A 57,671-nucleotide genomic window follows, 5' to 3' on the forward strand; every position below is an offset into this window, starting at 1 on the left:
AATTTCCAGTGGGCCTGGAGTTCTGCTGCCGCCTGTGCTGCGGCGTTGTAAGCAACGCATAACGTAACGCGTGATGCAATCAGACCTTCACTGTGCCGGTTTGCGGCCCGTCAGTGAAGGTCTGCTAACCTCCGTTCAGGCCTGACTTCTGGTATCGGAGAGGCCTTCAGCAAGACAGGGTTGTTCATGCCGGGAATATCAGTTCATGGCATAACATTTCGACGTCGCCACATTCTGGTCTGAACCGCTACCGGCACCTTTCAGCATACAAAAAATGTAATGTTTGCCTTTTCGGATAGTCACTAGCGGGCCGTCAGTCCCGAGGGACGAAGAAATGATCACCGCGCCCTGATCCAGCATCTGTTCCAGTGAACTGTTAACGGCGGAGAGACGAGTAGGATACTCCAGGGCATTGCCAGGAACCTGCGCCCCGGTTTCCGGTGGCCATTGGGCGGCAGCGGTAAAGCTAATGGCTGAAGTAAGAACAGCAAAACATAATGCGGAACGAAATTTCACGGCAACTCCTGGTGTTGACCATGGGAAGGTGCCCGGGGATCCCCTGAGCAGCGCACACGGTTTATCCCATCCCATGGTGATGGCTTTGTACCGGATATCTTACATACAGGGTGGCTGTGGGTCACTACCGGAAGCCGAGACCGGAATATAGTACGACCCGGAGAAGGTATCGTTCAGTTCCGGAGAGATGACAGGCAATTCCGGATGGCAGACAAAAAAATCGGGTCCCTGGCGGCGGGCTTCCGGGCGGAAAGGCATCACATACTGGTAGATATCCGCCTGCATATTGATCAACTGTTGCCGGGTGCCGGAAAAACGAAAGCGCAGAAACCTCTCAGGGGAAGCGTTCTGGTAGCGAATTTCCTGTACATGGCGATGGAATGTCAGGGTAAATTTTACACGACCGCAGTTCGCATCGGGTTCGAAATTTTCAGCGACAACCTGGGGTAGTGTTCCCTTGAATACCGAGACAGCTTTTGATAGTAAGTGCTTACGTTGTTCGCAGTGATAATTCACATCTTCCAGGTCACTATAGTCACAAAAGTAGCTCAGGCTCAGGCCGGGAATGATACCCGGACCATGGGTCACACTTTCGGCTTCAGGAAGTTCTGACAGGTTAACGGTGGGCCGGGCCACCATACCGCGGAAATTCCATTCACTGGAATCCCGGTATTTGCCAGGAGCTGCCCCGAAATGACGGGTAAACGATCGTGTAAACGTCTGCTGGGTACTGAACCCCAGTAACTCGCTGATTTCGACTGCCGGCATATGGGTCATCTTGAGGATCATCGCCGCTTTATTCAGTTTGCGGTAACGAATATAAGAGGCCAGCTGAAAACCGGTATCTTCCCTGAAAATGCGTTGTAAATGCCATTTACTGTAGCCGGCTTTCGCTGAAACATCATCAATTGTCAGTTTGCCGGTGAGATTATTCTCTATCCACTCCAGCAGATCACGGGTAAATGTATTCATCAACGCAGCCTCCCTGATATTGTTAATATCTTAGCGGCAAAGTTTACGAATATCTATAATCAGGGATAACGATATATTTAATAGTAATTATTGATAATTTAACTTAATAATTACTATTGTAAAACTTACGTTATCCGGAAAATATTCAACGATGTTACCCGGTTGGAAATCGTTATTTATAGCAGCACGGATATAATCATCGCTGTTTATACCCGTATCTCCGTTATTCCTTGAGTATTCCGCCCCTGACAAAGGGCTGAAAGGGGCATGCTTCCTGATAAACCGCGCGCTCCCTGGCAATGGCATGATTGGCAGAACCGGTTGCTGATAAATAAGGGCCGGCAGATCATCATTGTTTAAACCGGCTCATGACTTTGCACCCTTTTTATTTCACTGATCACTCACCGGTACTTCCGAAAAGGGGAGTGGCGGCTCAGACAGACTTTTCTGTGACAGGTTTCCGTTGTGTCAGTTCGCTGTGGCCGTTGCGGAACCAGGGTAAAAAGAACTGAATTAACGGGCCAATGGTCAGGGCATAAAGCAGTGTTCCTGGCCCCACCGTCCCGCCTGCCAGCCAGCCGGTCAGTAAAACCGTCACTTCGATAACGGTACGAATGAGCCGTAATGAAATACCGGTACGACGGTGTATGCCGGTCATCAGGCCATCACGGGGGCCTGGACCGAAACCGGCACAGATATACATGACGGTGGCAATCGCGTTCAGGATAATGGCTGCCGCCAGCATCAGACAACGTGCTGCCAGCGAGGTGAGCGGCGGCATGACCGCGAGGGCGGCGTCAGTGGCTAACCCGAGAACGACAACATTACTCAGCGTCCCCAGGCCCGGGCGTTGCCGCAGAGGGATCCAGAAAAGTAATACCAGCGCGCCGGTCACAATCATTACGGTACCGACATTCACCGAAAGCCAGCGGGCGATGCCCGGATGAAAGACATCCCACGGGTCAGCACCCAGTCCGCAATGGATATACAGGGCACACGAAATACCGTATATCGTTAATCCGCAATAAAGTTGTATCAGTCGTTTCAGCATCATTTTTTCCCGGTGGCAGGTTGACAGCAAAATGATTGTTATCTGAAATGGATCGATAATTAATAGCCAGTTTAAATAAAGTGGATCGCTATGTCTTTAAGACGCCTTGGTCATCACTCTCTGATAGAGATGCTGGGAAACTGGCAGCAAACACCTTCCCGGATCCCGCTGTGGCAGCAACTGGCGTCTGCCTTACGGTTGCTGGTTCTGGACGGGCGACTGGTACAGGGAACCCGCCTGCCCGGTGAGCGTGAACTTGCCACGGGACTGAAGATCAGTCGTACAACGGTCAGCAGTGCTTTATCCCTGTTGCGGGAACAGGGTTTCGTGCGAAGCCGGCAGGGCAGCGGCAGTTGCATTACGCTGCCGGAGGATGCTGTGCATATCCCGGGCTCAATGTCGGCGGGGAGTGCGCTGGATTTATCGACGGCTTCCCTGAGTGCCGGACCGGAAATTCATCAGGCATTTCGTCAGGCTTTACTACGCTACCCTGAGTATTCACTTGCCACGGGCTATGATCCCCGGGGATTACGTTCGCTGAGAGAAGCCATTGCACGTCGTTATTGTTCCCGTGGTTTACCCACACGACCGGACGAAGTGATGGTCGTGAACGGTGCGGTCAGCGGTCTGGCGTTGATTCTGCGGTGGCTGACCGGCCCCGGTGACCGGGTACTGGTCGATCATCCTACTTACCCTTCTGCACTATCGGCTATCCGCGGGGCTTCCTGCCAGCCAATCGGTGTCTCTTTTTCAGAGGGACGCTGGGATCATGGCGGGCTGGCTGCCGCCCTGGCACAGACCTCGCCCCGGCTGGCGTATCTGATTGCGGATTACCATAATCCGACCGGGTACTGTATGGGGGAAGAGAGCCGTGCGGAAATCACTGCACTGGCTGCCCGTTACCGGACGCCGCTGGTGATCGATGAGACGCTGGCAGAATTATGGTATCAGCAGCCTCCGCCGGCACCGGTGGCCGCTTTTGCCCGGCCGGGCGAAGTGATCTGCCTGGGCTCGGCGTCGAAAAGTTACTGGGGTGGCTTAAGGATTGGCTGGATACGGGCGTCTGCATCGCAGATTGCCTCTCTGGTGCAGATACGTGATTCGCTGGATCTGGCTTCCCCGCTCACGGAGCAGGTGGTCTGTGAGTGGTTGCTGGATAACAGCGATCAGTTTTTACCGCAGCGCCGGCAGATGCTGCAACAGCGGCGGGATATCTGTGGTCAACTGATGCAGACCTGGTTTCCGGCATGGAAATATCAGGTACCGGCGGGCGGCTTGTCTTTCTGGGTTGAGCTGCCGGGCAGGCTGGCGACCCGCTTTGCGTCACGTGCCAGTGAGGCGGGCATTCTTCTGGGGACCGGGACACGCTTCGGGATTTCAGGCGCGTTTGATCGCTATCTGCGTATGCCTTTCAGCGCAGATGAAGCCACATTACAACAGGCCTTTCAGCGCCTGCAGCCGCTCTGGTCATCGTTACCCGATATGCCGGAGTTACCGCCTTCAGGCCGGCCAGTTTACTGAATACTGCCGTCACACCATCAGTATTGCCGGGGTTGTTTTATCCGAATGACATCTGTCCGGACAAAGATAAGAATGACATATCGTTATGTATAAAGAGCCTGCCGGCCCGGCGATTTTCGCATTTATAGCAATGTTTCTGATGGTTCAATGCGGCCTGGTGTGGGAGGAAAGGGCACTGATCAGCCTGCGGGAATGTCTGCCGTTTGCGGATCCTGCTGTCAGTCAGGGGTTAGTCAGTGTAAAGGAAACGACTTTATCGCTGACAACCCTAGCCGAACTTAATAAAATCCGATAAATTACAGAAGTGATAAGTAATTGTTTATATATAACAATAAAGAATAACAAACTAACTTCCCGTTCCGGACGACGGCTTCCGGTTCAGGTGCGTTGTTAGTTCTCAGCAAGGAACTCAGATGAAAAAAACATTGATAGGTCTCGCGCTGGCTATGATGACGACGTCCATGGCCGCGTTCAGTGCAACTCCTCCTGACACGCTCGTTGTCGCTCAGTCTCTGGATGATGCTATCAGCTTCGATCCGGCACAGGGTTTTGAGCTGTCGACCGTACAATCCTTTAACAGCCTTTATCAGCGCCTGTTGCAGTCTGATCCGTCAAATCCGGTGGATCTGCGTCCGACGCTGGCTTCTTCCTGGAAGGCGGGTGCGGATAATCGCAGCCTGGTATTTACGCTGCGTGACGGAGCCAAATTTGCCAGCGGTAACCCGGTGCGTCCGGAAGATGTGATCTTCTCTCTGTCACGTGTGGTGAAACTGAATCTTGAGCCTTCCTTTATCCTGACGCAGTTAGGCTGGAACGCGAAGAATGTCGACAGCGAACTGACCAAAGTGAGTGACAATCAGGTTGCTATCCACTGGACCGCCGATGTCAGCCCGTCCTTTGTCCTGAGCCTGCTCTCTGCACCGGTTGCTTCTATTGTTGATGAAAAAGAGGCCGATAGCCACCAGGTGCAGGGTGATTTGGGTCACCAGTGGCTGAACACCCACTCCGCCGGTAGCGGCCCGTATCAGATCCGTCGCTATGTCCCGCATGAAGTTCTGCTGATGACCGCCAACCCGGACTCTCCGGCAGGAGCGCCTAAGCTTAAGAATGTCCTGATCAAAAACGTGCCGGAAGTCGCTACCCGCCTCTTACTGGTTGAGCAGGGCGATGCGGATATTGCCCGTAACCTGGGCAGTGATCAGTTCAGTGCATTGAAACACAAACCCGGCGTGAAGCCGGTCGCGGTCCCTATCGCATCACTTTACTATTTATTGTTTAACGTGAAGTCTTCTCCGGTGATGGCTAACCCGGCATTCTGGGAAGCTGCACGTTATCTGTTTGATTATAATGGTATTGCGAATGATCTGCTCAGAGGCCAGTTCTCTGTGCATCAGACCTTCTTGCCGGATGGTTACCTGGGCGCGTTAAAAGATACGCCATATACCTACAACCCGGAAAAAGCGAAAGCCATCCTGGCGAAAGCCGGACTGAAAAATGTCAGCTTCAACCTGATCGTCAATAACCAGCCACCTTATCTGGATATTGCTCAGGCATTACAGGCAAGTTTTGCGAAAGCTGGCGTGAAGGTTACCCTTATCCCGGGGATCAGCAGTGAAATTACGGCGAAGATTTCCAGCCATAAATTCGATGCGACGGTCACGTCCTGGGGGCCTGACTACTTTGATCCGAACTCCAATGCGGCCGCTTTTGCCTCAAACCCTGAAAATGGCAGCAGTACACTGGCCGCCCGTGCAGGCTGGGATATTCCTGCATTAACGGCAGAAACGAAGCAGGCTGTCGGTGAGAGCGATAACCAGCAACGTGCCGCGATGTATCAGAAACTGCAGCGTCAGGTACTGAAAAGTTCGCCTTATGTGATTGGTCTGCAGGCGCGTCAGCTGATCGCATTACGCGATAATCTGAAAGGTTATCAGCAGGGCATGAACCCGGATATGGTGTTCTACAACCAGGTGACGAAGTAATGGCAACCTCAGCGCAACCTTCGAGTCGCGCTGCGGGTTTGGGGCGGCTTGTACAGCGCCTCGCCGGTAACCTGTTATCACTGGTAGTGACACTTTTAGGTCTGCTGGCGTTTACCTTCACGCTGTCTCATCTTTCAACTGTCGATCCGGTGTTACAGCTGGTGGGGGATCATGCGAGTGCGTCTACGTATGCGCAGGTCCGCCATCAGCTGGGGTTAGACCAGTCTGTGCCGCGGCAGTTCTGGGATTACCTGAAGCAACTGGCCCACGGTAATCTGGGGATTTCACAGAGCACCGGGCAGCCGGTACTCAGTGATTTACTGCGGACTTTCCCGGCGACATTCACGCTGGCCACCTGCTCGCTGATTGTCGGTGCCGTCTGCGGCATCAGCCTGGCGCTGATTTCGGTCTGGCGTCCGAAAAGCTGGATCGATCATCTGGCGCGGATTGTCTCTTTGCTGGGCTATTCCGTCCCGGTATTCTGGTTCGGCCTGCTGGGCTTGCTGCTGTTTTATGCGGTACTGCACTGGTCAGCCGGTCCCGGCCAACTGGATGATTTGTATACGTATACGCTGGAACCGAAAACAGGAATTGTGCTGATTGATAGCTGGTTGTCCGGTGATCGTGCCATGTTTATCAATGCATTAGCCCATCTGTGGCTGCCGGTGGCGACGCTGGGATTATTATCCACCGCATCGATTACCCGCCTGTTACGCGCGACCTTACTGGAAGAGAACAGCAAAGAATATGTCACTCTCGCTCTGGCGAAAGGGGCAAGCCGCTGGCGTATTCTCTGGCATCATTTACTGCCGAATACCCGGGGAACATTGATTACGGTGGTGATGCTTTCCTATGTGTCTCTGCTGGAAGGCTCCGTCTTAACAGAAAGCGTTTTTTCATGGCCCGGCATGGGACGTTATCTGACGAATGCGCTGTTTGCTGCTGATTTCCCTGCCATTCTGGGGACAACCTTAGTAGTGGGTGCCTGTTTTATCCTGATCAATGCGCTGACTGATGCGCTGGTCTGGCTCACAGATCCGAGAACACGATGACTGAATTAACTTCCCGTTCATCTGCGACCCAATCCCGGCGCAGGATCCCGTTTTTACTGGCGCTTGGCTGCGGATTATTAACCCTGCTGGTGCTGGCGGCGATTTTTGCTCCCTGGCTGGCACCGTTTGACCCGAATGCACAGAATATGGCTGGCCGGTTACTGCCGCCATCTGAGCTTCACTGGCTGGGGACCGATAGCTTTGGCCGGGATCTGCTTTCCCGGGTGATTTACGGTACCCGTCCGACCCTGGTGCTGATCATTTTTATTCTGGTATTAACCGTCCCGGTCGGGATGGCGGTCGGGATGGCGGCTGGCTATTTAGGTGGCTGGACAGAACGGGTCCTGATGCGTATTACCGATATTTTTCTGGCACTACCCAGCCTGGTGATTGCACTAGCGATGGTGGCGGTCCTGGGTCCGGGGTTACTGAATGGCGCATTAGCCCTGGCACTGACCAGTTGGCCGCCGTTTGCCCGTCAGGCCCGGGCGGAAACCCAGCAGTTGCGCCGCAGTGATTATCTGGCTGCTGCCAGAATGCAGGGTATTCGTGGACTGCCATTGATTCTGGGCCACATTTTACCGCTCTGTTTACCGAGCGCCGTCGTGCGTGCTGCGCTGAGTCTCGGGGGGATTATTCTGTCCGCTGCTGGCTTAGGCTTTCTGGGGATGGGGGTTCGTCCACCGACCGCGGAATGGGGCTCAATGGTTGCTGAAGGGGGCAAAGTGATTTTCGACCAGTGGTGGGTGGCTGCGGCACCGGGCGGGGCCATTTTGCTGGCCAGCCTGACCTTTAATTTCATTGGTGACGGTCTGCGCGACCGACTGGATAGCCGTCATGACAGTTGAATCGACTCCTTTTATTATTGCGGAGAGGTTATCCATTGGACTGCCGGAAGGTCGTGCTCTGGTTAACGATATCTCATTCCGTCTGGGGCGTGAGCGTGTGGCGCTGGTGGGTGAATCCGGGTCAGGGAAGTCACTGACGGCACGCAGCCTGATGGGGCTGCTGGCGCCGACGCTGACAGTGAATGCACAGGAACTGACGATTGCCGGGAATAATGCTCTGACACTCACTCCGCGTGACTGGACACGGTTACGTGGCGGTAAGGTCGCTATGGTCATGCAGGACCCGAAATATGCCCTGAACCCCTCCCGCACCATCGGCTGGCAGGTGGAAGAGCCATTGATCCTGCACCGGTCACTCAGCCGCCGCCAGCGTCGGGAAAAAGTGCTCGAAATGCTGGATGCGGTAGGGTTACCGAATCCGCAACAGCTGATTAAACGTTATCCGAATCAGCTATCCGGCGGGATGGGGCAGCGCATTATGCTGGCGATAGCGTTGATCACCGATCCGGAGTTCCTGATTGCCGATGAACCGACGTCGGCGTTAGACCATAGGATGCGTGACCAGGTGCTGGCCTTGATCCAGGACCTGGTGTCACAACGGGATATGGGCCTGCTGCTGATCAGTCATGATTTACAGCAGGTCGCAGACCATTGTCAGCGTGTGATGGTGATGTATAAAGGGCGGATTCTGGATTCTCTGCCGGCGTCAGAACTGGCCCATGCCAGCCATCCTTATACCCGTACCTTGTGGGCGTGTCGTCCGGGCCTGGCGACGAAAGGTCAGCGCTTACCCACCTTAGATCGTGCAGCACTGGAGGCGTTACCATGAGTGTTATCCGGCTGACCGGCGTGAATGTCTATCACCCGGAGGGCTATCATTTGCGCCAGGTGGTGGAAGATGCCAGCCTCAATGTCGCTTCCGGCGAATGTTTTGGTCTGGTCGGCCCTTCCGGCTGCGGGAAATCTTCTCTGCTCTGGGTGATGGCGGGATTGAATCCTCACTGGCAGGGAGAAATGACTCTGGCGGGGACTGACGTTTTACCGGGTAAAGAATTTACCGGACAGGTGCGTCGTGATGTCCAAATGGTATTCCAGGATCCGTATGCCTCGCTGCACCCGCGTCACCGGTTACGCCGTACACTGGCAGAGCCGCTGAAACGGTTCGGGTTCGATAACATCGATGACCGGATCCGCCAGGGGTTCCGTGAGGTAGGGCTGGATACGGCGTTAATCGACCGTTACCCTCATCAGTTATCCGGCGGACAACGTCAGCGGGTGGCGATAGTCCGCGCATTGTTACTGCAGCCAAAGATCCTGTTACTGGATGAACCGACCTCGGCGCTGGATATGTCAGTGCAGGCGGAAATCCTTAACCTGCTGAATGATCTGAAACAAAACAGCCAGTTAACCATGGTGCTGGTCAGCCATGACCCGGATGTGATTGACCATATGTGTGATCGCTCCGTCGTGATGAGCGCAGGACATCTGTCCCATAGCGCCTGATCGTCCGGCATCACCCCGGGATAAGTCCGTACTTATCCCGGGGAAGCGACACCATGTTTAACGCCTTATTCCCGCCGATACGTCCCTTGCGACTTTTTTTCCCCTGTCATCCACCCATCGATAGTGTTCTGACGTCCGTGCCTGTTCCTTACCACCCGTCATACTTTGCAGGGCCGCTATGCAGCGAAACCCGTGTTTGCGGCAAAGGCGGTTACGGACAGGAGAGCCTGATGTCTGCCCTGAGCTGAGCCGGGCGGAGAGCAGGAGTGATACCCGTTTACCGCATGGAAATATCGCCGCAGGGGTTCCGGGGCCGGTCGCGGGATGCAGAAAGAACAAGGAGATCGGTTCGCGGTTCACGGGTGTCAGAACGACAAAGGGAACAGACGAGGGAATGCTGGCCGGAGGGCAGATAAAAAAACGCCGGGCAAGGTGCCCGGCGGGAATGACCGCAAAAATTACTGTGGTGTCGTGTTTTTCGCGTCAGTTTTCTTGTTGCGGCGCTGGAGCTTTTTGATCAGGTTCAGCGCTTCTGCTTTAGTGGCGACAGCAGGTGTTGAGCCACGCAGTGGCTTACGGGCTGTTTCACGCAGAGTAAATACGGTGATCAGACCAATCACCCCGGCGGCCATCAGGTAGTAAGCCGGGATCATCAGGTTATGTGTTTTCTCAACCAGCCATGCGGTCAGCAACGGTGTCGTACCACCGAACAGTGAGACGGAGAGGTTAAATCCGATCGCCAGGGCACTGTAACGGATATCGGTGGTAAATAATGCCGGCAAGGTGGCAGGCATGGTGCCGCTGAAACAGGTATGGACGAAACCAAGAATGATCAGGCCGAAAAAGACGCCCCACATGCTCCCTGAACCAATCAGCATCAGGCAGGGAACGGACAGAATAATCAGACCAATTGCACCCCCGGCAATCACCGGACGACGACCCACTTTATCTGTCCAGTGGCCCCAGAACAGGGTCAGAGGCATCATCACAAACATCACCACCATCACCAGGATCAGGCTGCTTAACTCGCTCAGACCCAGAATACCGGTCAGGTAGCTTGGCATATACGATGTCAGCATGTAGTTTGAGACATTGAACAGCAATACCAGACCGATACATTTCAGCATCTGGGCGCGGTATTTATGCATCATCTGGAACAGACCCAGGCGCGGCTTGCTGTGCTCCAGGGCTTCCTGTTTTTCCATGTGTTGCTGGAATGCTGGTGTTTCTTCCAGTTTTAAACGCACATACAAACCGAACAGGCCGAGCGGTGCGGCAATAAAGAACGGAATTCTCCATCCCCAGTCCAGCATGGTCTGTGCAGGCATCACGGAGGTCAGTCCTGTCACCAGACCGGCACCCAGCAGATAACCCCCCAGAGTACCGAACTCCAGGAAACTGCCCATAAATCCACGGCGCTTATCGGTGGAGTATTCAGCGATAAAGGTCGCAGCACCACCATATTCCCCGCCGGTGGAGAAGCCCTGCAGCAGACGCGCGGCCAGTAACAGGATAGGCGCCATAATGCCGATACTGTTATAAGAAGGGATCAGCCCGATACAGAATGTGCCGATGGCCATCATAATCATGGTGATCGCCAGAATTTTCTGGCGACCATACCGGTCTCCCAGCGGGCCAAAGACCATACCGCCTAAAGGACGCACCAGGAAGGCGGCAGCAAAGGTACCGAAGGTGGCGATAAGCTGTGCAGCCGCGCTGGTGTCTGCAAAAAAGACTTTACCGATGGTGACAGCCAGATAGCTGAACACACCAAAGTCGAACCATTCCATGGCATTACCCAGAGCTGCGGCACCGACGGCGCGCTTCAGCATGTCGTTATCGACGATAGTAATATCATCGACCGTCAGCTCTTTCGGTTTTTTTTTGTTCCAGAAATGCTTCTTCTGTTTTTCCGTCGTGTTGCTCGTCATAGAGTCCTCAAAACGTGATTAATGAGGGCGTCGCATAGCTTTCGTTGCCATTAATAAAACTGATAATAAGTGAAGGGAATGAAAGCTATAAGAAGCCAGTGATGTGGGCTTAAATCAGGTCAATGCTTATTGACGTATATTTACCTTAGTATAATGATGCTATATACATCAAGTTTTTGACCAGAATTGCTGGGAATTTACATAAGAATAGGCTGATATTCTGATTATTATGTTAAATGGGGAATATATCACTGCCCGGGAGGCGGGTGATACATGCCACCTGTGCTGCGCTGTCGGCAGCCAGGGCGATTCGTTTAGGGAACAGCCCTGCTGAAACGGGGTGAACCGTTGCTCCTGATTAACTATAGCAGGTCATTGCCGGGTGTCATGTCATCCCCGCTGGCGGAGTCTGTTGCAGCAAACCGGCTGAGCAGCCATTGCCGGAGCTGCCTGACCTCCGGCCAGGCGGCTTTCTGTCACGTTTATCGCGGGCGTATGCCTCAGCGGCCTGGCCGCAGGCATTTTATCTGATCGGCTGGGTAGCGCTCGCCGGCGGGGTGGCAGCCCTGAATACCCCCCGACGGCAACCTCAGCCTGACTCTCAGGCTGACAGCCCGTCATGTTCTTTGCGGTAGTTCTGCCAGGCGGCCTGAAGCAATGGCGCAAGCGCCTGAGCCCAGGCCGTCTGACCCTCTGCCTCAGTGATCAGATCCTGGCGGATCTCAATCGCGACCGACGGATAGCCATTTTTCTCTGCATGTTGGGGGATTGCGTAGTCCGTTTCATCGGAAACGGAATAGGGCTGGTTATCGCCGACGACCCAGCGATGCTGAGCGTTCAGTTGCGCCAGCAGTGCCTGAGGATAGGCAGGCAAGCGGTGATACAGCAGGCCGATATGCCAGGGACGCGGTATGTCCAGATATACCGGCGTGAAACTGTGCACAGAGATAATACAGGTTGCCTGCCCGCGCAGACGACGTTGCGCCAGGATCCGGCGGATCTCTTCATGGTAAGGGGTGAAGATCTCCTGCTGACGTGCCCGTTTCTGTGCTGCGGATAGCCCCTGGTTACCCGGGATGTCGGTGGCTTCAGAAACCAGCGGGATTGAACTCACGGCGGCGGGTGGCCGGTTACAGTCAATCACCAGCCGCGACCAGGTCTGGGAAATCAAGGTGGCGTCCAGCAACTCACTTAACTGCTCTGCGACCGGCAGAGCACCGATATCCCAGCCGATATGGCGTTCAATTTCCGCCGGGGGTAATCCCAGCGTGCCGAGCCGCCGCGGAATGCGTTTTCCTGCATGATCGCAGATCAGCAGAAAAGGAGAGGCACCTTCAGGGTTGACCACCGTAAACGGGGCGGGTTCATCCGGAGACAACAATGTATCTGACATCTGGCAGCTCCTGCTGATAGCACTGATTTGACGAACAGCGGGCACGCTCAGCCCGATGAGCATGGATATGCGGCCGGACGGGATCCCTCCGGCCCGGGCCCGGGAAACCCGGCTCCGCCTGTGGCAGCGGAACCGCAGAGTCAGCCGTTATTCACTTCGATCACAGAATGGCGGAGGTGAAAAGGCGGTAATTTCCGGCAACGGTTGTTCCCAGCGTTCAATTTCGACTTTACAGCTCTGGGCACTGCATCCCTGACCGAGGCGTGAACTGCCACGGTCTTCGGTCAGTACATTCGGGTTACCGTGTTTATCGAGTGAGCCAGGCGTTGACGGGTCCTGCGGGTCGTACCAGGCCCCGGTGGAAATCTGTACCACGCCCGGCAGGATCTGGTCGCTGATATGGACACCGGCCAGCATAGCACCGCGCTGGTTAAAGACCCGGACCACCGAGCCTTCGGTGATGCCGCGTTCGGCGGCATCCTGCGGATGCATCCAGACAGGCTCACGCCCCTGAACTTTGGTACTGCGGCTGAAGCTGCCGTGATCATACTGGCTGTGCAGACGGGAGCGGGGCTGGCTGGACAGCATATGCAGTGGCCAGGTCTGTGCCTGTTCCCGCTGGAATTGTTCTTCCTGCGGGTCCCAGAAAGGATATCCCGGGCATTCACGGTAACCGAATGCAGCGATAGTGTCGGAGTAAAGTTCGATCTTTCCGGACGGCGTCGACAGCGGATGTTTTTCAGGATCGGCACGGAAATCAGCTAAGAAAATCTGCGGCCTGGAAGGGCGTTCAAACTCCAGCTTTCCCTGTTCCCAGAAATCATCAAATGCAGGCAGGGTGATCCCGTCTTCTTCTGCCCGGGGCCTGGACTCTTCATAGATGTGGCGCAGCCACTGATCCGGATCACGGTTTTCAGTAAACTGTTCCGCAAACCCCAGTTGCTCCGCCAGGCCGCTGAAAATCTCATAATCATCACGCGCCTCACTGACCGGCGGAATATGCTGGCGCATGGCCACCATAAAGCCATCATGACTGCCGCTGCCGATATCATTACGTTCCAGCACGGTGGTGGCCGGTAACACGATATCGGAAAACTTAGCCTGCGCCGTCCAGTACTGCTCGTGCACGACAACGGTTTCCGGACGTCGCCAGGCCTCGACCAGACGGTTCAGATCCTGATGGTGATGGAAGGCGTTACCGCCCGCCCAGTAAACCAGACGAATATCCGGGTAGCGACAGTCCTGACCATCAAACTGATATTCCCCGCCCGGGTTCAGCAACAGGTCAGAAATACGAGCGACCGGAATTTCGGTTTTGACCTTATTTTCGCCGGCCGGCAAACGGGGACCGGAAAAACCGACACGATCCGCTCCGGCCAGGTTGGTGCAGGCATAACCGAACGCCAGGCCGCCTCCCGGTGTGCCTATTTGTCCCAGCAGGGCCGTCAATGCCACCGTTGCCCAGTAGGCCTGTTCACCCTGGCGGGAACGCTGTATAGACCAGGAGATATTCACCATACTGCGGTGGCTGGCCAGTGTCCGCGCAAGCCCGGTAATTTGTTCTGTGCTCAGCCCGGTAATGGGGGCCGCCCAGGCGGCATTTTTTACCACCCCGTCTGTTTCTCCGCTCAGATAGCGGCGCAGCGGACCAAAACCGACGGTATGGCTGTCGATAAATGCCTGGTCATGCAGATTTTCACTGACTAAGGTCTGGCACAGCGCCAGCAGCAAGGCCGTGTCAGTTCCCGGTCTGACCGGCAGCCATTCGGCGTTACTGACGGCGCTAAGATCATTTTTTACCGGGCTGACATTAATAAATTTCACCCCGTTCCCCTGCATCGTTTCCAGCCAGTGCTTCAGCATATGATCACTGGCACCGCCGACGTTTACCTGAGAATTCCTGACCGGCAGCCCGCCGATGGCGACAAAGACTTCACAATGCTCTGCCAGCACGGAGAAATGGGTATGTTTTTTATGCAGCGGGCTGAGCGGGCCGATAATATGAGGCAGAATACGCTCACCGGCAGCACTGCTGTAAGTATTGGTGCTGGCGGTATATCCGCCAAAACCTTTCAGAAAACGGTGCAACTGACTCTGTACGTGGTGGAAACGCCCCGCGCTTCCCCAGCCATAGGAGCCGCCAAAGATGGCTTCGTTGCCATGACGGGCTTTTACTGACTGCAGATCACGGGCGACCAGAGATAAGGCTTCTTCCCAGCTGACTTCAACGAAGGGTTCTTTGCCGCGGCCTTCCCGGGAGTCCGGGCCGTGTTTCAGGTAGCCCAGGCGGACCGCCGGGCGACGGATCCGTGTGTTACCGGTAATGGCATCCGGCATCGACTGACCAATCCGCGAGGGGTTTTTATCCCAGGGCACGGGCTTCATCGCCGTGACCTTATCTCCGGAGGTTTCGACTTCGTAAGTCCCCCAATGGGTGGAGGTGAGTAACTGCTCAGTTTTCATTATTATCTTCTTAACCCGGTGGATTGGCGATGTTGTCAGCGTGGCAGGAGACTTATTCGGTGGTATAAAGCCGGCGTTTCAGTTCGCATTCGAACAAAAATTCCAGCCCTTCTAAATGACGCCGGGCTTCACTGACATCCTTCCCCCAACAGGTCAGGCCATGACCCCGCAGCAGGAAGCCATAGTGAAGCGGGTGCTGCTGTGCATAGGCTTCTATGCGTGCAGACAAGGCAGCAATATCCTGATCATTTTCAAAGATTGCGATGGGTACGGTATCCAGATGGCTCTGCTGGCCGGTCAGGGACTTCTGCATCTCATAGCCGGACAGGGCCAGCTGTGCATTTTTTTCAATACGTGAAAGTACCGTCGCATTCACGGTGTGCACATGCAGTACCGCATTGGCCTCCGGAAACAGGCGGTAAATCAGTGTGTGCAATCCGGTTTCTGCAGAAGGGGTACGGCCGGAAGGTGCCTGTAAGGTGGCGATATTTACCTTCAGAAAATCGTCGGTAGTCAGGGTACCTTTATCGCGCCCGGACTCACTCAGCCAGCACCATTGTTCATCCTCGCGGACTGACATATTACCGCCGGTGGCCGGTGCCCAGCCTTTACTGCCAATCCAGTGGCAGGCGGTTACTAATTGTGTCAGTCGTTGTTGCCACATACAGGTTCCTTTATATTACAGAGAAGTTATTTTTAGCCATCTAAACGTCTGGCTGGATGTTAACACTGTGTCGACAGGGGAGCAATAATTCTCTGGAGTGCCCTGCAGGAAAGGGTTTGTTGCCGATAACTTCGGATTATTTGAGTCGCCGTCGGCCATACCCGGCACGCTTTTGTGCGGGATTGCTGTGCGGGAATATTGTGCCGCCTCTTTCAGACTGACCCGGTGTATTGCGTGAACGGCCTCCAGAGGAGGTCGCTGTTGTGTTCTCTTGGGTTAACTCTTTCTCCAGTGGCTTCCCGGCCCCTGTTGCAGTGACAGCGGATGCTGATCTGAGGTGATTTTCACATTGTGCAGCGTGCCGTTTGCATAGCGGCTTTGCATTCCCGAGACAGAAGAAATAGTAATATTTTTCAGGCTAATGTTGCTTAACGGGGCTTCCGGCAGTCCGCTGATCATTCCTGCCATTCCGGCTCCGCTGGCTTGCAGATGGTTAACGGAGATATCGTGAATAAACGGCGTGTAACGACTGACGGGCTCAGGGGAAATCGCGCTGAGACTCTGGTGACTGTAGCCGCCGTTACCTCCATAGCTGTCGGTGATCACCAGCGGTACTCTGACGCCGGTCATAACGATATTATCGGCACTCAGTGGCCCGATCTCGCTTCCCCGATCACGGCCGGATTTCACACGGATCCCGTTCTCTGTCCCCCGGAAGCGGATATTTCGCACAGTAATACGCCCGATACCGTTGGCCGTTTCACTGCCGACCGAGATGCCGTGGCCGTTGTCGATTTCACAATCCTCGATAGTAATATCCCGGCTTGCAGGGGCTTTTCCGGTCGTTGCCAGTCCGGACTTGATCGAAATATCATCATCTCCGGTGGAAAGCCTCAGGTCACGCAGCAGGACATTCTGTGAGGAAACCACATCGACCCCGTCAGTATTCGGGGAGTCAGGGGGATTGGTGACAGAGCTGTGGCTCATGACGATATTTTGGCTGTCGCGGAAGACCACATTCCACATCGGTGAGTTGATCACTTGCACATCCCGGAGTTTCCCGCCACGGACGTGATCAAATTCAATCAGCCAGGGGCGGGGCATACCGTTAGCGGCTGGAACCCCTTTCCAGTGGCTGGCAAACCATCGGGTATCACCCCGTTTCAGATGGTTACGGGCATCCGTCGCGACCGGCCACCAGGCATGCTGGCCCTGGCCATCCACCGTACCGGGCCCGGTGATCGCCACGTCCCGGACGTGTGTGGCGATAATCAGTGCTTCACGGGGCTGCAACGGTTTACTGATAAACGCGGCGTTAAAATCGACCGGATTACCGGTTGAGGTTAACCGGCTGCCGGCAGCCAGATGCAAAGTGACATGACTTTTCAGCATCAGCGGTCCGCTTACCCACACCCCTGCCGGTAAGGTCACGGTTCCGCCCCCTCGCGTGCTGCAGTGATCAATAGCCTGCTGAAGCTGGCCGGTGATAGGTGCCTGTCCTGCGGTGAGCGATAGCGCACATTCATGAGCGTTTGCCAGCGCACTGACTGAGCTACACAGCGCCGGAAAGGCCAGAACAGAAAAAAATAAGCCCCGAAAACGCGGGGTCTTTTTTGCGCAAGTCATACGGCATCCCTGAGTTCATCGAAGAAAAAAGAAACAATAACAATCTATTAGGGTGAAGGTGTCAGTAACAGAAAGATTAACGTATCTGAATGTATAAAGATTTTTCAGACAGAGACATCCTGCATAAGGGTGTGGCCCCCGGGCGAGGGCCACAGAGATTATTCGCCAAGGACCTGCTGAACACAGGATTTAAAGATGCGTACCCCGATGGCCAGCGCATCCCGGTCAAAATGCATTTCCGGATGATGCAAACCCGGCACCAGGTTGGCGCCGAGGCCCCAGAATCCGCCTTTTACCTGCGGGCACAGGCGTAAATAATGGAAAAAGTCTTCGCTGCCCGGTGTGGTTTTGTTCGGTAACAGGGCATCTTCTCCCAGTTGCTGGCAGATAGCGCGGCTGATCACCGCCGTGGCTTCTTTATCGATGATCGCTGCCGGCATTTCTTTAAGGATTTTAATATCGACGGTGGCACCCAGGGCGGCGGCACTGCCTTGCAGAGCTGCAGTCACTTTTTGTTTCAGTTCCTCCATCGGGGCATTTTCCGCCGAACGAAGGTCCCAGCAGACACGGGCTTCAGAAGGAATAGAGTTAGTGACCCCGGCATCGGAAATAAAGCGGGTGGCCTTGGCGCTGAAGGTGAGTGACGGAGAAAGGTGGAGAGTATTCACCGCCTGCACCGCCTGAACGGCCGCATCCAGCGCATTGACGCCTAAATGCGGGCGGGCAGCATGGGCCGCTTTTCCGGTAAATACCGCTTCAATGGTCGCGGATGCGGAGTAATTCATCGCAGCCACGGCCTGACCCATCGGGCACTCTTCTACCGGGCGCAGATGGAAGCCCAGCAGCATATCCACGTTATCCAGAGCCCCTCCCTCGACCATGGCGATGGCCCCGGTCCCCAGCTCTTCCGCTGGCTGGAACAGGATCCTCAGTTTGCCTTTTTTTACCAGGCCTTCACGAAGGGTTTCCTCTGCGGCGGTCAGCACGACAGAGGAATGACCGTCATGGCCGCAGGTATGGCGTGCCACATGCTGGCCGTCAATAATGTGGCCGAGGGCATCCATATCTGCCCGCAAGGCTAATACCGGCCCCGGCTGTCCACTGTCCAGTTCGGCGACGATCCCTGTGGTGCCGTTGATCTGGCGGGTGACAGTAAAGCCAGCGGCTTCCAGCGCAGAAGCGATATACGCAGACGTTTTAAATTCTTCAAATCCCAGTTCGGGGATTTCGTGCAACACATTAAAATGGTCTAAGGTACGTGACATAGTTAACTCCGGTGATCTGCTGACCGGCAGTATCCGGACTGCCGGTGCGAATAATAATAAGTGTCAGGCGATAAAACGCATCACCAGCATAGAGATAACGGCATTAACGATGCTGGTCAGCATCAGTAACGGCCAGTATTTTTTAGGCACATCCGCCACCCCCAATAAACGGCCCATATACTGCAACTGGGCACCCATCAGAAAGATAGCGGGAATAAGAATGGTGACCTGAGCGGGGTCCAGCGTTCCTTTCGTCAGCAGACTGACAGCCACACCGGTACCCGCCGACGAAGAAAGCCACGCGGTGAGTAAGACGGTAATCGCTTCGCCCGGCAGGCCAAAAATACCCATCAGCGGGGCACAGAGGTGGCCAATCATCTGCATAATACCGAGCAGGTTCAGGATTTCGGCAATCACATAGGCCATGACGACATTTGGCATCAGATTGTTAATGGCAATATTGAACCCTTTACGGGCACCGATGACAAAGATATCAAACGGATTGGCACTGGTTTTAAGCTGATTACTCATTGATGAAATCCTTTCTGTAGACCGTATTTAATGCGACTCTTACCAAACCCGCTCCGACAAATTTCAGTACAAACATTAATAATAACGGGACAATTAACGGGGTGGTCAGAGAAGCAAATAATGCCGAACCGATAGCGAAGTAGTTATTAATCAGTCCGGCGCCGGAATATTGCCAGGATCCCATAATCACGACATGTTTACGGGTGATTTTTTTGCTGTCATAAAGTTCTTTACTGAGAGCCGCGCCGGCATCGGTACTTTGTAAATCCGTGATTAATGCAAGCCCGGTATAACCGGGTAACCCCAGCAGCGGTTTCAGTAACGGGGTTAACAACCGGTGGGCTGCACGGATAGCGCCATAATGGGTAAAAATCTCCAGTAATCCCAGCGCCAGCATCACCGTCGGGACTAATGACAGTGCAAACAGAAAGCCTGCTTTCGCCCCGACCCCTCCGCTGCCAACGAAGGTCCCTCCGGCCCCGTCCTTCATGGTCCCGAAGGCTCCGCCGAGCGTAGTAAAGTCAAAGGCCCCCAGCCAGGCCATGTCTTTGACTTTAAAAAACAGTCCTGAAAAGACCAGTAAAACGGCTATCAGAGCTATCCATGCTCCTGGCGTCACTTTAAGGGCGTGTTCGTCCTTATCCTGACTTTGGTTGCTGATGTTGTTATCGCTCATAATTATTCTCTGTATTTATTGTAGTGATACGTTTCCCTGGTGTCGGAGAACCTGAGTTAATATTTTGTCTGTCCACAAAATAGATGTTTAACAACTTTCATACCGGGTTTAAAACACAGGCATAAAAATCCGCTAACCTGCTGTTTATAAACTCTGTAAAATTTATAAATAACATAAAAAAGGAAAATAGCTTTATTGTTATTAATATATTTCACTGTTTATCGTGGTGCAGTTCGCACTCTTCTGGTGCTTCCCTGAAGTGCAATCAGAAAATTATTTTTTTATATCTGATGCCTCGGTTTTATCCGATTATCGTTAAGGTTTATAAAAATATAAATGTCCTGTGAACGGTGTTATTGTTGCTTCCCGGTCAACAGTTAACAGAGACTGACGTGCAGAAATTTCATGAAAAACCGATGAGTTATTTGTATGAAGTGGGTGTCCAGGGAGGGATCCGCCGCGCAGCAGATATCCTGGGGATTAATCCTTCGGTGATCAGCCGCCAGATCTCGCAACTTGAGCGGGAATTACAATTACCCCTGCTTGAACGGCGTGGCCGGATTGTTGTTCTGACCGAAGCGGGACGTTTACTGGCCGGAGATTACTTCGAAAGTCGCCAGCGGCGATATAAGCTGGAAGCGCACCTGCGGGATTTACGGCACATGAAAGGGGGAAGTGTTTCGGTCCGCATCGGTGGCGGATTAGTCAGCACTTTTATCCGTGAGATTATGACGACCTTTTCCGGTGCCTATCCGCAGGTTTTTGTCGATATCACCGTGGCCAGTATGCATGAAATGCTGAATGCCGTGGTTCATGGGGACACCGATATGGCATTGGCCTTCGGGCCTGTCGGCAGCCCGGAGGTCAAACGATACAGTTTTCACTGGGGACCGGTTTGTGCCGTCATGACGCCGGATCATCCGTTAAGCGGCGAGCCACGGGTGACTATCGAAACGCTGGCCGGGCAACGACTGATTGCTCTGACGGATCAGTTCGGATTACAGCGATATATGAATACCATGTTCCGTAACAGTGGCCTGATTTTTACGCCATCTTATCGGTGCAATCTCTTTTCTACCGCACTGGAACTCAGTGCGGCGGGTCTCGGTATCGCCTGCATGTCTGCCAGGGCGGCTGAGCCGATGATTTCCTCAGGGCAACTGGTCGCAATACCAATAAGCAATCCGGTCGCACATGAAACACAATGCCATTTGCTGCGTAATTCAGATCGCCGTTTTACCCCGGCGGCACATCATCTGTGGCAGTTATTACGTAACTATTTCAGTGAAATGACTGACGACGACCAGGCAATATCAGGTCGCTGACGGACGCGGAACGGCTGTTTGCTGCTGTTTTGCGCCTTCGGTCAGGCACTGTGTCAGCATTCTGTGCAGTGATGACCGCCGGTTAACATGGCGCATCACAATGATCAACTCACGAAAGAACGTGTCGTCGTGCAGCGGTATAACCCGCACCCGGGCATGCTGGTGCTGCCATTGGCCGGACAGTAAACCTCATGGTACGGCACGTTTTTATACGGGTAAGTAAGGACTGTGTTTTGTTATTTCTGAAGAAGACATATATTTATCGGGGCTATAGCGGATAAGTGAGCAGAACTGAGCTGGCGAGGTAGCAATGACACGAGTAACGGGAAGTTGTCTGTGTAAACAAGTGGCTTATGAATGCGATGACCTGGATGGAGAGATCATTAACTGTCACTGTACGACCTGCAGGAAAGCACATGCAGCGCCTTATGCGGCAAATGCCAGGGTGTTGCGTGAACATTTCCGGTGGTTAAAAGGAAGTGAACGACTCAGCACCTATGAGTCCTCACCTGGAAAAATACGTTATTTCTGTTCGGGTTGTGGTTCCCATCTGCTGGCGGAAAGACCGGCCCAGAGCCATGTGATAGTGCGGGTTTCCACGCTGGATGATGATCCCGGCCAGAGACCCCGGGCGCATATCTGGTGTTCTCTGCATGCCCCCTGGCTGGAGGAGCCGGAGACGATTCTGCATTATCCTGAATGGCAGCCTGAACGGTAATCAGTGTATTTCAGGCTATACGGTCAGCGAAGTCACCTGCCGCCCTGTGTTACAGACCCGGCAGGAGGCTGTAGTTTCATCATGGAGATGCAGCAGTGGCTGACCTTCTTCTTAGCGGCACTTCCCGGTCACCGGTTGTTTTTTTCCTCAGCCCGCAGGAATGCGGGCCTGTTCATCGCGTTACTGAGGTACGTTTCAAGTTGTTCATTGAGGAAAATTCCGCAGAATTTTGCCCACTGCAACGTATGCGAAACAAAAATATCTGCCAGTGTGAAAGTATTCCCCGTGATCCAGTCCTGTCCCGGAGGGAAAGTGATGCGGGAGACAGCATTACGGGTTTCTTCTCTGAAATAACTGACAAGATCATGGTTGCGTTGGTCTTCCGGAACGAACACGAGTTGTTTTAACAGATGCCAGACAGGAGACTCTAAATCCGTCAGGGCGAAGCTTAACCATGAATTCACGGTAGCTTTATCGGCGGGTGTTTCCGGATACAGGGTGCCGGAGGGAAGCGTTTCGCAGAGATACATACAAATAGCCAGCGTTTCGCCTAACGAGATATCCTGGCTGGTCAGATAGGGGACTTTCCCGAACGGATGCGGCGATTTCACCTGTGGCTGACGGCTCAACAGGTCTGTTTTTACAGCGGTGTAAAGTGCGCCAATCTCTTCAAGTGTCCAAAGGACTCTCAGTGATCGGCTTTTAGGATAGGTATAGATTTTCACGTCATGCATCATGCACCTTTCATTTCATCGGTTGTATTAACAAAATTAAAATAGCCGGTTCAGCATCTCACTGGCCGGAACCGGTATATCTGCCGTCAACTCGCCTGTACATCCCCCTCACCACCGCTCAGGGAATGCCCGCGAGACGCAGAAGTGCGGTGACTGCTGCCGCCGACAGGATCACTCCAATTAACGGGGTACGGCGCAGCGTCAACAGCAGTGCGACCGCGACGCCGCCTGTCCGGGCAAAACCTGCGAAATGGTTATCATGATAAAAGGTGGCAATCACCGCCACCGAAAGCAGTAAGGTGGTGGCGGCGTCGGATAAGCGCTGTTGCCATGATTCCGGAAGTACCCACCGGTGCCCAAGACGGCTACTGATATAGCGCATCAGAAAGGTGCCCGCCCCCAGTAAGAGAATGCACCCCCAAAGTGCCGGACTATTGCTCATTTTTTTTGCTCCCCATCACCAGCCCGGCGAGCGAGACCAGCACCGGTAAGCCTGCAGGCAGCCAGGGAACCGTGGCCAGGGCCAGCAGAGCACCGGAACCGGCGCGCTGCCGGGTGACTTTTTTCTTCAGTGACGGGATCACCAGTGCCAGCATAATGGCCGGAAAAACGCTGTCTAAACCGATCACTGACGGGTCCGGCAGAAGTTTACCCACCAGGGATCCCCCGAGCACACCTGCGGGCCAGCAGAGGGCGATACCGGTACCACACAGCCAGTAGGCGGCTCGTTGCTGATGTTTATCCGGACGCGATAACCCGAATACGACACTTTCATCATTCATCATATGGCTGCCGGCAATACCTCGCCATCCGCGTCCGGTCAGGTCACTGACGGCAATACCAAACGGGATATGGCGGGCATTCACCAGCAAGCCGGCAGCCGCTGCCGCCAGAGGACTCCCCCCGGCGGCAACGATACCGATAAAGATAAATTCAGACGCGCCCGCCATGACGATCACGGACAGCGCTAAAGGTACCCATAGCGGGAATCCGAGACTGCCGGCCAGTGATCCATAAGAGACTGCCACAACACCATCGGCCAGACAGACCAGGAAAATAGCTTTAACAACATCACGGGGTAAGGCGGAATAGAGTGGAGCCAGCATAGGGATACCGTTAAAATGAACATTGATATACTTATAATGAACACCCTGACAGTGTTTTTCAACAAGAACGTTTCGTTCTTTATAGCGAACGGTGAGGCCCTATGAAACCCCCTATCAGTATTATTTCGCGCAATCTGTGTCAGGAGCGGCAGAGAGCCGGTCTGTCACTGGCTGAAGTGGCCCGCAGAGCCGGGATTGCGAAGTCCACACTGTCTCAGCTGGAATCCGGCAGCGGTAATCCCAGTCTGGAAACCCTCTGGGCCTTATGTATGGCACTGGATATGCCATTTGCCCGGTTACTGGAAGACGGCAGTACGGCCATCCGGTTATTGCGAAAGGGGGAAGGGATGGCTGTCGATTCCGGACAGGCAAGTTACCAGGCGATCCTGCTGGCCAACTGTCCGCCCGGGGCAAGACGCGATATCTATACCCTGCAGGTCCAGCCAGGCAAGGACAGGTTGTCACAGCCACATCTGCCGGGTTCGGTTGAACATATTATTCTGGTGCGCGGGCGGGCATTAGTCGGATTGGCGGATAATCCGGTGGAGCTGAATGAAGGCGACTACCTGTGTTACCCGGGGGATCTGCCGCATATTTTCCGTGCGTTAGAAAAAGATACCGAAGCTTTACTGGTGGCAGAACATCGGGCGGATGTCCGGGCAGGGAAGCCCGATACGGGCTTCCCCTGGCAGGGATTACTGACTGACCGGTGAATAACTCAGATTGACCGGGTCATTCGGTAACTGCGTGAAATGGGTCACGATATAGTGGTAATCGGCAGTCGGATCCAGCGAAGCAAACTGCTGCGGATAGAACCAGTGCGCCAGGATTTCCACCCCTATAATATTCCACGGATGGTTGTAGAAATGATGATACACCCCGCCGACATGCCCTTCAGAGACCGCCGGGATCGTCGCGACAGCAGTACGTTTTAACAGGTTGTCAAAGCTGGCTTTGATCTGTGTGATTTGGGTATTGTAACCGAACGGCAATACCGGGTTCCCTGGTGCTCCGCGTTTTGAACCGGTCATCAGGTACCAGTCAGGGCGCATCGCAATAATTTTTTCAGGGTTAATAAAGCCGGATGCCCCTTTCAGTAATTCGGAGCCGATATTAATCCCGCCCGCAGCAGCCACTAATCCGCCCCAGCCATTGGTTCCGTGAGTGAAGCAGCAGTTATCTGAATTACCGGCGATAGGTTCGATGAAGACCAGCGGCTTTTTCGGTGCTTTGCTGACGACAGATTCAATCCGGTTCAGGCGTTCGGTATAAAAATCAGTGAAGGCTTTTGCGTTGCTCTCTTTATTAAGCACTTTCCCCAGTAACGTAATGCTGGGTACCGTATCCTGAATAGGGTGGAGTTCATAATCCAGGAACAGTACGGGAATATGCAATTCACGGAAACGTTTTAAAACACCGGTTTGTTCCAGTGCCGGTTTGGCCCGCAACTGTGCAATGAGCAGGTCCGGGTGACTGGAAATCACCGTTTCAGTATTCACTTCCCCCTGGTCTGAGAATCCCATATCCGGGATAGCCGCGGCCTGAGGCCATTTTCCTTTCAGAACTGCCCATTCCTGACCGTCCTGTTTTTTGATCAGATTATTCCAGCTAATGACCCGCGCGAACGGGTCCGCTCTGTCGAGCAGGGCCAGCGCCATAATATCGCGGCCATCCTGCAGAATAATTCGTTTCGGTTCATGGCTGATAACGACAGTCTGGTGATCCATATCCTGTACGGTCAGCGGGTAATCTGTTGCCATCGCGGCCAGAGGGGAGAAACACACCGCGGCAGTGACACAATGACGGGCATAGCGTATGAGAGGATGACGACGTTTAATGGCGTTATTCATTAGCTTTCCTGAATTGTTTCTCCCTCGTGGCCATGGGGTAAGCCGAAAAAGAACAGGGCCGGGGAGGTGGTGGAATGAGAATCTATATCATAATAATTATTAACTATAATTTGAGCTGCAGATATCTGCTGTATGTTACCGGGAGTAACTATCTGCCGTGAGATGTTTCCGCAACCCGTTGTTCCGGCCCTGACCGGCGGAAAATACAGGCGTTATATTGCGGCTATTCACGTTGTGTAAACTGTTTAGCGTTGTATTCATTCGGTTTCGCGGTATCATTCGGAATGATTATTATTATATTTTGTCGCGGACGGATCAGGGCAGGATCACTGCCACTCTTCACCGGTTTATCGCTGTCACCCTGATACGGCGAATGAATAAGCCGCACAAAACAATATCGTTAGTTCCGGAACGTGGAAATATCATTAATGAGTACTGTGACAGAATCCGTTACCCATGAACGTGGTGGTATCGGTGCCGAGTATCGAAAACTTATTCGTAAACGTGTCGTCCTGTTGTTGGTATTGGTGATTGCTATCTGCTGTAGCGTTATCCTCGATTTTACGATAGGACCGGCACACCTTGACCTGATGACGCTGTTACGTGCGCTGGTGCATCCGGCCGGTGTTGATGCTGCGACCCGGGTGATCGTCTGGGATATCCGTCTGCCTTTCACGCTGATGGCCGTGGTGGTCGGTTTTGCCCTGGGAATGGCGGGGAGTGAGATGCAGACAATCCTCAATAACCCGCTGGCCAGTCCTTTCACTCTGGGCGTTTCCTCCGCTGCCTCGTTCGGTGCTGCGTTAGCGCTGGTCCTCGGGGTCGGTATCCCCTGGATCCCCGGAACCTGGCTGGTCACCGGGAACGCCTTTATTTTTGCCATTCTGACGGCGTTTATTCTGAATCTGGTCAGCCGCCGCACCGTAAATACACGCACCACCGTTGTGCTGTTCGGTATTGCCCTGGTCTTTACCTTTAATGCCCTGGTCGCCATGATGCAATTTATCGCCAGTGAAGATACCCTGCAATCGCTGGTCTTCTGGACGATGGGTAGCCTGGGGAGGGCCTCCTGGCCGAAACTGGGGATCCTGGCCGCCGCCATAGTGATACTGCTGCCCTGGGCACTGAAGAGTGCCTGGCAACTGACCGCACTGCGTCTGGGGGAAGACAGGGCGGCCAGTTTTGGTATTGATGTTGCTCGTCTGCGGATGTCGTCATTAATCCGCATCAGCCTGGCGTCTGCCCTGGCCGTGGCCTTTGTCGGGCCTATCGGATTTATCGGCCTGGTGGCACCCCATATCGCCCGGCAACTGGTGGGTGAGGATCACCGCTTTTATCTGCCCGCCAGTGGTCTGATTGGTGCGCTGGTGTTATCCCTGGCCTCTGTGGTATCAAAAAATATTGTCCCCGGAGTCATTATCCCGATTGGTATTATCACCTCGCTGGTGGGTGTGCCGTTCTTCATTGTTATCATTCTGCGTCACCGGGGGAACTTATGAGTGATTCCCTGAGTATTAAGGGGCTCTGTACCGGTTATCGTCGTCATCCGGTGATCAGTGAAATGTCCCTGGAGGCTATTCCACGGGGTAAGGTAACGGTATTACTGGGACCGAACGGGTGCGGTAAGTCTACCCTGCTGCGCGCCCTGGCCGGGTTAAACCGGGCGGAGGGGGAAATCTGGCTGGATAATAAAGATATCAACCACTTATCTCTGGCAGAGCGCGGCGATAAAGTTGTCTATCTGCCTCAGAGCCTGCCTTCCGGGGTCCATCTGCAGGTATTAGAATCCGTGCTGGTGTCGGCCAGAGCCACGGGACAGCAGGGGGCGGATGTCTCACCGGAACGTATACTGCAGTTACTGGATGAAGTCGGGATTGCGTCGCTGGCGCTCAGATATATGGATGAGTTGTCCGGGGGCCAGAAACAAATGGTCGGTCTGGCCCAGTCGCTGGTGCGTAATCCGTCCCTGCTGTTACTCGACGAACCGCTCAGTGCACTGGATCTCAATTATCAGTACCATGTGATGAGCCTGGTCAGTAAAGAGACCCGTGCGCGCAATATGGTCACGGTGGTTGTTCTGCATGATATTAATATCGCCCTGCGACACAGTGATCATGTGGTGATGATGAAATCCGGACGGATTGTGGCCAGCGGCGCGCCTGCGGATGTCATTACCCCGGAAAGCCTGGCCGAAGTGTATGGTGTCCGTGGACGGATCGAATTGTGTTCTCAGGGGGTACCGCAGGTTCATATTGATGGGCTGGTCAGCGGCAACCTGTAACCGTTATTGCGGATAGCCTCCGGCTATCCGCCCTTAGGATCCACTCCCGACCCCTTTGCAGGCTGACCTTGTGTTATCTCCCCTCTGAACTTCTGTGTGCAGTCACCGCTTCTTTACCTGCAATGTTCACCGTTTCCTCAGAATTTACCTGATAAGCCTGAGCGGTTCTCTGCCTCCCGGACACGTCAGAAGTCGCGGAGAGCACAGCATTTACTTCTTTCCGGGGATAACACGTCTGAATTCGCGGGGCCGACGGCAGAGCACGGTGTGCCCGGCCGTCGGCAGGGGTAGCGTCAGGCAGACGCGGTCTGTAAACGGTGTAACACCGCAATATCAGCCGGAGTCGTACGGCAGCACCCGCCGATCACCCGGGCACCGGCCGCCAGCCATGCCGGCAGATAATCACTCAGTGTTGCACAGCCATGAGGCTGATGATGCCAGGTCTTACTGACCGGATCATAATGTTCGCCGGAATTCGGATACACCACCAGCGGGAGTGGCGTCAGTGAATGCAGATGGCGTAACGCTTCAGTCGTATCCTCCAGCGCAATGCAGTTGATTCCGATGGCGACGATACGGGGATAGCCTTCGATAAAGGCGACCACTTCACTCAGTGGCGTGCCGTCACTCAGATGCTGTGCATCTTTCAGGGTAAACGAGAACCAGGCGGTAGTACGGGGATATTCGTTCAGCAGCTCTGCCAGTGCCCGGATTTCATCAAAAGAGGGCAGTGTTTCACAGGCCAGCAGATCCGCCCCGGCTTCGATCAATGCGGCAATTCGCGGCCGGTGAAAGTCCTGATATTGCCGGAGGCTGCGCTGGTAATCCCCCCGGTATTCAGAACCGTCAGCCAGATAAGCCCCGTAAGGCCCGACAGAGCCGGCAATCAGTAACGGCCCGGCCTGGGGGTGCTCCGATAAATACCGGTGGCGGGCGTTGGCTGCCAGGGTCACGCTCAGGCGTATCAGAGCCTGAGCCTCACCGGCAGAGATATTCCGTGCGGCAAACCCCGGGAGGCTGGCCTGATAGCTCGCGGTGATCGCACAACGGGCCCCCGCCTGAAAATAATCGTAATGCACCTGTTCAATCAGTTGCGGGTTTTCCTGCAGGATTTTGGCCGACCACAGGCTGTCTGCCAGCTGACAGCCACGGTTTTCCAGTTCTGTAGCCATCGCGCCGTCGAGCAGTAAAAAAGGCTGCTCACGGAGCACGGAGAATAAAGGATTATTGGGTCGCATGTTACTGCTCCTGAGGCTGAGCGGCGTTGGCCCGGCTCAGCTTGCGGGTAATAAAATAAGCCAGATAGCAGAGGGCGACAAAAGGAATTCCGCACCATAACGCTATACGCTGATCCGGGTCAAAGGCCAGACCGGCACAGGCGACCAGGCATAAAATAAAGCCCAGTACCGGTACCACAGGATACCACGGTGCGCGATAGAGCAAATCACTCAGTGGTTTACCCTGCTGCACATGACGGCGGCGGAAGACATAATGCGAGGCACAGATACTCAGCCAGACGGCGACGACGGCGAAACCGGAGATAGCCGACAACGCCACAAAAACCGTGTCCGGCGCGATGACGCTGGAAGCCAGCGCCAGCAGTCCGCCGAGCATACTGACCGACAGTGCCGTTAAAGGAACGCCCCGTTTTGTGACCCGGGAAAAGCATTGTGGCAGGGTATTCTGATTTGCCAGTGACCATAACATTCTGCCGGAGGCATACAGACCGGAATTTGCTGCCGAAAGGATAGCGGTCAGGATCACCAGATTAAAGATCCCTGCGGCATAGGGAATACCGACCTTTTCAAACACCAGTACAAAGGGACTTTTTTCGACGCCGGCCTGCTGCATAGGGATCAGGGCCGCAAGCACAAATACGGTCCCCACAAAGAAAATAATCAGTCGTACCACCGTCGTGCGGATAGCTATCGGGATCACTTTATGCGGGGATTCAGTTTCACCGGCCGCAATACCAATCAGTTCTGTCCCGGAAAAAGCGAAGTTAACCGCGACCATCGTCATCAGGATGGGCAGGCCGCCATGGGGGAACCAGCCCTGAGCGGTGATGTTATGCAGGCCGGGGGCCGGCGTTCCGTCGTGCATCGGTAGCAGCCCGGTCATGGCGGCAACGCCCAGGATCAGGAACAGCACGATAGTGAAGACTTTGAGCAGAGAGAACCAGAATTCACTTTCGGCAAAAAAGCGGGTAGATACCACATTCAGGCCGAAAATCAGTACGCAAAAAACCAGGCACCAGACCCAGACCGGAACCTGCGGAAACCAGTACTGCATACAGAAACCGGCCGCCGTAAAGCTGGAGCCGAGGGCGACCGTCCAGGTCAGCCAGTAGAGCCAGGCCACCGTATAGCCGGTGGCTGGGCCAAGATAACGACTGGCATAGACATGGAATGCGCCTGTTTCCGGCATTGCGACTGACAGTTCACCTAAACATTGCATCACCAGCCAGACCACCAGCGCACCGATAAGATAGGCGAGGAGTGTCCCTGCCGCCCCTGTGGTGGAGATAATATAGCCGGTGTTAAAAAATAATCCGGTCCCGATCACCCCGCCCAGTGACAGCATCACCAGATGACGGGCTTTCATGGTGCGCTTCAGCGGCGCGGTAGTTGAAGATGTCTGCATGTAGCCTTCTGAATGGTTAGATGTCTAACGTGAGATGAGCGAAGTTATACCGGCATCCACTTTGAAATGCAAAAAATCACAGGGTACGCTCAGGGGGAGCAGGCCGGAAAAGAGGTGCAATAATGGCTGACCGGCGGCTGAATATTCCCATCGCCGCAATTTTTATGCTTCAGCACTATTAATCCGGCTTTTTTATCAACTAACAGGCGACCCGCGCGGTGAGACTTGTATAATGCCTGGCCAGAAGTAGTTAAACAGGCTGTTGCCGGGAGACCGGTCCGATGATTTCAGGAAATTAATACCATGATGCACAATGACGTTTTGCGTAGTGTTCGCTATATGCTCGACCTTCGTGATGAAAAAATGCTGGAAATTCTTATTTCAGGGGGGGCGGAAGTCAGCCTCAAGGAAATGAGTGGCTATCTGGTTAAAGAAGGCGAGCCGGGCTACCTGGCATGTAACGATAAGGTCATGGCACATTTTCTGAACGGCCTGATATTCTACCGCCGTGGTCGTGACCCGCGCTATCCTGCTCCTGAAGTAGAGAAGCGCGTGACCAATAATGTCATGCTGAAAAAATTGCGCGTGGCGTTTGAGCTGAAAACCGAGGATTTACATGACATTCTGAAATCTGTGGATTTTGCGATGTCAGAAAATGAGCTGAGTGCTTTTTTCCGTAAAGAAGGGCATAAAAACTACCGCGAGTGCGGGGATCAGGTACTGCGTTATATCCTGAAAGGTCTGGCTGAGCGGGTGCGTAAAGCGAAGAAATAATGAAGGCTCCCCTGCCGGTACAAGGCGGGGGAGTATTACGGGGTTACATCCGGTCCAGCCCAAGTTTTACTGCGGTGCCCAGTGTCGGTGCGAGCGGTAAACGGCTGTTCAGCGTCAGTTGCCATGCGTGGTAGATATCGGGTTTCCCGGACCAGACCACGGAAGAGGGTTTGTTTTCAGCATCCAGTTCGTGCCACCAGCTACCGTTTTTCTGATCTATCAGATAATTGGCAATATAATCCCACAATGTGCGATACCAGCGCTCATAGGTCAAATCCCCGGTACGCTTCAGCAGACTGGCGGCAGTGGAGCAACTCTCCGCCACCGTCCAGTGCAGACGGTTGTGGGTCACGGGTTTCTTATCCCAGTCATGGGTATACACCAGGCCCGGCTGACCATCCACAAACCAGCCATACTTCAGGCCGGTTTCAAATAACCCTTTTGAATCTGCCAGCAACCACTCCGGTGTGTGTTCATTATTCCGCAACAACGCCGCTTCCAGGTGTAACAGCAGACGTGCCCACTCACAGGCGTGCCCCGGCGTGATCCCGTACGGACGGAAGTCATCGGTCGGTTTGTCTTTATTGTAGTCGTGCCATTCCTGCCAGTTTTCATCGAAATGTTCGGCAAGCAGATACTTATTCGATTTGGCGTGCTTATGAATAATATGGGTAACGATAGACAGTGCCCGCTGACGCCATTTACTTTCACCCGTCACATCGGCCAGTTGTACAAACATCTCGGTGGCGTGCATATTACTGTTGCCCCCGCGATAGGCCTCCGGATCTTTCCAGTCACGGGCGAAACTTTCCTGTAGCCGTCCTTCTTTGTCTGACCAGAAACGGTTATCCATAATATCTTTCGCTTCGTCCAGAAGCTCCTGCGCACCCTCAATATTGGCTAATGTGGCACTTAATGCAGCAAGGGTAACAAAAACATGCAGATAGGCCTGTTTCCGCCCGTCAGGTGATTGCTCCGGGATCCCGTCCAGCCAGCCGCCGAACTCTTTATCACGCAGCACACCACGTAAAGCATCGACCCCCCATTTTGCCAAATCACCGGCTCCCGGCTCGCCCTGTAATGACGCGATGGAGAAACAGTGGGTCATCCTGGCGGTGAGCATGCTCTCCGGCTGTGCATCCGATGGCAGATTGCCATGGATATCCAGGGCACCGAACCCACCCTTAGGGTGTTTTGAGTTACGGTAAAATGCCATCAGGCGGCGGCTCTCTTTTTCCAGCCAGTCATGGTGATAAGGCATGCTCAGCCAGCTGTCAGTTAATTGTTTAAATAACATAGTATCCTCTGTATTCAGGGCAACAGACCGCCGCCGGCAGGCTGCGGCAGTCATCATTAAAACAAAGTTATTCGATGCGCAGACAGCCGGGGGGCTGCGCTGCGCAGACAGGGGAGAGCGGCTTAGCCGCCGACCATAATACCGCCGTTAGGGTGCAGTACCTGGCCACTGATAAAGGAAGAGTCAAGGCTTGCCAGGAACACATAGACCGGGCCAAGCTCAGAAGGCTGACCGGCGCGGCCCATCGGAGTCTCATGGCCAAAGTCTTCCAGCAGATCCTTGTTATAGTCACCGAGTGTCGCGGGCTGCAGCGGGGTCCAGACCGGGCCTGGTGCCACGGCATTTACACGGATCCCTTTCGCGGCAATCTGATTAGACAGTGCACGGGTGAAACTGACAATCGCACCTTTGGTCGCGGTATAATCCAGCAGCATTTCCGGGCCGACATACGCATTGACGGAAGTAGTATTGATAATGCTGTCATCTTCCTGCAGGTGAGGCAGGGCGGCTTTGGTCATGAAGAATACTGAGTGAATATTCACATCAAACGTATCCAGCCATTTTTCGTCGCTCAGGGTGGTAATATCTTCATTCGGATACTGAGTCCCGGCGTTATTCACCAGAATATTCAGTTTACCGAACTCTTTGACCACGCTATCGACCAGCTGGCGGCAGTTTTCCGCTTTACGCAGATCCACCGGATAAGTCACGCATTTACGGCCTTCTTTTTCCACCAGTTGCTGTGCAATTTTTGCATCCTGCGCTTCTTCTTCGCTATCCGGTAAATAGGTCAGGGCAATATCGGCACCTTCGCGGGCAAAATGCTGCACAACCGAACGTCCTATACCACTGTCACCCCCGGTGACCAGGGCAACTTTACCCGCCAGCTTTCCGCTGCCTTTATAGTCATCCCGTATAAAGACCGCTGCAGGCTTCAGCTTTTCATCGCTGCCGGGCAGAGTTTGTGACTGAGCATGGATAGTTATCTTCTGAACCATATTTCCCTCCGGTTATGTTAATCGAACGGTTAACAAAACGGCATTCCGAAGCCTGATGCCGCAGAAGTTTGTTAACCGCACTCGTTAAACTTCAGAACGATTTAAGTATAGAAGGCGATACCCGGTTGTCGAATAACCAGCAGAAACCACTGTAATGTCGGCAGAAATGCAGAATATTTGTCGGGAACATTAAGGTTAAAAATTAGTTATCTTATTGTTTTAAGTTATATTTTGAATGTTGTTTTGGCAGGGCGAGGCAGTGTATCCCGGCAGGTTTCCCCCTGACAATTCAGTGACGGGAACGATATTTTCACTGATAGTAGCGTTCGGACGATAAATAATATATTCAGAAACAACTGCGGCAACGGAAGGTATATTCGTGGGCTGATACCGGTGTGACACGATATCTTCACTGGCCTCCGGAACGGTTATCCTGCCTGATACTGGTCATTTTCGCTATCGGTATTGAATGGTAATGGCGGATGCTGCGGTAGGGTGCCTGATGAGCCCGGCATGCCGCTGACGGTCCTGTAGCGTAGTTTTGTCTTTGGCTGGCATCAGTCTGTCCTGATCCGACCTTATCAGGCTCATCATTCAGAGAGATACTACTGACCGGATGATGACTGACGGGAGATAATTATGAAAAGTGCATTACTGGTGATTGATGTTCAGGATTCTTTTTTACACCGTGATGACTGGTCAGACGCAGATTTTCCGGCATTTTCTGCCAGTATCTGCCGGTTGATTTCAGGCTGCGAAGCGCTGGAGATCCCCGTCGTGGATATATTTCATGTCAGTGAGGGACTGTTTGCTCCGGATTCCGGTTATGTGAAACGGATGTCCTTTTTACGTCATACTGCTGCGAAAACAGCACATAAACACGTCCACAATGCTTTGGCTGACTCTTCGTTATCTGACTGGCTCATAGAGGAAGCTATCGGCCGGCTGATTATCTGTGGAATGCGGACAGAGCAATGTTGCGAAACTACGGCCAGAGTCGCTCGCGATTCAGGATTTGAGGTACAGTTTGTCAGTGAAGCCACGCTAACCTTTGCGATGCAATGGCAGAGCCGTGAATATACAGCTGATGAAATCAGGCAGCACACCAGTATGGTACTGAATGGGCGCTTTGCCGATGTCTGTACGGTAGATGAATGCCTGCAACGGCAGGGACTGTGCTGAAATATTATTCCCCATGACGATAAGGTATTGCCTGTGACGATCCCGGTCTGGTTTTTAACGTTGCCCGGAGTGATGACGCTCGACATGGCCGGGCCGGCTGAAACACTCCGCCTGGCGTGCCGGGATGTAGCGTTATATTACACGGGGCCCGACGCGACAGTTTTCACCTCGACCCGGATGACTCTCAGTAATATTCTACCCCTGCCGGAACGTCTGCCATCCGGCAGTATCCTGATCGTTCCCGGGCTCGAAAATTCGCAACATCAGCTGACTCTGCCAGCAGCGACGGAAGCCTGTCTGTGGTTGCGACATCAGCAGGCGGCAATCCACCGCGGGGAAATAACTCTGGTCTGTATTTGCGCCGGGGCATTACTGGCTGCCCGAGCTGGTTTACTGGATGGGGTTTTGTGTACTACCCATCATCAGCTACTGGCGCGGCTGAGAGAAAGCGCACCGGCTGCACGTGTGCTGGATAACCGTATTTTTGTAGAGGATGGCGGGATCTGGACCAGCGCAGGGATCACGACAGGGATTGATCTCTCTCTGCATCTGGTTAACTGGTTATTCGGTCCGCAAAAGGCACTGGATATCGCCCGGGAGATGGTGGTCTGGTTTCGCCGTTCCGGGAATGATCCGCAGCTTTCTCCCTGGTTACGCTATCGTAATCACCTGCATCCGGCGATCCATCGGGCTCAGGATCTTATCAGCCAGCACCCGGAGCAACACTGGTCACTGATGCAACTGGCGCAACGGGCCCATGTCAGCGGTCGTCACCTGACACGCTTGTTTCGTCAACATCTTGGGGTCACCGTTCATACCTATCAGCAACAGTTACAGGTTGCGGTGGCAGAGCAGCGCATTCAGCAAGGGGAAGGTATTGAGAAAGCAGCACTGGCCGCGGGATTTTCATCGGCCCGTCATTTCCGGCGTACGGCGTTACGCCTTAGCGCAGATAATCCCGGATAGCGTCGTCCCCGGAGGACCGGGGGAGCTGTTTTCGCGTAGAGCGGTGACGAGGCAATTCAGCGCGGGACCTGCCTTGCGCTGATTTCCGGCTGCACATCTGCCGGTCAAAGGGTATACTACGACCCACTTTTTTTCATCCGGCCAAATAGTGTGCGAACTCAACATGCAAAAGTTTGATACCAAGACCTTTCAGGGCCTGATCCTGACCTTGCAGGATTACTGGGCGCAACAAGGCTGCACCATTGTTCAGCCTCTGGATATGGAAGTCGGTGCGGGTACCTCGCATCCCATGACCTGTCTGCGTGCTCTGGGGCCAGAACCCATTGCGACGGCGTATGTGCAGCCTTCACGTCGTCCGACGGACGGACGTTACGGCGAGAACCCTAACCGTCTGCAACACTACTATCAGTTCCAGGTGATGATTAAACCGTCTCCGGAAAATATGCAGGAACTGTACCTCGGCTCGTTACAGGCACTGGGCATTGACCCTGGCGTGCATGATATCCGCTTTGTGGAAGATAACTGGGAAAACCCGACACTGGGTGCCTGGGGACTGGGCTGGGAAGTGTGGCTGAACGGCATGGAAGTGACACAGTTCACCTATTTCCAGCAGGTCGGTGGTCTTGAGTGTAAACCGGTGACCGGTGAAATCACCTACGGTCTGGAACGTCTGGCGATGTACATTCAGGGTGTTGACAGTGTCTACGACCTGGTCTGGAGTGATGGCGCGCTCGGTAAAACGACCTATGGCGATGTGTTCCACCAGAATGAAGTGGAACAGTCGACCTATAACTTTGAGTACGCTGATGTGCCTTTCCTGTTCAGCTGCTTTGAACAGTATGAGAAAGAAGCTCAGACCTTACTGGCGCTGGAAAAACCGCTTCCTCTGCCAGCCTACGAACGTATTCTGAAAGCTGCGCACAGTTTTAACCTGCTGGATGCACGCAAAGCCATCTCTGTCACAGAGCGTCAGCGTTATATCCTGCGCATTCGTACCCTGACCAAAGCCGTGGCTGAGGCCTATTATGCTTCCCGTGAAGCCCTGGGCTTCCCGATGTGCAATAACAACAAATAAGAGGCAGCGATGACAGAAAAAACCTTTCTGGTGGAAATCGGCACCGAAGAGCTGCCACCAAAAGCCTTACGTCAGCTGGCGGAATCTTTTGCCACACAACTGACGGCTGAACTGGATAGCGCAGGGCTGGCACACGGTGCTGTGGAGTGGTTTGCTGCTCCGCGCCGTCTGGCCGTCAAAGTTGCGGCGTTAAGTGCGGCACAGGCCGATCGTGAAGTTGAAAAACGCGGCCCGGCTATTCAGGCTGCCTTTGATGCGGAAGGTAAACCGACCAAAGCGGCCGAAGGCTGGGCGCGCGGTAATGGTATTACGGTCGATCAGGCCGAACGACTGAAAACCGATAAAGGCGAATGGCTGCTTTACCGTGCGGCGGTGAAAGGCGAGAGCGCGGTTTCTCTGTTGCCTGGCATGGTTGCCGGTGTGCTGAGTAAATTACCGGTGCCTAAGCTGATGCGCTGGGCAGACAGTGATGTGCAATTTGTTCGCCCGGTTCATACCGTGACACTGTTGCTGGGCGATGAAGTGGTCCCGGCGACGATCCTTGGCGTACCGTCAGATCGTATCATCCGCGGTCACCGTTTTATGGGTGAGTCTGAATTCAGTATCGGGAGTGCGGATCAGTATCCGCAGATCCTGCTGGAACGCGGTAAAGTGATGGCCGACTATGATGCCCGTAAAGCCGCTATCAAGGCCGGTGCAGAAGCCGCGGCGGAAAAGCTGGGTGGCACGGCAGACCTGAATGACAGCCTGCTTGAAGAAGTGACGTCTCTGGTCGAATGGCCGGTGGTTCTGACCGCGACCTTCGAAGAAAAATTCCTGGCAGTGCCGGCGGAAGCCCTGGTGTACACCATGAAGGGGGATCAGAAATATTTCCCTGTCTATGGTGCTGACGGTCAGTTACTGCCTAATTTTATTTTCGTGACCAATATTGAGTCGTCTGATCCTCAGCAGATCATTTCCGGCAACGAAAAAGTGGTTCGTCCGCGCCTGGCCGATGCGGAATTTTTCTTTAACAGCGACCGTAAGCAGCGTCTGGAAGACCAGTTACCCCGTCTGGAAAGCGTACTGTTCCAGAAACAGCTGGGGACCCTGCGTGATAAGACAGATCGTATTCAGGCGCTTGCCGGCTGGATTGCTGCGAAAATCGGGGCGGACGTCAGTCATGCGACCCGTGCTGGCCTGCTATCGAAATGTGACCTGATGACCAACATGGTCTTTGAATTCACCGATACCCAGGGTGTGATGGGCATGCACTATGCACGCCATGACGGTGAAGCTGAAGATGTCGCTCTGGCGCTGAATGAGCAATATCAGCCACGTTTCTCCGGGGATGAGTTACCACAGGGGCTGGTTTCCTGTGCGTTGGCGATTGCCGACAAGATGGATACCCTGGCCGGTATTTTCGGTATTGGTCAGCATCCTAAAGGGGATAAAGACCCGTTTGCTCTGCGTCGTGCAGCGCTGGGTGTGCTGCGTATTATTGTCGGGAAAAACCTGCCATTAGACCTGCAGACACTGACAGAAGAAGCGGTACGTTTGTACGGCGATAAGCTGACGAATGCTAACGTGGTGGATGACGTGATCGACTTTATGCTGGGTCGTTTCCGCACCTGGTATCAGGAAGAAGGTCACAGTGTTGATACACTGCAAGCGGTACTGGCGCGTCGTCCAACCCGTCCGGCAGACTTTGATGCCCGTATGCGTGCTGTATCGCATTTCCGTACTCTTGAGCAGTCTGCGGCTCTGGCGGCAGCGAATAAGCGTGTCTCTAATATCCTGGCAAAATCGGATGAGCCGCTGAACGATAGCGTACAGGCCTCACTGCTGAAAGAGAATGCCGAGATCACTCTGGCGACCTATGTCAGCGCGCTGACCAGCAAACTGCAGCCTTACTTTGCAGAAGGCCGTTATCAGGAAGCCCTGATCGAGCTGGCTCAATTGCGTGAAGCCGTGGATAACTTCTTCAGTGAAGTGATGGTGAATGCTGAAGAGAAAGACGTGCGGATTAACCGTCTGACGTTACTGGCGAAGTTACGTGATCTGTTCCTGCAGGTGGCGGATATCTCCCTGTTACAGTAAGTCTTAACTGCGAAATACGACAAAGCGAGCCTCCGGCTCGCTTTTTTTACGCCGTATTTCCGCCCGTACGGCTAACACCCGGCCAGGTTTGTATGCTAAATACAGTCAATCTTCTTACCGAAAAGCACCCATCTGCGGAACAGATCCTATGAACACTCTTCCCAAGCCCTCTGACTCCGACATCCTTTCAGCGCAGGGGCTGAGACGCCATCCGGTCCGGACCCGGGACGCTATTCAGCAGAGTGCCGACCCGGCGGCACAGGAGGATATTCTGGCGGAAGAAGTTCCCGTGGCCCTGGTGTATAACGGCATTTCTCATGTGGTAATGATGGCCTCCCCCCTGGATCTGCAGGCGTTCGCGCTGGGTTTTTCCTTGTCTGAAGGCATTATTTCGACGCCCGCCGACATCTACGGTATGGACGTGGTCCCGGTGTGTGAGGGGATTGAAATACAGATAGAATTGTCTGCCCGCCGCTTTATGGCGCTGAAAGAACAGCGCAGAGCTATGGCCGGGCGAACAGGCTGCGGAGTCTGCGGTGTGGAGCAATTACAACACATCGGTAAGCCGGTACCGCCCTTACCGTTTACGCAGCGCTTTGATTTACAAAACCTGGATCGCGGGCTGGCACAATTGTCAGAATTTCAGCCGATCGGCCAGCAGACGGGGTGTACCCATGTGGCAGCCTGGATGAACGAAGATGGCTCACTGATACAGGGATGTGAGGATATCGGGCGGCATGTGGCACTGGATAAACTGCTGGGGTATCGCAGCCAGCGGCAGTGGCATCACGGCGCGGTCATTGTTTCCAGTCGGGCCAGTTATGAGATGGTACAGAAAACAGCGATGTGTGGTGCCGAACTGCTTTTCGCTGTGTCTGCGGCCACGACACTGGCCGTCGATGTGGCCGAACGCTGTGGACTGACCCTGGTGGGATTCAGTAAGCCCGGACGGGCCACCGTCTATACCCATCCGCAACGTCTGTATTAGGCACAAATGATCTGGTGCAGCGAACGGGTCAGTGCCTGCCATACAGGGCTGTCTCCGGCGGCCTGATCAGAAATCAGCAGATGGATCTCCTCCGGACGGGCATAACAATAGCGGCTGGTGATCCCCAGTTTACTGTGGTCAGCCAGCAGGATCAGTTGTCTGGCCTGACGGGTCATCGCGGTAGCTATCGCGGCTTCTTCCGGCGAAAAGCTGCTGGCCCCGTTGGTGGGATCCACGCCGACCGGTGACAGCAGTGCCACATCGGCCTGATAACGGTGGATCTCATTGATGGTATTCCCGCCCCGGGTTTGCTGTGTCCCGGCCGACATTGTGCCTCCAAGCAGTATCACCTCATGGTCCAGCTGGCTTTCATTCTCTGTGGCAGTCAGCGCCAGTGCTGCCTGCAGACTGTTGGTAATAATGGTCAGACCTGACATGGTTCTCAGTTCCTGAGCCAGCAGGGTGGTGGTACTGCCGGAGTCCAGAAACAGGGTTTGTCCGGCATGTAATTGCTGTACCGCACAACGGGCAATACTGCGTTTTTCTTTTTCCCGTGCGGCATAGCGAAGAGTCAGCGGGGGTTCGGCCGGCGCATCAATAGCGACGATACCGCCATGCACTCTGCGGGCGATCCCTTGTTCTTCCAGCGCGATAATATCCCGTCGGGCGGTTTCGCGGGAAACTCCCAGTTCTTTTATGATGCGCTCAGTACTGACCTGATGATGGGTACTGATTAATGAACGAATTCGGTGTAATCGCGTTTCCTGCAACATAAAACATCCTCAATAAAACCGGGGTCGGATAATACCAGTTGTTCCAGTGTAGCGCAGCCTGCACACCTTTGGTGTGTATTTTGTTGTGTTTGTGTATTTTGTTGCATTTTTCTGAAAATCAGCCATGATGGAGTTATCGAGATTTCATTTATCCGTATTCCCGCTGATTATTGTGACAGGAGTTTTTATGGCCACTCGTTCCACCATCATGGATACCAACAGCTTCCGTGCAGAACATGCTGCCGGGCTGGATGCAGACACCCGCAGCCTGACAGAGAAGCGCAGTAAAGTCCTCGGTGACTCCTACCGCTTGTTCTACCGTAAACCGGTGCACCTGGTACGCGGGGAAGGGCAATATCTGTGGGATGCGAACGGTGATAAATACCTGGATGTGTATAACAACGTCGCCAGCATCGGGCATTGTCATCCGGCAGTGATTGATGCCGTGACCCGGCAGATGAAAATGCTGAATACTCATACCCGCTATCTGCATGAAAATATTCTGGATTACAGTGAAGCCTTACTGGCGACAGCGCCGGCAGAAATTAATAAAGCCATGTATATGTGTACCGGCTCTGAAGCCAATGATCTGGCCATCCGCGTTGCGCGTTCATTTAGTGGCGGCACCGGTATTATTGTGACCAAAGAAGCCTATCACGGTACCAGCGACCTGACCTCCGGCGCGTCCCCGGCGCTGGGAAGCGGGCAGCCCCTGGCCGCGACCACCCGTTTGGTCTCTCCGCCGGATGATTACCGTGTCGATGCGCCGGATTTAGGTGCCTGGTTTGCCGCCGAAATTCAGCGTCAGATCGATGACATGGCGGCGCACGGTATTAAATTTGCAGGGTTTCTGGCCGATTCTATCTTCTCCTCGGATGGGGTACTCCCTAACCCGCGTGGTTTCTTAAAACAGGCCGTGGATGTCGTTCACCGTAACGGCGGTATCTTTATTGCTGATGAGGTTCAGCCCGGGTTTGCCAGAACCGGTGACAGTTTCTGGGGCTTCGGTCGCCATGATGTGGTGCCGGATATTATCACGACCGGTAAACCCATGGGGAACGGCATTCCGGTCTCTGGCTTACTGGCCAGAAGTGAAGTGCTGGCGACGTTCAGCGATGAGATCCCTTACTTTAATACCTTCGGCGGGAACCCGGTGGCGATGGCGGCGGCACAGGCGGTGCTGAATGTTATTCAGGAAGAAAAGCTGCAGGAACATAGTCGCGTCGTCGGCGCACAGTTACTGGCTGAATTACGTCAACTGATGGATAAACACGAATGTATCGGGGATGTCCGCGGTGCCGGATTATTTATCGGTTTTGAGCTGGTGAAAGATCGCGAAAGCAAAACCCCGGATAAAACTCTGGCACTGGATCTGATTGAGCAGTTACGTGAACACCGTGTGCTGACTTCGGTCGCCGGACCTTACGGGAATGTACTGAAACTGCGTCCGCCGTTGGCTTTCCAGGTGGCCGACATCGACTGGCTGGTGGGTGCGCTGGATAAATCACTGACAGCACTGGGGCACTGAAACCGGTAATTGTTAGCAAAAACTGCTGAAATCGGAAGGTTTCGGCAGTTTTTTTTGCACTGAAAACAAACCGTTACTTCCGGCTGAGAGGTGATTCTCCTTTTCCCGATCAATTATTTAACTATAATGGAAGCCAGTGCTTATGCAGCACATCCCTCCGGGTGTGCTGTCCTTACATTAGAATGGAGAGGTTGAACATGAGTTATTCACTGCCATCCCTGCCTTACGCTTATGATGCGCTTGAGCCGCATTTCGATAAGGAAACGATGGAAATCCATCACACTAAACATCACCAGGCTTACGTCAACAACGCCAACGCGGCGCTGGAAGGCACTGAATTTGCTTCACTGCCGGTTGAAGAACTGATCACTAAACTGGACCAGGTGCCTGCAGATAAGAAAACCGCACTGCGTAACAACGCCGGTGGTCATGCTAACCATAGCCTGTTCTGGAAAGGTCTGAAAACCGGAACCACTCTGCAGGGCGAACTGAAAGCGGCTATCGAGAAAGATTTCGGTAGCGTTGAAAAGTTCCAGGCGGAGTTTGAGAAAGCCGCAGCGACCCGTTTTGGTTCCGGCTGGGCATGGCTGGTAAAACAGGGTGATAAACTGGCCGTGGTTTCTACCGCGAACCAGGATAGCCCGCTGATGGGTGAAGCTGTTTCCGGGACTTCCGGTTTCCCAATCCTGGGTCTGGATGTCTGGGAGCACGCTTATTACCTGAAGTTCCAGAATAAACGCCCTGACTACATCAAAGCGTTCTGGAACGTGGTTAACTGGGATGAGGCTGCGGCCCGTTTTGCTTCTGCAAAATAATTCCGTTAACGACTAATGACCGCCTGCGCGGTCAGTTATCTGCCGGCAGTCTTCACTGCCGGTAGTGCTTTCTGGCACCTGTCCGCAAAGTAAACCGCCTGTCAGCCGCCGATTTATTCCCGCAGTTTTCTTCAGACATGTTCCGGTTGATGAAATTTCCGTTGAGCCATTCTCAGGAACTATTTCTCGTAACATCATAAAATTAAATTATATTTAGGGTGCCGTTTATTCCGGGATCACTAAAATGCCGAATATCGCATGACCCTGGTCAGTCATTAACAGCAGATACTGCCCCGACAGAGCATGGAAAGTGAATTATGTTGTGCTGTCAGCAGCAGGGCGTGACGATGGTGACTCTTGCGCCGGGAAGGTCCGGTGCTCTATCGGTTCCGGAAAAGTCCGGGAGGAGCCGACTCGCGGGGGCTCTATAGATTATCGCTGAAGGTCAGACGTCATCCGCCGGAGGAGGTTGCCAGTAAGAAAAGGGCAGAATACCGGCGTCGGGATCTGCTGCCGGAGTAACCTGAACAGCAAGTGATAGACGCACCGGGAATTACCGCCCCTCTTTGATGAGTGGCAGTGGCCGGTCAGAATGCGCTTTTGGCAAAGCCGGTCACTTCTGTCAGGCCCATCTCACGGCCCAGCGCCGTCATCGGATGGACAATGACAATACCCCGGACTGATTTTTTCAGAGCCCCCAGGTTCGCCTGTTCTTTTTTGGTAATAGCGCGGCTGAAGGTGAGTTTCTGTAGCTTCTGTGCTTCAGAACTGAGCTTTTTCACGCGAACGTTACGTAAACGGGCGATTTCTTCTTCCAGCTTTTGCTTTTCTTTCTGGAGTTCTCCCAGTTTTTCCATATCACCCGCTTCGAGTAATGGCTGGGATTTGTGATTCACGGCATCGAGTTGATCGCTCAGACGCTTAATCTCGGCTTTTTCAGGTTCTTTCATCATTGACTCCTTCTGTACAGCGGGCAAGGATACACGAAAATATCTGATGACAGTAATGATATGCAGGATTCCGGCAATATTCTTTATCTGCGTAAATACTGCCGCAGATGGCAACGATAGACACGGCCGCCGGGCACTTCCGGCAGCCCCGGATGACTTTCTCAGTACGGTAGCACTCCCGCGGATCATCCGCCCTTATCCATAGATCTCACCCTGTCACATTGCCCGGCCGCTATCATTTATATTCCTGCTCGTATCGGTTTATCGTCCGCATTCGCTGAACTCACTGATACCCGTCACTTTTTTACAGGAACTCTTTATCGTCAAAGGATGGAATGGCAGGGCCGATGCGGAAGAATACATTTCCTGTCACTCTTCTCAGGCTGAATGATTATTTAAAAGAGGGTAATCGAGTCTTCAGGGTATTTTCAGATGATTATTATAGGTTATGTTTTTAATAACTTCAGGAAAACAATATCAGCAGGGGATATCAATCAATGCCATTGGTTGTGTCATTAATTGAGTTAACTTCGATATTTTATCTCAGGAACACTGCCTGATAAAATATAAACTGGCCAGGCGTTCTTCTTATTAGCCCTCAAGTATTCACCGTGGGTGATCCGGTAACGCGTTGTTTATATCCGGTTAAAGGATGTCTGCAGAGATCACGGGACATCAGACGCCAGAAGTTATTTCGTTGCTTCTGACGTCTGGCGGATTTATTGATGATTACTGAGTAGTGGTTGCAGCTGATTCAGTACGGGGGCTGCACTGGTGATTTGACTCATCAGTGCATTATATTGTTTCACCTGATCCTGAGACGAAAGCTGAACACTGTTGCCGGCAAAACTGACGTTGTTGTTCTGTGCCTGCAGGAAGTCGCCGGTATCCACCACGGCCTGAGCCAGGGTCTGCAATTGAGGCAGCAGCGGCAGTACAGTTTCAGCAGGCTGAGTAACGACTTTGGCATAGGCCTCATCGTAAGTTTTCTGCAGGTCGGCAGGTAACTTTATAGATGTACGGCTACTGTCTGCCAGGTTTCGGGCATTCTGAACCTGCTGAGTCACCACATTCAGCGCCCCGGCCGCCTGACGGAGCGGATCGCGGTGTGACAGATAATCTGCCGGTACACGGATAGCCGATAATTCATCGGTGACCGGACGGACGCCGTCATTCATCGCTCTGTTCAGTTGCTGTGAGAATCCGTAAAGAATGGCGTAATCACCGGTAAAACTTCCAAAACTTTTCTTCTGACTTTCACTCAGAGTCGGTAGCTGAGAGCTGCTACGCATCACTGTATTTTGCAGAAAATTACTAAAAGCCTGGCGGGATTCGGCTTCTTTATCGCCGCAACCACTGAGCTGAAAAACTATAAACAATGTTGTAAGCAGTAATCCGGCTTGCTTAGTAACACGGAAAATACCTGACGTCATAAGAAACAGACTCCTGTTATTCGACAGCTTGCATTTTTTACAAGCAGAGAGATCCACAAGGATAGTGCAAAGCAGCACTCCCGCCAACGGAGAAGATCGCAGAAAAAGCATGCTCTCTTCTTTTTATTTATTTTCGCTATCTCTGCTTCGGCGGTGTCCCTGCCTCCCGGTCGGAGAGATATTGACGGGCCCGGTGGCGAAACCAACGGGACGGGATATTAAAAGGGGGTGCACTCAGGCGGAGAATGGCCTGCGTTATCTGTTTATTAGCCTGCTGCCACAGCAAGGGATCGCCATGACGTAATAATCTGAGTTGTAGTTTTTTTTCAATCAGATAGATCGGCGCAAAGTCAGGGTCATTATCCACGATATCCCGGGTGTTATCGATGATGTCGGCAATTTTTATAGTTTGCGCGTTGGGTGAGGCTTTAGCGGTATGTTGTAAACGAAACTGCGTACGTTGCACCCGGTCCTGTGCCCGGCAAGGCGGGTTAGTCAGCATCTCTACCAGCATAGCGACTTCCTGACCGAACAGCTGTTGTAACTGGTGAGCTGTGGTCGGCGTATCTTCCAGTGTGTCATGTAACCATGCTGCGGCCAGCATGGTTTCATCTCCCCGCACGGTACGTACCAGCTCAGCCACAGCCCCCGGATGAACAATATAGGGGGCATTCGTGTATTTACGCCGTTGTTTTGCCTGAGCGTGGACATGACAGGCAAAGCGTTTTGCTTTTTCTTCCAATGAATCGGGCATAGTTCACCTGTAAATATTCATACTCTCAGAGACTATAGAATGCTCAGCAAGGCCTCTGCAAGCCTGGCTGACAGGTTTAAATATAATTAACCGGGTTTCTTTTATTTTCCATAAAAATCATTATGTAATTATATATTATAAAATATGTCGAACTCCTGACGTGATCAGGACTCTGAAGGAGGGAAGTAATTTTTATAGTGATTGGGGTCGGGTTTTTGTAATGAATAAAATCAAAGAATTGAGTCAGAGTCAGTTATCTCTGGTACTGGCAGTTTATATTGGTATTTTTCTGAATTGGTCGGTTTTTGCACGAAGATTTCAGGGGATAACAGAACATTTTAATTTTCTGGGGGGCTTTTCAGCTGTGGCGGAAATCGTCGCCGCTCTTTTAGTCTGCGTGGTCATTTTTCGCCTGTTATCGCTTGGCGGGAAAGTTTTTTTCAGGGTGAGTGCATCGCTGATCGTACTGATATCGGTGGCCTCAGCTTATTATATGATGGTCTTTAACGTCGTTATTGGTTACGGCATTGTCGCTTCGGTCCTGACGACAGATACCGATCTCTCAAAAGAGGTCGTCGGTGACTATTTCTATTTCTGGCTGATCGCTGGCAGCCTGCTCCCGCTGTTTCTGATTTGGTACAGCCGGCTGGCCGGGTGCCTCAGTTCGCAACTGGCACACCGCGGGCAGCGCCTGAAACCCGTGGTCTGTTTACTGATCTGTATTGCACTGGTCTGGTTGCCACTCCGGTATCTGGATAAACAATATAAAAACCGTGAACATGTCACTAACATCGACTTACCCAGTTATGGCGGAATGGTGGCCCATTCTTATTTGCCTGTGAACTGGCTGACAGCCAGTGGGTTGTTTGGCTGGTCAAAACTCGATGAGGAGATGACCGGCAAAAACTTATTTGACCCGGCCCGTAAATTTACTTATGTGCCGCCGGCGGGTCTGGATGATACGTATGTCGTGTTTGTGATTGGTGAAACGACCCGCTGGGATCATATGGGTATTCTCGGGTATCAGCGGGATACCACGCCGTTATTATCTAAAGAGAAGAACCTCGTGGCTTTCCGTGGGGAGTCGTGCGATACCGCCACTAAACTCTCCTTACGCTGTATGTTTGTCCGTGAAGGCGGTGCCGAAAATAATGCCGGCAGAACGCTCAAAGAGCAGAATGTGTTTGCTGTAATGAAGGAGCTGGGGTTCAGTTCCGATTTATATGCCATGCAGAGTGAGGTCTGGTTTTACGGACTGGCCGATGTCGACACTATGGCATTCCGTGAGCAGATAGGTTCAGAACCACAGAATAATGGGAAGCCGGTCGACGACATGTTGCTTATCCCGAAATTGCGGCAGTCGCTGGATGGTCATCCGCGAGGTAAGCATCTGGTGATCCTTCATACCAAGGGGTCGCATTATCTTTACTCCCAACGCTATCCGCGTAGTTTTGCCCGATTTACGCCGGAATGTATCGGGGTTGATGATTTTTGTTCGGAAGGTCAGCTGATTAACGCTTACGATAACTCGGTGCTGTATGTCGATTACATGCTGGATAATGTTCTGGACCAGTTGCGTGATAAAAAGGCGATTGTTTTTTATGCGGCCGACCATGGCGAATCTATCAGCAGTAATACGCATTTCCATGGCACGCCACGTGAAATGGCGCCTCCGGAGCAATTCCGTGTCCCTATGCTGGTTTGGGCTTCCGATAAATATCTGGCCGATGATGCAAACAGGCAACGTTTCGCGCAGCTGCAACAGCAGGCAAAAGACGGGGTGATCCACCGGCATACAGAATTATATGATTCGATATTAGGCTGCCTGGGATACACATCTCCTGACGGCGGTATCAATGCTAAGAATAACTGGTGTCAGATGCCAGCCGGAGCCGGGCAGGGCAGATAAGGGAGATCCGGTTGTTTTACCGGCCTGACGGTTGCTTTTTAGTCAAACGCATGGCCGGTAACGAAAAAGCGGTTGACGATGACCAGGGGCAGCAGTAATATTCGCCCCCATCGGCGAGTAGCGCAGCTTGGTAGCGCAACTGGTTTGGGACCAGTGGGTCGGAGGTTCGAATCCTCTCTCGCCGACCATATTCGAAGAAACCCGCTCCGGCGGGTTTTTTTACGTCTGTAGTCAACAGGATGAGAACCTCCGAAGGAGGTTTGAGCCGAGCGAAGCGAGACAACGTTGCGCAGCAACGGCCCGAAGGGGAATAATCCTCTCTCGCCGACCATATTCGAAGAAACCCGCTCCGGCGGGTTTTTTTACGTCTGTAGAAAGTTTAAGGCCCGAGGGCGGGGCGTTAATCATCCGCGCGTTAATAACGGCTGACAGGCTGTGCCACCGTTTTTCTTTTCCACTCTGAGCAGGTTCCGCCCGTCATACGTGAAGTAGTTTCAGTTGCCGCATGGCGGCGGCCGGGTTAAGACCCGAAGGCGCGGGCCTTAACAATCCGCGCCTGGCGCAGGTCCTCGCTGTCCCCTCACTTATCGCTCCGGCCTGACGGCCCGCCCGGATTCGCCGTCCTGGCTCAGCCGTGCTTTCGCCGGCGTCCCTGCCGGCTCAGCCTGGCCGTCACTCTGCGTTCGGCGCTGCGGATAGCGCCCCAAAACCTGCTCTCCGGGCAGTGGTCCCCGTGTTTAGTCTTTTAAAATACGTAAAATGTCTTCTTGTCTGATGCTTGCACCGTGGGTCGGGCGACATCGCACCGCTGAGCGAGTGAATGTGGCCAGGACGAGCCGCAGGGACGCGGCGAGAGGTCATGCTGAGCAGGAGCGAATCATGACCGGTCCGTAAAGGACATATGAGTGAGTGAAGGTACCGCGCAGCGGCGGGCAGGTTTGTCGCAAGGCAGGGAGTGCAGAGGGCGCGGCCTGGCGCCCTTTGCCCGGTCGCCTGCGACGGATTACAGGCAGCATGCCCGACAATAAAGCGAACGGAACACTCACCGCGCTGATAATAAAAAGCTCCTCCGGTTTCCCGGTTATCAGCTCTGAGCCGGTTCCGCCCGTCATACGTACAGTAGTTTCAGTTGCCGCGTGGCGGCGGCCGGGTTAAGGCCCGAAGGCGCGGGCCTTAACAATCCGCGCCTGGCGCAGGTCCTCGCTGTCCCCTCACTTATCGCTCCGGCCTGACGGCCCGCCCGGATCCGCCGTCCTGGCTCAGCCGTGCTTTCACCGGCATCCCTGCCGGCTCTGCCTGGCCGTCACTCTGCGTTCGGCGCTGCGGATAGCGCCCCAAAACCTGCTCTCCGGGCAGTGGTCCCCGTGTTTAGTCTTTTAAAATACGAAAAATGTCTTCTTATCTGATGTTTGCACCGTGGGTCGGGCGACATCGCACCGCTGAGCGAGTGAATGTGGCCAGGACGAGCCGCAGGGACGCGGCGAGAGGTCATGCTGAGCAGGAGCGAATCATGACCGGTCCGTAAAGGACACATGAGAGAGTGAAGGTACCGCGCAGCGGCGGGCAGGCTTGTCGCAAGGCAGGGAGTGCAGAGGGCGCGGCCTGGCGCCCTTTGCCCGGTCGCCTGCGACGGATTACAGGCAGCATGCCCGACAATAAAGCGAACGGAACACTCACCGCGCTGATAATAAAAAGCTCCTCCGGTTTCCCGGTTATCAGCTCTGAGCAGGTTCCGCCCGTCATACGTACAGTAGTTTCAGTTGCCGCATGGCGGCGGCCGGGTTAAGACCCGAAGGCGCGGGCCTTAACAATCCGCGCCTGGCGCAGGTCCTCGCTGTCCCCTCACTTATCACTCCGGCCTGACGGCCCGCCCGGATCCGCCGTCCTGGCTCAGCCGTGCTTTCGCCGGCGTCCCTGCCGGCTCTGCCTGGCCGTCACTCTGCATTCGGCGCTGCGGATAGCGCCCCAAAACCTGCTCTCCGGGCAGTGGTTCCCGTGTTTAGTCTTTTAAAATACGGAAAATGTCTTCTTATCTGATGCTAACACCGTGGGTCGGGCGACATCGCACCGCTGAGCGAGTGAATGTGGCCAGGGCGAGCCGCATGGACGCGGCGAGAGGTCATGCTGAGCAGGAGCGAATCATGACCGGTCCGTAAAGGACATATGAGTGAGTGAAGGTACCGCGCAGCGGCGGGCAGGTTTGTCGCAAGGCAGGGAGTGCAGAGGGCGCGGCCAGGCGTCCTTTGCCCGGTCGCCCGCAGCGGATTACAGATAGCAAGCCTTACCACAAAGCGAACGGAATATTCACCGGTCTGACATAAAGAATGCATCAGTTTCCCGTGTATCAGCTCTGAGCAGGTTCCGCCCGTCATACGTGAAGTAGTTTCAGTTGCCGCATGGCGGCGGCCGGGTTAAGACCCGAAGGCGCGGGCCTTAACAATCCGCGCCTGGCGCAGGTCCTCGCTGTCCCCTCACTTATCGCTCCGGCCTGACGGCCCGCCCGGATTCGCCGTCCTGGCTCAGCCGTGCTTTCGCCGGCGTCCCTGCCGACTCAGCCTGGCCGTCACTCTGCGTTCGGCGCTGCGGATAGCGCCCCAAAACCTGCTATCCGGGCAGTGGTTCCCGTGTTTAGTCTTTTAAAATACGAAAAATTTCTTCTTATCTGATGCTTGCACCGTTGCCCGGTCGCCCGCGGCGGATTACAGGCAGCAAGCCTTACTACAAAGCGAACGGAATATTCACCGTGCTGAGATGAAAAACAACGGACGAACTTATTACCCACAAACCAGAGACAAAAATCTTATCCGCTTTTCCGCGGATGCCTGCACCGGTGGTCGGGCGACATCGCACCGCTGAGCGAGGGAATGTGTCCAGGACGAGCCGCAGGGACGCGGCGAGAGGTCATGCTGAGCAGGAGCGAATCATGACCGGTCCGTAAAGGACACATGAGTGAGTGAAGGTACCGCGGAGCGGCGGGCAGGCCTGTCGCAAGGCAGGGAGTGCAGAGGGCGCGGCCATGCGCCCTTTGCCCGGTCGCCCGCAGCGGGGCAAAGGCAGCAAGCCCGACAATAAAGCGAACGGAACACTCACCGTGCTGAAATGGAAAAACAACGGACGAACTTATTACCCACAAACCTGAGACAAAAATCCCCCGGTTTACCCCGGTCCCACACCCGGTTTTCCCCGGCACCCCCCTCGATCAGCCCGTGAAAAAGTGGCGATCCCGGGGATTCCGGCGTATGTTAATCCTCAAAGTTATCAACAAGTACCGTAACAATACCCGGAATTAACTTAATTTACGCTTCATTACCCGTAATACCGGATAGCAGGAAGAGTGTATTACTATATACTTTAAATACTTAACAGCACCCTCCCCGGAGAATCTCTTGCGAGTTCAGCGCTCCCTTACCATTAAACAAATGACTACGGTTTCTGCCGTAGCAATATTGGTTGTCTGTATTTTTATTGCGGTGCAATTATTTCATTTTGTTCAGCAACGCATTACAGAATACGCGCAGCAAATGGAAAATATTGCTCATACCATCCGGCAGCCACTGGCTGAGGCGGTGCTGAAAGCCGATATTCCTGCGGCAGAGCAGCTCCTGAATACGCTGAAACCCGCAGGTATTCTGGGCCGCGCTGATATCCTGCTCCCTGATAAATTGCAGGCCCTGCATGTGGATTTCACCGGGCAGCGGTCCGTTCCGCCATTGATGGCCCGGATTTTCCGGCTACCGGTCAGGATCTCCGTACCGTTATATCCTGCAGAACAGGCCGGATTGCCGAAACCTCTGGCCTGGCTGGTGCTGGAGGCTGATAACGGCCGGGTCTATCAGTTTGTGATCAGCACATTGTCCACTATGGTGATCACATATCTGCTACTGGCTCTGGTGCTGTCCATTACTGTTAGCTGGTTCATAAACCGCCTGATGGTGCATCCGTTACGCAGCATTTGTCAGCAGCTCCAGGATAAAAGCGGAAAGAACGGTAATAATAATCGCCTGCATCTTCCGCAGGGACACAATGATGATGAAATCGGGGTACTGGTACGTTGTATCAATCAGAATCAGTCATTAATGGCGTCCATTAATAATGAAGTAGAGCGGCTGAATACCCATTTCAAACTGACGGATTTACCTAACCGCACGCTGTTTCTGGCACTACTGGATCAGTATCTGAATCAGACAAAAGCCGGTCAGGCGGTAGCGTTAGTGGTGGTTCGTATTGATGTGCTCCCGGATATACTGACACCGAAAAATAAAGACACACTCCAGTTACTGGTAGCACGTAAGCTGCGTCGGGCGATGGGAACGCGGGGTATCCTCTCGCAATTGTCAGACAGTGATTTTGTACTGTTTTACGAACATTCCGTTCAGCCTCTTCGATTAATGCGTCAGGCACAATTACTGATGGAAGAGCTGACACAGCCGTTAAATCTTCAGAATGTTCCGCTACGGCCTGCGGTGAGTATCGGACTGGCGGTGATGGAGGAGGAACAGCTCAAAGCTGCAGAGTTTCTGGAGCGCGGTATTTCGGCGATGACCTCTGCCGGTCAGGAAGGTATCAATCAGATCCGGTTCTTCGACCCCGCTGTGGCGGAACGAGCACGACTGAGAATGTCGCAGTTCCACGATATATTACAGGGGATCCACAATAAAGAATATGCGCTCTACCTTCAGCCACAGGTGCATATGGATACCGGTGCGCTGGCGGGTGCCGAGGCTTTATTGCGTATCCGCCGTGATGACGGCCAGTATACTCTGCCGGAAGACTTTATCACTACGGCTGAAGATATCGGTGTTATGCCTGAAATCGGGCGCTGGGTCTTTGAAGAGGCCTGCCGGATCCTTAATGTCTGGCAGTCACACGGAATTACATTGCCATTGAGCGTCAACACGTCGGCACTGCAATTACAGGATCCGTCGATGGTCAGCCATTTACAGAATTTACTGAGTAGCCTGAAAGTGAATCCGGGCAGCTTTGTCCTGGAACTGACCGAGACCGCCAAAATTTCGGATACCGAAAGGGCAATGGAGCTTCTCCGTCCGATTGAAAAAACCGGTGTCTCCGTCGTACTGGATGACTTTGGTATGGGGTACTCTAATCTTCATTATCTGCACCAGTTCCGTTCATTACCGGTACGGCGTCTGAAGCTTGATCGCAGCTTTGTCAGTGCGTTGCCCGCAGATGATACTATGGTACGCATCGTTTCTTCGATTGCCGGCATTATGCAACTGGATGTTATTGCCGAAGGTGTTGAAACGGTTGAACAGCGGGACTGGCTGATTGATCGTGGGATCCATATTGCTCAGGGTTATCTTTATGCACCGGCATTGTCGGAGCAGGAATTTAATAAACGCTGGCTGAACTTACCCGGCAGTGCGCCGGACACTCCGTAATTTTACGAGGAACGTGATGTGGCCGGACTGAGCCAGGAGAGGCCGGGTAAAAATATTGTGGTGACACCGGATTGTGTCGCTCCGGTGCTGGCGACGAGGTAGGGGCCATGGGAGCACAGGGAACCACAGAGGTAAATTGAGACATTCTTTGTACAAAAAAGCTGCCTGAAAGCAGGAAGTGATCTTCTCTGATCAACTTTTTCGATGAATCCCCGCTTTTTCCTTGCCGCCCTTGCGGACTTTTGCATAATAATGCCCGAAATTTTCTGAATATTTTTTTTCTGTTGCTGCGTGACATCCTGTTTTTTCTGCGGTCAAAAAAGCGATGATCTATTTAAAACAGGCTCAGCTATGGCTGAGTAATGCGTATCGCACTGAATTACCTGTGAAAATAATATTTTCACCATTTGAAATTAGGGGTTCACATGCAGGGCACCAAACTTTTGCACTGGATGGGCGGAATTATCTTTGCCGCCACCAGTTTTACGTTGCATGCCGAGGCCCTTCAGCCAGATCCTGCCTGGCAGCAAGGGAAACTGAAAAACGGATTCGGCTGGCAGGTGCTTTCAACACCGCAACGTCCGTCAGATGATGTAGAACTACGGCTGGTGATTGAAAATGGTTCGCTGAACGAAAATACGTCGCAGACCGGTTACAGCCATCTCCTGACACGTATCGCACTGGTGCATAATACGGCGATAACACCTGCCCGACAGCGTGAAATATGGCAGCACAGTATCAGTAAGCAGGGCGCGTTACCGCCAGCAATTACGTCCTACGACTACACGCAATATAACCTGAGTCTGCCCGTTAACCGGCCAGACCTGATGAAAGATGCGCTGCAATGGCTGGCAGCCACGGCGGGGAATATGTCCATTGACCCGCAGATAGTGAATACCGCCGAAACCGCCTCGGATCCAACCAGCACCTGGCCTGCGAATCCGTCCTCAGCCTGGTGGCGTTACCGGTTGAAAGGGTCGGTGTTATTAGCTCATGATCCTCAGGTCAGTGCCGCCACACCGGTCAATGTTCCCGCGCTGAGTCACTTCTACCATCAGTGGTATACCCCGGACGCAATGACGTTATATGTGGTCGGGAATGTCGATAGCCGGGCAATATCTGAACAGATCGGTAAAGCATTCGGTTCGCTGAAAGGCAGGCGCAGTATTCCGGCACCGATGGCCATATTACCCCCACTGACTGATCAGGCGGTGGGCCTGGCGGATGATGAGCGTGCCACAGACAGATTATCGCTGATTTGGGATATGCCCTGGTCACCGATTACGGACTCACAGACTTTACAGCAGTACTGGCTGGAAGATTTAGCCCGTGAGGTGCTTTACTGGCATCTGCATCCGGCCGCTGGTGATAACGCGGAGCCTGATGCGGTGTTCGGCCTGGACTGCCGGGTCTATTATCAGCGTGCACAGTGCGGACTAAATATCGATACTTCCGGGGATCATCTGTCAGGACAACTGACGCGGGTAGCGAACGATTTTGTAACGCTACGCGATAAAGGTTTGTCTCAGACCGAATTTGATCATCTGATGACGGCAAAACTGGCTGAACTCAATACGTTGTACGCGACCTATGCCAGAACCGGCACTGATATTCTGGTGGCTCAGCGGTTGCGTTCACAGCAAAATTCGGTGGTGGATATTTCACCGGAACAGTACCAGCGTTTACGGCAGGCATTTTTAGCCGGTCTGACCGCGGAGACATTAAATCACCAACTCCATATATTGCTTTCGCAGCCCTTTACCATGGTGCTGGTACAACCGAAGAAGGAGCCAGCGATTCAGGTAAATAGTCTGCGGAAAACGTTTGATGATATTGTCACTCCTGACCTGAACGACACCACACTTCCGGTCGGTACAGCGACATCCGCGGCCTCCTCCTGACGGGGGAGCAGAGCACTGTGGCGCTGATCAGTGACTGATCAACTACGCCACAGGACTTTGATGATATGGTAACCAAAGCTGGTTTTTACCGGGCCATAAGGGGTCAGTAGCGGGCAGGAAAATACGGCTTTATCAAATGCCGGCACCATCTGACCGCGACGAAATTCACCCAATTCACCGCCTTTCCGGCCGGAGGGGCAGGTGGAGTGTTTTTTCGCCAGTTGCTGAAAGCTGGCTCCTTTTTGCAGGCGCAGTAATAATTCCCTGGCCTGTGCTTCTTCTTTAACCAGAATATGTAATGCGGCGGCTGTCTTTGCCATATCTCGACTCCCTGAATCTGAGATGTGTATACTTGCCGCCTTATATACCATCCTTTAAGCCACAAACAGAGCGATTTCTTATGCGTTTAAACCCCGGTCAGCAGCATGCCGTCGGGTATGTTACCGGTCCTTGTCTGGTGCTGGCGGGAGCCGGTTCCGGCAAAACTCGTGTGATCACCAACAAAATTGCCCACCTTATTCGGGAGTGCGGTTATCAGGCCCGGCATATCGCCGCGGTGACCTTTACCAACAAAGCCTCGCGGGAAATGAAAGAGCGTGTGGCGCAGACTCTTGGCCGGAAAGAAGCCCGGGGATTATTTATCTCGACCTTCCATACCCTGGGGCTGGAGATCATTAAGCGTGAATATGCCGCGCTGGGAATGAAATCGAACTTCTCCCTGTTTGATGATCAGGACCAGATGGCGCTTTTGAAAGAGCTGACCCGCCCCTGGCTGGAAGAGGACAAGGCATTACTGCAGCAACTGATTTCGACGATCTCCAACTGGAAAAATGATCTGATTGATCCTGCAGGGGCTTCTGATCGCGCACGCGGCGAACAGGAGACTATTTTTGCACACTGTTACCAGTTGTATGACCAGCATTTGCGAGCCTGCAATGTGCTGGACTTTGATGATCTGATCCTGCTGCCAACGCTTTTACTACAGCGTAATGAGCAGGTCAGAGAGCGCTGGCAGCAGCGTATCCGCTATCTGCTGGTTGATGAGTATCAGGATACCAATACCAGCCAGTATCAGCTGGTCAAATTACTGGTCGGTTCCCGGGCCCGGTTCACGGTGGTGGGTGACGATGACCAATCCATATATTCCTGGCGAGGTGCCAGGCCACAGAACCTGGTGCTGCTGAAACAGGATTTTCCGGCCCTGGAAGTGATCAAGCTGGAACAGAATTACCGATCTTCCCAGCGCATACTGCGTTCTGCCAATATTCTTATTGCTAATAATCCGCATGTGTTTGAGAAAAAGCTGTTCTCTGAACTCGGGGAAGGGAGCCTGCTGAAAGTTATTACCGCCAATAATGAAGATCACGAAGCGGAAAGAGTCACCGGGGAGTTGATTGCCCATCACTTTATCAACAAAACCCACTACCGGGATTATGCCATTCTGTACCGGGGGAATCATCAGTCACGGGTATTTGAAAAGTTGCTGATGCAAAACCGTATTCCCTACCGGATTTCCGGCGGGACGTCTTTCTTCTCCCGTCCCGAAATTAAGGATATTCTGGCTTACCTGAGGGTATTAACGAATCCGGAAGATGACAGTGCATTTCTGAGAATTGTGAATACGCCGCGCCGTGAAATTGGCCCGGCGACGCTGCAAAAACTGGGTGAATGGGCCGGGATACGGAATAAGAGCTTATTCCATGCCAGCTTTGATCTCGGGCTGGGTGAGCGCTTACCTGCCCGCAGCCTGGAGCATTTACAGCGCTTTACCCATTGGGTGAACTCGCTGGTTACTCTCAGTGAACGGGAGCCGGTCGCTGCAGTCCGTGACCTGATCCACGGTATTGATTACGAAAGCTGGTTATATGAAAGCTCGGCCAGCCCGAAAGCCGCGGAAATGCGGATGAAAAACGTGAATACTCTGTTCCGCTGGATGACAGAAATGCTGGAAGGCACGGATCTGGATGAGCCGATGACGCTGACTCAGGTGGTCACCCGTTTTACCCTGCGCGATATGATGGAACGGGGAGAAAGCGATGATGAGCAGGATCAGGTGCAACTGATGACCTTGCATGCTTCAAAAGGCCTGGAATTCCCTTATGTGTATCTGGTCGGGATGGAAGAAGGGTTACTGCCGCATCAGAGCAGTATCGACGAGCAGAATATCGAAGAAGAACGGCGACTGGCGTATGTGGGAAT

The 57,671-nt window shown here is 53.5% G+C and carries 49 protein-coding genes, 1 tRNA gene, 1 other RNA gene and 1 pseudogene (2 of these 52 cut by a window edge); 28 read left to right on the forward strand and 24 right to left on the reverse strand.

Annotated elements, in window-relative coordinates; translation table 11 throughout:
- On the forward strand, window positions 1-51 hold the 3' portion of the coding sequence (locus tag CG67_RS16840) for an NAD(P)/FAD-dependent oxidoreductase (protein WP_025904095.1). The gene continues 1,137 nt to the left of window position 1, outside the view; the window shows 51 of its 1,188 coding nt (coding positions 1,138-1,188); its start codon lies beyond the left edge, outside the window; its stop codon occupies window positions 49-51.
- A gap of 147 nt (window positions 52-198) precedes the next feature.
- Here the strand turns inward: CG67_RS16840 and CG67_RS16845 are convergent, their stop codons facing one another.
- From CG67_RS16845 to CG67_RS16855, 3 genes are all read right to left on the reverse strand, one after another.
- Window positions 199-516, reverse strand: coding sequence for a hypothetical protein (locus tag CG67_RS16845; protein ID WP_025904096.1), 318 nt, complete (start codon window positions 514-516; stop codon window positions 199-201).
- A gap of 99 nt (window positions 517-615) precedes the next feature.
- Window positions 616-1,488, reverse strand: a complete 873-nt coding sequence (locus CG67_RS16850; protein ID WP_051170812.1) for a helix-turn-helix domain-containing protein — start codon at window positions 1,486-1,488, stop codon at window positions 616-618.
- Window positions 1,489-1,921: 433 nt separating this feature from the next.
- Complete coding sequence (locus CG67_RS16855) at window positions 1,922-2,539, reverse strand: YitT family protein (RefSeq protein ID WP_025904098.1); 618 nt, start codon at window positions 2,537-2,539, stop codon at window positions 1,922-1,924.
- A 90-nt stretch (window positions 2,540-2,629) separates the two neighbouring features.
- Here CG67_RS16855 and CG67_RS16860 point away from each other — a divergent pair, with 90 nt between their 5' ends.
- The 6 genes from CG67_RS16860 (at window position 2,630) to CG67_RS16890 (ending at window position 9,445) form a co-directional block, all read left to right on the forward strand.
- A complete protein-coding gene (locus CG67_RS16860; protein ID WP_025904099.1) occupies window positions 2,630-4,060 on the forward strand; it encodes a PLP-dependent aminotransferase family protein in 1,431 nt (476 codons plus the stop codon).
- Window positions 4,061-4,473: 413 nt separating this feature from the next.
- Entirely contained in the window at window positions 4,474-6,042 is a 1,569-nt protein-coding gene (locus CG67_RS16870) for an ABC transporter substrate-binding protein (protein ID WP_025904101.1), read from the forward strand.
- Window positions 6,042-7,094 carry an ABC transporter permease gene (locus tag CG67_RS16875; RefSeq protein WP_025904102.1) on the forward strand — a complete coding sequence of 351 codons (1,053 nt, stop codon included), beginning with the start codon at window positions 6,042-6,044 and terminating at the stop codon, window positions 7,092-7,094. Before CG67_RS16870 ends, CG67_RS16875 begins: the two co-directional genes overlap by 1 nt.
- Entirely contained in the window at window positions 7,091-7,942 is an 852-nt protein-coding gene (locus tag CG67_RS16880; RefSeq protein WP_025904103.1) for an ABC transporter permease, read from the forward strand. Before CG67_RS16875 ends, CG67_RS16880 begins: the two co-directional genes overlap by 4 nt.
- Entirely contained in the window at window positions 7,932-8,771 is an 840-nt protein-coding gene (locus CG67_RS16885) for an ABC transporter ATP-binding protein (protein ID WP_025904104.1), read from the forward strand. Before CG67_RS16880 ends, CG67_RS16885 begins: the two co-directional genes overlap by 11 nt.
- Window positions 8,768-9,445, forward strand: coding sequence for an ABC transporter ATP-binding protein (locus tag CG67_RS16890; RefSeq protein WP_025904105.1), 678 nt, complete (start codon window positions 8,768-8,770; stop codon window positions 9,443-9,445). The genes CG67_RS16885 and CG67_RS16890 overlap by 4 nt, the downstream gene beginning before the upstream one ends.
- Window positions 9,446-9,903: 458 nt before the next feature.
- On the opposite strand, the gene proP is transcribed toward CG67_RS16890, so the two are convergent.
- From proP to CG67_RS16935, 8 genes are all read right to left on the reverse strand, one after another.
- Complete coding sequence (gene proP, locus CG67_RS16895) at window positions 9,904-11,376, reverse strand: glycine betaine/L-proline transporter ProP (protein WP_029990699.1); 1,473 nt, start codon at window positions 11,374-11,376, stop codon at window positions 9,904-9,906.
- Between the two features lie 601 nt (window positions 11,377-11,977).
- The gene (locus CG67_RS16905) at window positions 11,978-12,769 is read right to left on the reverse strand and encodes an N-formylglutamate amidohydrolase (protein ID WP_038024950.1); all 792 of its coding nucleotides are present in this window, start codon (window positions 12,767-12,769) and stop codon (window positions 11,978-11,980) included.
- A 147-nt stretch (window positions 12,770-12,916) separates the two neighbouring features.
- On the reverse strand, window positions 12,917-15,232 hold the full coding sequence (locus CG67_RS16910; protein WP_025904108.1) for a molybdopterin-dependent oxidoreductase: 2,316 nt from the start codon (window positions 15,230-15,232) through the stop codon (window positions 12,917-12,919).
- A 52-nt stretch (window positions 15,233-15,284) separates the two neighbouring features.
- Window positions 15,285-15,896 (reverse strand): methylthioribulose 1-phosphate dehydratase, encoded by a 612-nt coding sequence (locus tag CG67_RS16915; protein ID WP_025904109.1) that lies wholly within the window; start codon window positions 15,894-15,896, stop codon window positions 15,285-15,287.
- A gap of 276 nt (window positions 15,897-16,172) precedes the next feature.
- The gene (locus CG67_RS16920) at window positions 16,173-17,522 is read right to left on the reverse strand and encodes a glycoside hydrolase family 28 protein (protein WP_025904110.1); all 1,350 of its coding nucleotides are present in this window, start codon (window positions 17,520-17,522) and stop codon (window positions 16,173-16,175) included.
- A 158-nt stretch (window positions 17,523-17,680) separates the two neighbouring features.
- A complete protein-coding gene (locus CG67_RS16925) occupies window positions 17,681-18,787 on the reverse strand; it encodes an amidohydrolase (protein WP_025904111.1) in 1,107 nt (368 codons plus the stop codon).
- A gap of 63 nt (window positions 18,788-18,850) precedes the next feature.
- Entirely contained in the window at window positions 18,851-19,318 is a 468-nt protein-coding gene (locus tag CG67_RS16930; RefSeq protein ID WP_025904112.1) for a YjiG family protein, read from the reverse strand.
- The gene (locus tag CG67_RS16935) at window positions 19,311-19,994 is read right to left on the reverse strand and encodes a nucleoside recognition domain-containing protein (protein WP_025904113.1); all 684 of its coding nucleotides are present in this window, start codon (window positions 19,992-19,994) and stop codon (window positions 19,311-19,313) included. Before CG67_RS16935 ends, CG67_RS16930 begins: the two co-directional genes overlap by 8 nt.
- A gap of 416 nt (window positions 19,995-20,410) precedes the next feature.
- On the opposite strand from CG67_RS16935, the gene CG67_RS16940 reads away from it, so the two are divergent.
- Window positions 20,411-21,319 carry a LysR family transcriptional regulator gene (locus CG67_RS16940; RefSeq protein ID WP_025904114.1) on the forward strand — a complete coding sequence of 303 codons (909 nt, stop codon included), beginning with the start codon at window positions 20,411-20,413 and terminating at the stop codon, window positions 21,317-21,319.
- Between the two features lie 310 nt (window positions 21,320-21,629).
- Complete coding sequence (locus CG67_RS16945; RefSeq protein WP_025904115.1) at window positions 21,630-22,037, forward strand: GFA family protein; 408 nt, start codon at window positions 21,630-21,632, stop codon at window positions 22,035-22,037.
- Between the two features lie 128 nt (window positions 22,038-22,165).
- Here the strand turns inward: CG67_RS16945 and CG67_RS16950 are convergent, their stop codons facing one another.
- The 3 genes from CG67_RS16950 to CG67_RS16960 form a co-directional block, all read right to left on the reverse strand.
- Window positions 22,166-22,762 (reverse strand): glutathione S-transferase family protein, encoded by a 597-nt coding sequence (locus tag CG67_RS16950; RefSeq protein WP_025904116.1) that lies wholly within the window; start codon window positions 22,760-22,762, stop codon window positions 22,166-22,168.
- Between the two features lie 127 nt (window positions 22,763-22,889).
- Window positions 22,890-23,213, reverse strand: coding sequence for an AzlD domain-containing protein (locus CG67_RS16955; protein ID WP_025904117.1), 324 nt, complete (start codon window positions 23,211-23,213; stop codon window positions 22,890-22,892).
- Window positions 23,203-23,874: an AzlC family ABC transporter permease gene (locus tag CG67_RS16960; RefSeq protein ID WP_371190700.1), complete on the reverse strand. Its 672-nt coding sequence runs from the start codon at window positions 23,872-23,874 to the stop codon at window positions 23,203-23,205. Before CG67_RS16960 ends, CG67_RS16955 begins: the two co-directional genes overlap by 11 nt.
- Window positions 23,875-23,978: 104 nt before the next feature.
- Here CG67_RS16960 and CG67_RS16965 point away from each other — a divergent pair.
- Window positions 23,979-24,518 (forward strand): annotated as a pseudogene (locus CG67_RS16965) (helix-turn-helix domain-containing protein); the annotation flags it as partial.
- A gap of 54 nt (window positions 24,519-24,572) precedes the next feature.
- On the opposite strand, the gene CG67_RS16970 reads toward CG67_RS16965, so the two are convergent.
- Window positions 24,573-25,637, reverse strand: a complete 1,065-nt coding sequence (locus CG67_RS16970; protein WP_051546439.1) for an ABC transporter substrate-binding protein — start codon at window positions 25,635-25,637, stop codon at window positions 24,573-24,575.
- Between the two features lie 518 nt (window positions 25,638-26,155).
- Here CG67_RS16970 and CG67_RS16975 point away from each other — a divergent pair.
- Entirely contained in the window at window positions 26,156-27,226 is a 1,071-nt protein-coding gene (locus CG67_RS16975) for an iron ABC transporter permease (RefSeq protein ID WP_025904121.1), read from the forward strand.
- Window positions 27,223-28,008 (forward strand): ABC transporter ATP-binding protein, encoded by a 786-nt coding sequence (locus CG67_RS16980; RefSeq protein ID WP_025904122.1) that lies wholly within the window; start codon window positions 27,223-27,225, stop codon window positions 28,006-28,008. Before CG67_RS16975 ends, CG67_RS16980 begins: the two co-directional genes overlap by 4 nt.
- Window positions 28,009-28,301: 293 nt before the next feature.
- Here CG67_RS16980 and mmuM read toward each other — a convergent pair whose 3' ends face one another.
- Window positions 28,302-29,246, reverse strand: a complete 945-nt coding sequence (mmuM, locus tag CG67_RS16985) for a homocysteine S-methyltransferase (protein ID WP_025904123.1) — start codon at window positions 29,244-29,246, stop codon at window positions 28,302-28,304.
- A 1-nt stretch (window position 29,247) separates the two neighbouring features.
- Entirely contained in the window at window positions 29,248-30,651 is a 1,404-nt protein-coding gene (mmuP, locus tag CG67_RS16990; protein ID WP_038024952.1) for an S-methylmethionine permease, read from the reverse strand.
- A gap of 303 nt (window positions 30,652-30,954) precedes the next feature.
- On the opposite strand from mmuP, the gene CG67_RS16995 reads away from it, so the two are divergent.
- Window positions 30,955-31,425 carry a DUF1456 family protein gene (locus tag CG67_RS16995; protein ID WP_025904124.1) on the forward strand — a complete coding sequence of 157 codons (471 nt, stop codon included), beginning with the start codon at window positions 30,955-30,957 and terminating at the stop codon, window positions 31,423-31,425.
- Window positions 31,426-31,468: 43 nt separating this feature from the next.
- On the opposite strand, the gene CG67_RS17000 is transcribed toward CG67_RS16995, so the two are convergent.
- Together CG67_RS17000 and CG67_RS17005 are read right to left on the reverse strand one after the other, a co-directional pair.
- Window positions 31,469-32,722 (reverse strand): AGE family epimerase/isomerase, encoded by a 1,254-nt coding sequence (locus CG67_RS17000; RefSeq protein ID WP_025904125.1) that lies wholly within the window; start codon window positions 32,720-32,722, stop codon window positions 31,469-31,471.
- A gap of 122 nt (window positions 32,723-32,844) precedes the next feature.
- Window positions 32,845-33,720 (reverse strand): SDR family oxidoreductase, encoded by an 876-nt coding sequence (locus CG67_RS17005; RefSeq protein WP_025904126.1) that lies wholly within the window; start codon window positions 33,718-33,720, stop codon window positions 32,845-32,847.
- Window positions 33,721-34,356: 636 nt separating this feature from the next.
- On the opposite strand from CG67_RS17005, the gene CG67_RS17010 reads away from it, so the two are divergent.
- The 5 genes from CG67_RS17010 to fdhD all read left to right on the forward strand — a co-directional run bounded on the left by CG67_RS17010 (window position 34,357) and on the right by fdhD (window position 40,010).
- Complete coding sequence (locus CG67_RS17010) at window positions 34,357-34,902, forward strand: isochorismatase family protein (protein ID WP_025904127.1); 546 nt, start codon at window positions 34,357-34,359, stop codon at window positions 34,900-34,902.
- A gap of 33 nt (window positions 34,903-34,935) precedes the next feature.
- Complete coding sequence (locus tag CG67_RS17015; protein ID WP_025904128.1) at window positions 34,936-35,868, forward strand: GlxA family transcriptional regulator; 933 nt, start codon at window positions 34,936-34,938, stop codon at window positions 35,866-35,868.
- Window positions 35,869-36,031: 163 nt separating this feature from the next.
- Complete coding sequence (gene glyQ, locus CG67_RS17020; protein ID WP_025904129.1) at window positions 36,032-36,943, forward strand: glycine--tRNA ligase subunit alpha; 912 nt, start codon at window positions 36,032-36,034, stop codon at window positions 36,941-36,943.
- A gap of 9 nt (window positions 36,944-36,952) precedes the next feature.
- Window positions 36,953-39,022 (forward strand): glycine--tRNA ligase subunit beta, encoded by a 2,070-nt coding sequence (gene glyS / locus CG67_RS17025; protein WP_025904130.1) that lies wholly within the window; start codon window positions 36,953-36,955, stop codon window positions 39,020-39,022.
- 148 nt (window positions 39,023-39,170) lie between these two features.
- Window positions 39,171-40,010 carry a formate dehydrogenase accessory sulfurtransferase FdhD gene (gene fdhD, locus CG67_RS17030; RefSeq protein ID WP_025904131.1) on the forward strand — a complete coding sequence of 280 codons (840 nt, stop codon included), beginning with the start codon at window positions 39,171-39,173 and terminating at the stop codon, window positions 40,008-40,010.
- On the opposite strand, the gene CG67_RS17035 is transcribed toward fdhD, so the two are convergent.
- On the reverse strand, window positions 40,007-40,783 hold the full coding sequence (locus tag CG67_RS17035; RefSeq protein WP_025904132.1) for a DeoR/GlpR family DNA-binding transcription regulator: 777 nt from the start codon (window positions 40,781-40,783) through the stop codon (window positions 40,007-40,009). The genes fdhD and CG67_RS17035 overlap by 4 nt on opposite strands.
- A gap of 187 nt (window positions 40,784-40,970) precedes the next feature.
- Here CG67_RS17035 and CG67_RS17040 point away from each other — a divergent pair, with 187 nt between their 5' ends.
- The 3 genes from CG67_RS17040 to CG67_RS17955 all read left to right on the forward strand — a co-directional run bounded on the left by CG67_RS17040 (window position 40,971) and on the right by CG67_RS17955 (window position 43,648).
- Complete coding sequence (locus tag CG67_RS17040; RefSeq protein WP_025904133.1) at window positions 40,971-42,311, forward strand: aspartate aminotransferase family protein; 1,341 nt, start codon at window positions 40,971-40,973, stop codon at window positions 42,309-42,311.
- Between the two features lie 197 nt (window positions 42,312-42,508).
- Window positions 42,509-43,126, forward strand: a complete 618-nt coding sequence (sodA, locus tag CG67_RS17045) for a superoxide dismutase [Mn] (protein WP_038010899.1) — start codon at window positions 42,509-42,511, stop codon at window positions 43,124-43,126.
- A 375-nt stretch (window positions 43,127-43,501) separates the two neighbouring features.
- Window positions 43,502-43,648 carry a DUF535 family protein gene (locus CG67_RS17955; protein ID WP_235501151.1) on the forward strand — a complete coding sequence of 49 codons (147 nt, stop codon included), beginning with the start codon at window positions 43,502-43,504 and terminating at the stop codon, window positions 43,646-43,648.
- 65 nt (window positions 43,649-43,713) lie between these two features.
- On the opposite strand, the gene CG67_RS17050 is transcribed toward CG67_RS17955, so the two are convergent.
- From CG67_RS17050 to CG67_RS17060, 3 genes are all read right to left on the reverse strand, one after another.
- The gene (locus CG67_RS17050) at window positions 43,714-44,076 is read right to left on the reverse strand and encodes a YibL family ribosome-associated protein (RefSeq protein ID WP_025904135.1); all 363 of its coding nucleotides are present in this window, start codon (window positions 44,074-44,076) and stop codon (window positions 43,714-43,716) included.
- A 719-nt stretch (window positions 44,077-44,795) separates the two neighbouring features.
- Window positions 44,796-45,509, reverse strand: a complete 714-nt coding sequence (locus CG67_RS17055) for a DUF3053 domain-containing protein (protein WP_025904136.1) — start codon at window positions 45,507-45,509, stop codon at window positions 44,796-44,798.
- Between the two features lie 136 nt (window positions 45,510-45,645).
- Window positions 45,646-46,263: an HD domain-containing protein gene (locus CG67_RS17060; RefSeq protein WP_025904137.1), complete on the reverse strand. Its 618-nt coding sequence runs from the start codon at window positions 46,261-46,263 to the stop codon at window positions 45,646-45,648.
- A gap of 220 nt (window positions 46,264-46,483) precedes the next feature.
- Between CG67_RS17060 and eptB the strand changes: the two genes are divergently transcribed.
- The 6 genes from eptB to CG67_RS17085 all read left to right on the forward strand — a co-directional run bounded on the left by eptB (window position 46,484) and on the right by CG67_RS17085 (window position 55,472).
- A complete protein-coding gene (eptB, locus tag CG67_RS17065) occupies window positions 46,484-48,172 on the forward strand; it encodes a kdo(2)-lipid A phosphoethanolamine 7''-transferase (RefSeq protein WP_025904138.1) in 1,689 nt (562 codons plus the stop codon).
- 111 nt (window positions 48,173-48,283) lie between these two features.
- A tRNA-Pro gene (locus tag CG67_RS17070) sits at window positions 48,284-48,360 on the forward strand.
- A 30-nt stretch (window positions 48,361-48,390) separates the two neighbouring features.
- Window positions 48,391-48,503: non-coding RNA, RtT sRNA (locus CG67_RS17775), on the forward strand.
- 2,622 nt (window positions 48,504-51,125) lie between these two features.
- Window positions 51,126-51,311: a hypothetical protein gene (locus CG67_RS18210; RefSeq protein WP_152975082.1), complete on the forward strand. Its 186-nt coding sequence runs from the start codon at window positions 51,126-51,128 to the stop codon at window positions 51,309-51,311.
- 247 nt (window positions 51,312-51,558) lie between these two features.
- On the forward strand, window positions 51,559-53,571 hold the full coding sequence (gene hmsP, locus CG67_RS17080) for a biofilm formation regulator HmsP (protein WP_025904140.1): 2,013 nt from the start codon (window positions 51,559-51,561) through the stop codon (window positions 53,569-53,571).
- A 425-nt stretch (window positions 53,572-53,996) separates the two neighbouring features.
- On the forward strand, window positions 53,997-55,472 hold the full coding sequence (locus CG67_RS17085) for a pitrilysin family protein (RefSeq protein WP_025904141.1): 1,476 nt from the start codon (window positions 53,997-53,999) through the stop codon (window positions 55,470-55,472).
- 38 nt (window positions 55,473-55,510) lie between these two features.
- On the opposite strand, the gene ppiC is transcribed toward CG67_RS17085, so the two are convergent.
- Window positions 55,511-55,792, reverse strand: coding sequence for a peptidylprolyl isomerase PpiC (gene ppiC / locus CG67_RS17090; RefSeq protein WP_025904142.1), 282 nt, complete (start codon window positions 55,790-55,792; stop codon window positions 55,511-55,513).
- A gap of 80 nt (window positions 55,793-55,872) precedes the next feature.
- Here ppiC and rep point away from each other — a divergent pair, with 80 nt between their 5' ends.
- Window positions 55,873-57,671 carry the 5' portion of a DNA helicase Rep gene (gene rep, locus CG67_RS17095; RefSeq protein ID WP_025904143.1) on the forward strand. It continues 229 nt past the right edge of the window, so the window shows 1,799 of its 2,028 coding nt (coding positions 1-1,799); the start codon lies at window positions 55,873-55,875; its stop codon lies off the right edge, out of view.

Origin of the sequence: Tatumella sp. UCD-D_suzukii (assembly GCF_000611875.2) — a bacterium.
GTDB classification, from domain to species: Bacteria; Pseudomonadota; Gammaproteobacteria; order Enterobacterales; family Enterobacteriaceae; genus Tatumella; species Tatumella ptyseos.

Excerpts from the sequence above, each read along its gene's own strand:
- CG67_RS16850 (WP_051170812.1), bottom strand. The coding sequence starts at position 1,488 with ATGAATACATTTACCCGTGATCTGCTGGAGTGGATAGAGAATAATCTC.
- CG67_RS16855 (WP_025904098.1), bottom strand. The coding sequence starts at position 2,539 with ATGCTGAAACGACTGATACAACTTTATTGCGGATTAACGATATACGGT.
- CG67_RS16860 (WP_025904099.1), top strand. The coding sequence starts at position 2,630 with ATGTCTTTAAGACGCCTTGGTCATCACTCTCTGATAGAGATGCTGGGA.
- CG67_RS16870 (WP_025904101.1), top strand. The coding sequence starts at position 4,474 with ATGAAAAAAACATTGATAGGTCTCGCGCTGGCTATGATGACGACGTCC.
- CG67_RS16875 (WP_025904102.1), top strand. The coding sequence starts at position 6,042 with ATGGCAACCTCAGCGCAACCTTCGAGTCGCGCTGCGGGTTTGGGGCGG.
- CG67_RS16880 (WP_025904103.1), top strand. The coding sequence starts at position 7,091 with ATGACTGAATTAACTTCCCGTTCATCTGCGACCCAATCCCGGCGCAGG.
- CG67_RS16885 (WP_025904104.1), top strand. The coding sequence starts at position 7,932 with ATGACAGTTGAATCGACTCCTTTTATTATTGCGGAGAGGTTATCCATT.
- CG67_RS16890 (WP_025904105.1), top strand. The coding sequence starts at position 8,768 with ATGAGTGTTATCCGGCTGACCGGCGTGAATGTCTATCACCCGGAGGGC.
- proP (WP_029990699.1), bottom strand. The coding sequence starts at position 11,376 with ATGACGAGCAACACGACGGAAAAACAGAAGAAGCATTTCTGGAACAAA.
- CG67_RS16905 (WP_038024950.1), bottom strand. The coding sequence starts at position 12,769 with ATGTCAGATACATTGTTGTCTCCGGATGAACCCGCCCCGTTTACGGTG.
- CG67_RS16910 (WP_025904108.1), bottom strand. The coding sequence starts at position 15,232 with ATGAAAACTGAGCAGTTACTCACCTCCACCCATTGGGGGACTTACGAA.
- CG67_RS16915 (WP_025904109.1), bottom strand. The coding sequence starts at position 15,896 with ATGTGGCAACAACGACTGACACAATTAGTAACCGCCTGCCACTGGATT.
- CG67_RS16920 (WP_025904110.1), bottom strand. The coding sequence starts at position 17,522 with ATGACTTGCGCAAAAAAGACCCCGCGTTTTCGGGGCTTATTTTTTTCT.
- CG67_RS16925 (WP_025904111.1), bottom strand. The coding sequence starts at position 18,787 with ATGTCACGTACCTTAGACCATTTTAATGTGTTGCACGAAATCCCCGAA.
- CG67_RS16930 (WP_025904112.1), bottom strand. The coding sequence starts at position 19,318 with ATGAGTAATCAGCTTAAAACCAGTGCCAATCCGTTTGATATCTTTGTC.
- CG67_RS16935 (WP_025904113.1), bottom strand. The coding sequence starts at position 19,994 with ATGAGCGATAACAACATCAGCAACCAAAGTCAGGATAAGGACGAACAC.
- CG67_RS16940 (WP_025904114.1), top strand. The coding sequence starts at position 20,411 with ATGAGTTATTTGTATGAAGTGGGTGTCCAGGGAGGGATCCGCCGCGCA.
- CG67_RS16945 (WP_025904115.1), top strand. The coding sequence starts at position 21,630 with ATGACACGAGTAACGGGAAGTTGTCTGTGTAAACAAGTGGCTTATGAA.
- CG67_RS16955 (WP_025904117.1), bottom strand. The coding sequence starts at position 23,213 with ATGAGCAATAGTCCGGCACTTTGGGGGTGCATTCTCTTACTGGGGGCG.
- CG67_RS16970 (WP_051546439.1), bottom strand. The coding sequence starts at position 25,637 with ATGGCAACAGATTACCCGCTGACCGTACAGGATATGGATCACCAGACT.
- CG67_RS16975 (WP_025904121.1), top strand. The coding sequence starts at position 26,156 with ATGAGTACTGTGACAGAATCCGTTACCCATGAACGTGGTGGTATCGGT.
- CG67_RS16980 (WP_025904122.1), top strand. The coding sequence starts at position 27,223 with ATGAGTGATTCCCTGAGTATTAAGGGGCTCTGTACCGGTTATCGTCGT.
- mmuM (WP_025904123.1), bottom strand. The coding sequence starts at position 29,246 with ATGCGACCCAATAATCCTTTATTCTCCGTGCTCCGTGAGCAGCCTTTT.
- mmuP (WP_038024952.1), bottom strand. The coding sequence starts at position 30,651 with ATGCAGACATCTTCAACTACCGCGCCGCTGAAGCGCACCATGAAAGCC.
- CG67_RS16995 (WP_025904124.1), top strand. The coding sequence starts at position 30,955 with ATGATGCACAATGACGTTTTGCGTAGTGTTCGCTATATGCTCGACCTT.
- CG67_RS17000 (WP_025904125.1), bottom strand. The coding sequence starts at position 32,722 with ATGTTATTTAAACAATTAACTGACAGCTGGCTGAGCATGCCTTATCAC.
- CG67_RS17005 (WP_025904126.1), bottom strand. The coding sequence starts at position 33,720 with ATGGTTCAGAAGATAACTATCCATGCTCAGTCACAAACTCTGCCCGGC.
- glyQ (WP_025904129.1), top strand. The coding sequence starts at position 36,032 with ATGCAAAAGTTTGATACCAAGACCTTTCAGGGCCTGATCCTGACCTTG.
- glyS (WP_025904130.1), top strand. The coding sequence starts at position 36,953 with ATGACAGAAAAAACCTTTCTGGTGGAAATCGGCACCGAAGAGCTGCCA.
- fdhD (WP_025904131.1), top strand. The coding sequence starts at position 39,171 with ATGAACACTCTTCCCAAGCCCTCTGACTCCGACATCCTTTCAGCGCAG.
- CG67_RS17035 (WP_025904132.1), bottom strand. The coding sequence starts at position 40,783 with ATGTTGCAGGAAACGCGATTACACCGAATTCGTTCATTAATCAGTACC.
- CG67_RS17040 (WP_025904133.1), top strand. The coding sequence starts at position 40,971 with ATGGCCACTCGTTCCACCATCATGGATACCAACAGCTTCCGTGCAGAA.
- sodA (WP_038010899.1), top strand. The coding sequence starts at position 42,509 with ATGAGTTATTCACTGCCATCCCTGCCTTACGCTTATGATGCGCTTGAG.
- CG67_RS17050 (WP_025904135.1), bottom strand. The coding sequence starts at position 44,076 with ATGAAAGAACCTGAAAAAGCCGAGATTAAGCGTCTGAGCGATCAACTC.
- CG67_RS17055 (WP_025904136.1), bottom strand. The coding sequence starts at position 45,509 with ATGACGTCAGGTATTTTCCGTGTTACTAAGCAAGCCGGATTACTGCTT.
- CG67_RS17060 (WP_025904137.1), bottom strand. The coding sequence starts at position 46,263 with ATGCCCGATTCATTGGAAGAAAAAGCAAAACGCTTTGCCTGTCATGTC.
- eptB (WP_025904138.1), top strand. The coding sequence starts at position 46,484 with ATGAATAAAATCAAAGAATTGAGTCAGAGTCAGTTATCTCTGGTACTG.
- CG67_RS17085 (WP_025904141.1), top strand. The coding sequence starts at position 53,997 with ATGCAGGGCACCAAACTTTTGCACTGGATGGGCGGAATTATCTTTGCC.
- ppiC (WP_025904142.1), bottom strand. The coding sequence starts at position 55,792 with ATGGCAAAGACAGCCGCCGCATTACATATTCTGGTTAAAGAAGAAGCA.